This window comes from Blautia sp. AF17-9LB (assembly GCF_003479185.1).
Taxonomy (GTDB): Bacteria; Bacillota; Clostridia; order Lachnospirales; family Lachnospiraceae; genus Fusicatenibacter; species Fusicatenibacter saccharivorans.
On the sequence record NZ_QUGU01000012.1, the window covers coordinates 1 to 57553 of the forward strand.

A 57553-nucleotide genomic window follows, 5' to 3' on the forward strand; every position below is an offset into this window, starting at 1 on the left:
TTCTTATTTTTAGAAAAATATAGTTAATTCTGCATATTTTATATTTTATCTGAATTTTTTAAAAAAGACCGTACGCATCACACGCCGGTCCTTTTTCCACAACTTCCTTCTAATTTTTCCCCACGCGCAGAATCGCATCCTGAATATTTTCCACCGGAATCAGTGCGATTCCACCGATTTTCTCCACGGACTTCATGCAGACAGCAGGTAAAATCACCCGCTCGAAGCCCAGTTTTTTTGCTTCCAGTACACGCTGTTCCGCCATGCTGACGGCGCGGACCTCACCGCTTAAGCCGACCTCGCCAAATACGACCGTTTTCTCATCGATCACCTGATCTTTGTAGCTCGATACGACGGCAAGTGCGATGCCAAGATCAATCGCCGGCTCATTCATCTTGATTCCGCCTGCGATGTTGACGTAGGCATCGCTTGTCGAAAGATTGACTCTTGCGCGTTTTTCCAGCACTGCCATCAGCAGGTTCACACGGTTGAAATCGCATCCTGCTGCGGTGCGGCGCGGGATTCCGAAATTACTGTGGCAGACCAGTGCCTGAATCTCGATCAGGATCGGGCGCGTTCCCTCCATGGAGCATGCGACAACCGAACCGGAAGCTCCCTCCGGCCGTCCGTTCAGCATGTATTCCGATGGATTTTTCACTTCCACGAGTCCCTCTGTCTGCATTTCGAAGACGCCGATCTCATTTGTAGAACCAAAACGGTTTTTGACGCCGCGCAGAATCCGGTAGGACGCATGACGGTCGCCCTCGAAGTACAGCACGGTATCTACCATGTGTTCCAGCACACGTGGGCCGGCCACATTACCGTCTTTTGTCACATGACCGACGATAAAGATCGAAATTCCCATTCCCTTTGCAATCTGCATCAGCACATTCGTCGATTCCCGGACCTGGGATACACTGCCCGGCGCGGAGCTGACCTCTTCGTTATACATGGTCTGGATCGAGTCGATGACGGCAATCTCCGGCTTCTCTTTTTCCATGACGGCGCGGATAATGTCAAGATTCGTCTCACAGAGCAAGGACAGATTTTCATTAAATTCTCCGATCCGCACGGCGCGCAGTTTGATCTGGCGCAGGGACTCCTCGCCGGAAATGTATAAAACCTGATGTCCTGCTGTGGACAGCATGCGGCACACCTGCAGAAGGAGTGTGGATTTTCCAATTCCCGGATCGCCGCCGACCAGTGTCAGGGAACCCGGCACAATTCCTCCGCCGAGCACCCGGTCGAGTTCTCCGATTCCCGTCGGGATACGCTCTTCTTTTCCTGTTGAAATTTCCGTCAGATGCACCGGCTTTCTGCCCGCTGCGCTGTGGCTTCCGAGCCCCTGGTTTCCCGCCGGTGTTTTGGCCGCCATCGGTTCCTCCACAAACGTGTTCCATTCTCTGCACGCCGGACACTGGCCCATCCATTTTGCTGACTCATATCCGCAGTTCTGGCAGAAAAAGGCTGTTTTTTTTGCTTTTGCCATAGTTGTGTCTCCCTTATAATTGTCAAAAAAAGCTGCCGCACACGTTCTGCGACAGCCTTCTTTTCTTATTTCATCATGCTTTTACGATTTCTACTGCTACATCCTCTGCTTTTTCCAGCTCTACGCTGAAGGAAAGTTTTCCGCCGAGATTTGTGGTCATGTGGCCAACGTTTACGCCGTCGAGCAGCACCTTGTATTCGGTCTCTGCTTCCATTTCAACGGTGATCTGTGCATCCTCCGGTCCTTCTACTTTGAAGGTCATGCCGTCGTCGAATACGTTCAGATCGGTAACTGCGGTTCCCGGAACGGATTCGTATACGAACAGTCCGTTTCTCTCCAGCTTTGTGATTTCCTTAAAGGTTTTTACTTTATACAGATCTCCTCTGTGCTCAAAATCAGATTTTTTTGCCTTTGCCGCAAGCTCATAATCTCCGAAGCTGATGCCTCCGTCTGCCTCTGTGCGGATTAATTCTTTTACTACTGACATTTGTAAATGCCCTCCTGGTCTTGTCTTTTGTGGTGTTTCGTTTCTTTGTGAAAATCATACCATAATCAAAAAGATTTTACCATATAATTTATGGAATTTTATATTATTTTTTCTCAAGAACCTTAAATGTAATCTCTTTCTTATTCATTCCAGCCGCAACGGTATCGCCTTTTTTCACTTCTCCGTTCAGGATGGCTTCTGCGAGCGGATCCTCAATTTTGCTCTGGATCGCGCGTTTTAACGGGCGGGCACCGTACTTGCTGTCGAAGCTGTTTTCCACGAGATATTCTTTCACGGTGTCACGGACTTTCAATTCAATGTCCATCTGCTCCTTGCAGCGGCGCTCCAGATCTTTGAGCAGAATCTGCAGAATCTTCTTCATATCCGCCTTGGTAAGCTGATGGAATACAATAATCTCGTCGATTCGGTTCAGGAATTCCGGCTTAAACATCCGTTTGACTTCTTCCATCACCTGGCCCTTCATGTATTCGTAGTCTTTCCGCTCATCTTCTGTCGAAAGGAATCCAAGGCGTTTCGGCGCTACAATGTTCTGTGCTCCGGCATTGGATGTCATGATAATGCAGGTCTGTTTGAAATCAACTTTTCTGCCCTGCGCGTCGGTGATATGGCCATCATCAAGCACCTGCAGCAGAATGTTGAAGACATCCGGGTGCGCTTTTTCGATCTCGTCAAACAGGATCACACTGTACGGGTTGCGGCGCACTTTTTCAGAGAGCTGGCCGCCTTCCTCGTAGCCAACGTATCCCGGAGGGGAACCGATCAGCTTGGAAACGCTGTGTTTCTCCATGTATTCCGACATATCAACGCGGATCAGGGCCTGCTCTGTACCGAAAACTGCCTCGGCGAGTGCTTTGGAAAGTTCTGTTTTTCCGACACCGGTCGGTCCAAGAAACAGGAAGGATCCTGTCGGACGGTTCGGGTCTTTTAATCCGACTCTGCCTCGTTTTACGGCTTTTGCCACAGCTGTCACGGCTTCTTCCTGGCCGACAACGCGTTTATGGAGTGTCTGCTCCAGTCTTGCCAGACGTTTCGATTCTCCTTCCGCGAGACGCTGTACCGGAATTTTCGTCCAGGTGGATACGGTTTTTGCGATTTCTTCTTCTGTTACCTGCAGTTTTTTGTTTTTGCAACGGCGTTCAAAGCGTTTTCGGATCTGCTCCAGATCTTTTTCGAGCTCCTGCTGGCGCGCCTGCAGTTCTTTTGCCTGCTCAAAATCGCCGGTACTGATCGCGGATTCTTTTTCTTTCTGTACTTCGAACAGTGTCTGCTCCTCTTTTGCCATGTTGTCCGGCACCTGGTAGCCGGCGAGCTGTACGCCTGCGGATGCCTCATCGATCAGATCGATGGCTTTATCCGGCAGGAAACGGTCGTTGATGTAGCGGACGCTCATTTTTACGGCTGCTTCCAGTGCTTCATCGGTGATTTCCACGCCGTGGTGGCGTTCGTAGTATGGGCGCAGGCCTTTTAAGATATCAAGTGCTTCGCTTTCTGTCGGTTCTTCTACTTTCACCGGCTGGAAACGGCGCTCCAATGCGGCATCTTTTTCGATGTATTTACGGTATTCTTCGAGCGTGGTTGCACCGATGAGCTGAATTTCTCCGCGGGAAAGGGACGGTTTTAAGATATTGGATGCATCGAGTGCTCCCTCTGCACCGCCGGCCCCGATGATGGTGTGAAGTTCATCGATGAACAGCAGAATATTTTCATTGTCCGTCACTTCCTTGACGACACGTTTGATACGTTCTTCGAACTCACCGCGGTATTTGCTTCCGGCTACCATTCCGGAAAGGTCAAGGACAACAACTCGCTTATCGCGGATCGTTTCCGGCACAATGCCAAGGGCAATCCGCTGCGCCAGACCTTCCGCAATCGCCGTTTTTCCGACACCCGGCTCTCCGATCAGACACGGGTTGTTTTTTGTCCGGCGACTTAAGATCTGAATGACACGCTCAATTTCCTGCCCACGGCCGACAACCGGATCGAGTTTTCCTTCGCGCGCAAGCTCAGTTAGATCCCGGCTGTACTGGTCCAGTGCCGGCGTTTCGCTGGTCTGCGCTCCACCTCTTGTCTGCGGTCCGCGGCCGGTATTTGCATTTCCGCTTGCACCGCCCTGCAGCGGTGCCTCGCCCATGGCAGTAAGGATTGCTCCATATAGTTTCTGAATGTTGATCCCCATGGTAAAAAGCAAACGGGTAGCAACACAGTCACTTTCTTTTAAGATTGCGATCAGCAGATGCTCGGTTCCCACAGCTCTGCTCTTAAAACGCGCTGCCTCCGCTTCTGCATTTTCAAGCACTCTGCGTACCCGCGGAGTATAGCCCGGTCGGGATTCGGTCACGGTGTTTCCGCCTGGTGCAATCAGACGGTCAATCAGTTCGGTAAGCTGTCCGGCATCTACGTGAAACTCAGAAAGCACCATGCCTGCTGTGCCATCCTCCACGTTCAGAAGTCCGATCAGAAGGTGTTCGGTTCCTACGTAATTATGTCCACATTTTTCAGCTGTCCTAACCGCATATGCCAGTGCTTTTTTTGCCTGACTGGTATATCCTTCTCTCATAATACTATTGTCTCCTTCATGTTTCGTCTGCGTAATTGCTGTAAATTTCATCTACAAGCTGATGTACTTCTTCTTTTGATATATTTTTGCAGACGGCTTTTGCAAGAATCACCTGCAGATCTTCGCGCAGTTCCTGCATGGCATACAGTTTATCCGCATCGATAGAGATAACGGCTCCTTTTCTTCGGTCAATCGAAAGAAGCCCCTCCTGCCGGAGTACGCTGTAGGCCTTATTTACGGTATGCATGTTGATACCGATATTGTCTGCGAGCTGTCTTACCGAAGGTAGAGTATCTCCTTCCTGAATTCTGGAAGTGGCAATACCCAGAATAATCTGATTTCTCAGCTGGATATAGATCGCTTCATCGCTGTTGAAATCGATCTGTATTGTCTCATAATACATAGTTACACCCTGCTTTCTCGTATCGTTTTGTTATACATATGTTATAACAATTCGCAAACTTTGTCAACAAACGGTTTCCCTACCTGTTTTTCTCGTAGATGATCTGAAGACCTTTCAGGAGCAGATTCTCATCGATGATGATGTCATGTCTGCAGTGCGGAATCACAGCTTTCGCCAGACCTCCGGTAGCCACAATCGTGCATTTGCAGCCAAGTTCTTCTTCCATCCGTTCGATCATGCCGTCGATGCTGGCAGCGTTTCCATAAATCATACCGCCTTTCATACAGTCCAGCGTATTTTTGCCAATGACTTTTTTCGGTGCTGTCAGACTGGTCTGGCTAAGCTGCGCGGCATTTGATACGAGAGCATCCAGCGAAGTACGAAGTCCCGGAAGAATCACGCCTCCGATGAAGCTTCCTTTCTGATCAAGTACACTCATCGTCGTGGCAGTTCCCATATCGATAAGAATCTGCGGACATGTGTATTCATTCAGCGCTGCTACTGCTACAACAACAAGATCGCTTCCTGCCGTTGCGGGGTCGTCCAGTTTGATATTAAGTCCGGTCTTCACACCGGGGCCGACAACTTTGACCGGCTTTTTAATCACTTTTTCTGCCGCACTCCGGCAGAGCTCTGTCACCTGCGGAACAACGGAAGAGATGATACCTCCTTCGATCTGCTCCACCGGAATCTCATACAGTTCCAGTACATTTTTCAGGCTGACTGCGTATTCCAGCTCTGTTTTTGCCTTGTCCGTGGAGAGTCTTTCGATAAAGTATGTTTTTTTCCCTTCCACACACCCAAGGACGATGTTCGTGTTGCCGATGTCTATTGCAAGGATCATGATTCAGGTTCCTCCTGTAAAAACTATGAAATGAAATTCTTGTGGTTTTATTATACATGGTGCGGCGCTTTGAGACAAGGAAAAAGACAGCAAGAAAAAGACAATTAAGTCGATTTCATACTGTCTTCTGAATATTTCATTTTGAATTATCTATTCTTGTTGTTCACAAAAATAAATTTTACATCATTCTCAAACGTACGATTTAGCAGAATTTGCCCTGAAAATGTTTGAGTACTATACATTTTTACATCATTCTCAAACCATTACTTACAGATTTAGGGGAGGTGGAAAGTTTGAGTACCATACATTTTTACATCATTCTCAAACAGGCGGTGATGGATAGTGAGCAGCGAGCGGTTTGAGTACCATACATTTTTACATCATTCTCAAACTAGAAGCTGTCATTTACGCGCTCAAATCGTGTTTGAGTACCATACATTTTTACATCATTCTCAAACGTCTTTTACGCCGTCATATGACGTTTTCAGGTTTGAGTACCATACATTTTTACATCATTCTCAAACTTAAAACCATCATTCGCACCATATACAGTAGTTTGAGTACCATACATTTTTACATCATTCTCAAACTGGTTTTCGACTTTCACGTTTGTTCCTGATGTTTGAGTACCATACATTTTTACATCATTCTCAAACATCGTCGATGAAGGCTTTTCTGGACAGGGTGTTTGAGTACCATACATTTTTACATCATTCTCAAACTTCATGCCTGCAGAATAGAAATCGTCCTCAGTTTGAGTACCATACATTTTTACATCATTCTCAAACTTTCCTGCAAGTGGAATAATATTAGAACCTGTTTGAGTACCATACATTTTTACATCATTCTCAAACCATGGAGGTATTAGGTATGGCAATCTATCAGTTTGAGTACCATACATTTTTACATCATTCTCAAACCTCAAATTTAAAAATGAACTGCTTTCATCTGCACAAAACAGGTACTCAAACATCCGATGGATATTAATAGACATCACATCCATCTTTGTCAATTATATAATATTCTCTCTGATTCGAAAAGTCCCTTTGTATATTTTCTATGAAAAGCAAGGATATTTCATAGTAGCATGCCATTTGGGAGAGTTTGTTTATTTGTGTTTCGTTCAGATAGGACCGAATATTTATCAGAATCACCAGTTCTTTTTGGAGAAGTTCGGCCATAACTTTGATATATTGCGTCAATTTTTCCAGAAGCCCCATCTCTTTTTCGGTTTCTGTCTGAACTCCCATCAATTTTAGGAGTGCGCTCAAATCGATTTCCTCATTTTGTTCCAATTCGTACCCACTGGCAGCTTCCAATTGATAGATGTATTTCTTCAGTTCCGCAATAATTCTCTGTGTTTCCAGAAACATTTCTTCATTTTGCGCACTTTTGACCAGCTCTGTAAATAACCGTTTTTGTATTCTGTGATCCGCAAAATCAAGAGAAAATGGCGTTAATATCAATTCCACATCTCTTTTCATATTCAGCTCTGTGTCAGCTTTAGAAAGTACGAAATTTCCCTCCTCTCCCTGATTTTGTTTTTGCAGCTGCCCCACATATTTTAAAAACAGCTCCGATGATTCTATAATCCATTCCGTGGGACAGTTCCGATGAATCGCAATAGGTTTTTCCAAGTCCACATGTACCAGTTTCATAAAATCACCAGCCTTTCATCCGTATTCAACACTTCACTCTTTACGTTCCCAACAATCAGATCCATTTTCGCATACTGCTTCTCAGTCACCGTTAAAAGCTGTACCAGGCCTTCTTCCGGCTTATTTTTATGAATCTGATCCACGATTCCATTCACTGCAGTTGTATTTAACGCAAGCTTACAGTATACGGATTCCTGGAGCATCAGGAATCCGCTTTTCAATAAAAACTTTCGAAATCTCGCATATTCTCTTCTCTGATCGCCCGTCAGCACCGGAAGATCAAACAGTACCAATACTCTCATAAAACGATAACTCATAGGCCGTAAAACCGGATCAATGCACTGTCATTCTCATTTAAGGCATCAAATACACTTTTACAGTAAATTTTTATGGCATTATTCACATACTGTGTTTTCCCGTCTATCATGACTTCGTTGTTTAATACATTGACCAACTGTATTTTTTCCTCATGCGTAAATTCTTTCCTCTGCATTTGGATTACTTCCCGGTCAATCAGGACACGGAACGGTTCCATCAAATCGGACGCCAGATTAAACTGATTAAACATATTATCATGAAAGAGTCCGAGCTGTGTAATATAACCGCTCGCTACAATTTCTCTCGCAAACGCAGACAACAAAATGCTATATCCGTAATTCAGCGCTGCATTTTCCGGACAATCCGCAGTTCTGGTAAATGTCATACCGAACAACGCATTAAAATATACCTTTGCCGCATGCCCTTCCCGGTTTGTCTCATCGTTCCAGCCAATCTCCTGTAAATATGCTTCTAACAGACCCGCTTCTTCCTTTCCCAGATTTTTTAACAGTTCCTTCTGTTTTCGTATTTTTTCCGTCACAATCTCTGTCCAGATCGCTTCTTTACTGTGCCGGCTCCACTGAATCTGCTTTCTGATTTTATTGCTGGTATCATGACTTCCGTAATACCCAACCAGTTCCGACGATGGATTTCTCTTTTCATCGCAAAAAATCACTTTTATTTTCTTTTTGGTCAGCTCTGCCAGCAGACTTGTTGTGACTGTTGCTGCCGTTGACTCAATCAGAATGGTTGAGATTTCACTTAAATGTATTTTTGTTACTTCCTCATTTCGCACCACAAGATAACCAAGCTGATAGTCCAGCTTTGCCCGTTTGGAAATAACCACAATCCGCCAGCTCATAATGCATTCAGGTCTACTGCCTGCTCGTAGATACCGGTTGGCGATTGATGAATCATTTCGATTCGACTGCAATCGGTTATATTTTTGTTGAGATACAAAATTCCTGCTCTTCCAGATCCTCCAATTAATTTCAAATCAGCGGTAACACTCTGGCACTGGAAAAAATGTAAAATTTCATACAAAACGATACACTTTTCTTCTATGCATAATTCTTTAAATTTTTCTCTTTTTTCCGTTAATGTCTTTGCCTGTGCTCCAAGTTTTTTTGCATATACCGTATTTGTTAATTTATTTAAAAAGGTTTCATACAGCATCACCACTTTCTTTTCTTCTAAATGGTCGGAATCGTAAATTTTCAGTTCTTTATTCTGTTTTTTACGTTCCACGTACTGTACTATTTTTTTCAGTATTTCCGTTTCTTCCTGGGAAAGTACCAGCTGATTTGCACCTTGCATCAATAGCTGATCTCCTGATCTTCCGGAAACCCACATATAAAATCCGTCCACACACAACAGAGTATCTATTTTGATTTCCGGCACCAGCACTCGCGGATTCTTTAACTGTCTTTCCTCTTCCAGATACCGAATTATATTTTCTTCTGACTTCTGAATTTCCTTTTTCAGACGAATCGGCACATACTCGATTGTTCGTATTTTCTTTCCCTTTTTGCCCTCCGATTCTGCCAGTACAAAGCAAGCTCCCGCCTCTTTGTTATATCCTCCATACTTCTGTATATCACAAAGCCGTTCATCACTGCTCTTGATCGGAACCTGACCTTTTCCTTTTTTGACAATCTGCTGGTCAAACAATGCACCTGTTGCCTCATACGATCTTCGCGTCACAAGAATGTTGTTCTTTTCCATAAATTTTCGGACTGTCGCAATGGTTCCGTTCCCGCTTTCCCAGGCAATTTCTCCGTTTCGTTCAATTCTTTCCTGTTCAAACATCTTCTTCAGGTTATAACTTCTTCCCGGATTTTCCTTAATGAAGTGAATCGGATTTGATGTAAATTTTACAAAATATGCGTTGCCCACGACAATATTCAAATAAGCATCCTTCGCATGATGATAATCATTCATCTCCCGTACCTTCAGAAATTTAAAATCCTTACGGAACTTTGAAACGGTTGGCGCTTTTACATAAACAATCTGTGTATCCGGGATCACCTGCTGCAGAATACTTGCTGCCGCTTTTGTACTCTGACGAGTTTCCACCAGCTGCCTGGAAATAAATCCAGCCAATTCAGACGGTTCAAATCCATTTCCTCTTATCAGCCGTTTATATTTTTCTTCACTGATCAATCCGGCATCCACTAAAGATTTCCAGAATGGCTGCATTTTTTTCCGAACTGTTTCATCGATCGGATATTTATCCTCTTTCATCTGATTACACTTTTTCTTTACAAGTACCCGGTTATCCAGGCTATCATCCATCACTTTGGACTGTGGAAAAATATGATCAATGTCATACTTCTGATTATCCCACAATTCCTCCAGTTCAATTGTTTCACCGGAATACATGCATTTTCCTTTTTGCGTATAATACAAATACAGCTTGTCTCTTCTCATTTCCGCATCGGAACGCTTTTCAATCTCATCTATCCAGTCTTTTTCTTCCGCTTTACATTTTTTATAAAGTTCCAGCAGTTTCTTTTTTCTTGAAGAGGTTCTTCCCTGATCGGTTTTTTCTCTTGCCATTTCTATAAAAACACGTTTCGGTGGGTTTCCCATCACTTTACAGATTTCCTTTACAATCAAAAGGCTCTGCCAAATCTGCCGCTTCACTGCCGGTGATACGTAAAGCTCCTCGACTAATTCATACGAAATATCCCGTTTTTTCTGTTCGTTTCCATTCTTTTCTTCGATTGCCGATGCAAACAAATATTTTTCGCTAAGCAGTTGCATCAGATTGTCATTCGTCTCCCACAAAGCCCGAATAATAGACCATGCCTCTCCCGTTTCCGGTGCCGGTGCTTCCATCTCTTCCAAAAACACTTTTGAGAGTCTTCCCCAACCACGATACGGCAGTTTACTTATGCTGTCTCTTTGTTTTTCTGTCAACTCCGGAAACAGTTTCTTTAATCTCTGTTTCAGTATCGCTTTATCATCTCCAAACAGCGTTACGTTCAGGATGATGCATTCTTTTTCCGCCTGGTTCAGTGACAGATTTGTTAATTTCTCTTTAAAGTCATGGTATGCCGTAAGAGAACTCTTGAAATCACCATCAATTCCGGTAATTTCAACTTCTTTTCCGGTAATTCCTTCTTTCACTAAATAGTTTTTCAGTTTTTTCTGTGTAACCTTTCTGCTTTTCTGGAATACTTCTTCATATATTTTCTGTTTCTGCTCTACAGATATCTTTTCTCCATCCAAACGCAGATTATTTAATTCATTTAAAACTTCGTATTTGCTGTACAGCAGAGAATACTTTGGTAAAACATCTTCACTTGGCAGATAAGTACATTTATTCGTCATTCTTCGAATAAACTGCTCTGCACTTGCTTCCAAATCTACCATCTCATCGAAGTTCCATGGATATATTTTGCCTTCTTTTCGTACCGCCCAGTTACTCTTCTCCCCTTTTTTTCGAATTCCGTTTAAGGGTCCTACGTAGTACGGAATGCGGAATGTGAAAATCTTTTGAATCTTCTCTCCATTCTCTTTCAGTAGCGGAACTTTATCTTCCAGATTTTTCAGGATTGCATTTAATTCATATAAATGAATCTGATATGGAATGACACTGTTGTCTTTTACAGTCTGTTTCGGAAGAAACGTTCCCATTTCCATTTCCTTCTGCATGCAGGATGCTTTCGTCACATCTGATATCTTGCCCAGAATATTCTTTTTCAGATAACCGTAAAAGTCTTCCTGACTACATTGTTTTGGTGCCTTGATATACGCATAATAATTAGCTTTTTCATCCTTTTTTGCAAACAGTCTCTGATATTCTTCCCTTGAAAGATTCTCTCTGACCAGCTTTTTCAGATCTTTCAGATCTTTTTTATGCTTTTCATAAAGTGCCACTTTTGCCTCTGAAAGAGAAGAATAGTTCTGCAAAATATCAGCCAGAACAGCCCAATCGTACACTGCTTTTGCGTGTTCAATTAATACATATTTTTCTCCCAGCTCTGCTTCGATCTCTCCAGCGTATTCTTCATAACCTGCATCTGCGAAGCAAAGTTTTGGCCGTTCCAGTGTATCCATCTGTTTTTCCCCAAACAGATTTCCCAGTTTTGCTGTTCCACCGGTAATCAATCCCAGCCACTCTTTTTCACAGGATGTTTCTGCCCGCATTGCTTTTACTGCTTTTGTCTTTTTCGCAGATTTGGTCAATGTTCGGTCTTTTAAAATTGCCTCTATTTCCTTGCTTCTTTCCACTCCAATCTCGGAAGAAAAGCCAAGTTCTTCTGCCCGCACTGCTTCAAGGAACTGTTCAAATGTTGTCTGAAATTCTCTTACCTGTTCGATATTTCCGTTTAATAGAAAATGGCCTCTGTGTTTCATCATATGATGCAGAGCAAGATATATCAGGCGAATATCAGGCGTTTCGTCAGTTTCCATTAACCATTTTCTCAGATGATAGATGGTTGGAAACTGTTTATGATATTCTTTGTCTGTGTAATCATCATCCGCAAACAATGCATAGGGAAGTTCCGGACACTTTCCCTGCCTGTCACGCTTATCCTCTGGCCAGTAACGACTCTCTTTCATTCTGCGAAAAAATCCATCATCTATCTTTTCTACTTCTTCCGCAAAAATTTTCTGCAGCAATTCTATTCTCCAATTACGACGATCCAATCTTCGTTTTGCTGTCCGAAACCCTCTTCTCTCTTCTGCAGTCTGTGCACTGTCAAATAGCCGTACACCCCAAAGTGTTTTTCCATGTGCGCGCAAAATTTCGTACTTCTCATTTGTCACAGCCCATCCAACCGAACTGCTTCCCATATCAAGTCCGAGATAATATTCCCCTTTCATCTGTTCTTTCCTCCATTTTCTACATTTTATCTAATTTTACCATATATTTTGATTTTTTACATCTTTTCTTTCCTATTTTCAACAATTCTACTTCCTGGTTCTTGCTGTTCTCACAGTACTGAATCATAACCATGTTTCATTTCTAATTTTAGACAACAAAAAAACTGCTGTCTATGAAGACAACAGTTTTCGTTCCACACACTGTGGACCATCTAACGATGGCGTTTTCGATAAATCGTTATTTGAACTTATGATGTAAAATTTAGTATGGTACTAAACTATCTACACTATACTTCTATTTTTTCCTTTCGTCAATCTTTTTTAGAAAGTTTTTATGATAATTATTCCATTTTTTTCTCTTGCGTCCTTCTTGTTTTTATGGTAAAATATATCTTGTTCTGATTACGAACACTGCCGCTGTGGCGGAATTGGTAGACGCACTTGACTCAAAATCAAGCGGTGAATAACCGTGCCGGTTCGAGTCCGGCCAGCGGCATAGCTAAAAAAGATCTGCAAAAACGAACGTTGATGCAGATCTTTTTTTATTGTCTTCCCTTCAAAAAAACAGCTTTTGAAAGAAAGAAAACCCCTTTCGAAGAACCGGCCATCTGCCGCATGGTTCTTTTTGAAAGGGGTTTTACTGTTGTTATCTCTTATTTATTTCCAAACATCTTTTCATACTCCGGTGTTCCATCCAGTGTAGCGAAGTAGTCTTTCGGGGTTTCTGCGCGGCGGATGACTTCAAAGCTGCCGTCCTCTTTTAACAGAACCTCTGCAGATTTTAATTTTCCGTTGTAGTTGTATCCCATGGAAAATCCATGTGCGCCGGTGTCGTGGATGAAGAGGAGGTCTCCGACTTCCACTTCCGGAAGCATGCGGTCGATCGCGAATTTATCGTTGTTCTCGCACAGGGAGCCTGTTACGTCATATTTGTGGTCGCACGGCTGATCTTCTTTCCCCATCACCGTGATGTGGTGGTAAGCGCCGTACATTGCCGGCCGCATCAGGTTGACCGCGCATGCATCACAGCCAATATACTCTTTGTAAATGTGTTTCTGATGGATTGCGCGCGTAACGAGTCCGCCGTACGGTCCCATCATGAAACGGCCCATCTCCGTGTAAATTGCAACATCGCCCATGCCGGCCGGAACGAGGACTTCATCGTACACTTTATGTACACCCTCACCAATCACGCGGATGTCATTGCCTTCCTGACCCGGTTTGTACGGGATTCCGACACCGCCGGAAAGATTGATGAATTTAATCTTCACGCCCGTCTCTTTCTGCAGCTTTACAGCCAGCTCAAACAGTGTTTTTGCCAGAACCGGGTAGTAATCGTTGGTTACGGTATTACTTGCAAGGAAGGAATGGATGCCGAACTCTTCTGCCCCTTTTGCCTTCAGAATGCGGAATGCCTCAAAAATCTGCTCGGTTGTCATACCATATTTGGCATCTCCCGGATTATCCATGATGTCGGTGCTGATTTTAAACAGTCCGCCCGGGTTATAACGGCAGCAGATTTTCTTCGGAATGTAGCCCAATGTTTTCTCAAGAAAATCAATATGCGTAATATCATCAAGGTTAATGATCGCACCAAGCTCTGCAGCCAGTTGATACTCTGCAGCCGGTGTTACGTTGGATGAAAACATGATTTTATCTTTCTCAAATCCCATCGCATCGGAAAGCATCAGCTCCGTGTAAGAAGAGCAGTCGCATCCGCAGTCATATTCACCCAGCATTTTGATCAGTGTCGGGTTTGGGTTCGCTTTTACAGCAAAATACTCACGAAATCCCGGATTCCAGGAAAAAGCTTCCTTTACTGCTTTCGCATTCTCACGAATTCCTTTTTCATCGTAAATGTGAAACGGAGTTGGTACTGCTGCTGCGATTTCTTCCAGTTTTTCTTTTGTTACAAAAGGCTTCTTCGTCATTCTCTTTTGTCTCCTTCTTCTGCTTATTTTGCCTGAATAATGTGAAGCATGTTTGTCATATATCCTTCACCCGTCACCTCGTTAGTAGCAGGGTCTCCGGCCGTAAAAATAACCATATCGCCACGTTCTACGAGCTCCTCACGGCGCACCATATACATAGCATGGGAAATGATGTTCTCCGTAGAATCTTCCTCGTATCCGGTCACCGGACGAACGCCCCAGTAGAGCTGCATTTTTCTTCTTGCCCATTCATATGGGGTAACGCCGTAAATCGGTACGCTCGGACGAAGGTTGGAAATCAGTCTTGCGGTCTGACCAGACATAGTCGGGGTCACAATGCAGGCTGCTTTGATGTGTTCTACCATAGAAACGGCTGCACTTCCGACTGCTGCGGAAACATTCAGCTTTCCTTCCAGCGCTTTTCCATCGCGGTAATCTTCGAATTTCAGATAGCGCTCTGTCTGCTCGGCAATCTCTCCCATCATGGTAACTGCCTCGATCGGATATTTTCCGGCTGCTGTTTCGCCGGAGAGCATGATTGCATCCGTTCCATCATAAATTGCATTCGCAACATCGGCTACCTCTGCACGGGTCGGGCGCGGGTTCCGGATCATGGAATCCAGCATCTGGGTTGCTGTGATAACCGGTTTGTATTTATGATTGCATTTTTCAATGATGATTTTCTGTACATGCGGTACCTGGCACGCCGGAATCTCTACACCAAGGTCTCCCCTTGCAACCATCACACCATCTGCCGCATCGATGATGCTGTCGATGTTCTGCACACCCTCCGCATTTTCGATCTTGGCAATGATATCAATACGCTCTCCTCCGTTTGCCACAAGGAACTCACGGATTTCGTTAATTGCCTCTGCATTTCGGATAAAAGAAGCCGCTACAAAATCAATATCCTGTTCAATACCAAAGAGAAGATCTCCTTTGTCTTTCTCCGTCAGGTTCGGAAGATTGATCGAAACGTTTGGTACATTCACACCCTTCTTCTCTCCGAGCTCGCCGCCGTTTACTACGGTACAGACAATTTCCGGTGCATTTACTTTTTCTACGCGCAGGCCGATCAGACCATCATCGATCAGAATTGTGTCTCCCTCTTTGATATCGTCGGTAAGGCCGGTGTAGCTGACCGAACAGTGATTTTCATCTCCGGTCTCCTGAACGGTTGTCAGGGTAAAAGTCTGTCCGGTTACCAGATTTACTTTTTTGCCATCTTTCAAAACGCCGGTACGGATTTCCGGTCCTTTGGTATCCAGAAGGATTGCCACAGGAGTTTTCAGCTCTTTTCGAAGCTCTTTCAGCATATCCATACGCATTTTCTGCTCATCGTGGTCTCCATGAGAAAAATTAAAACGAGCAACATCCATTCCGGTTTCAATCAGTTTTTTCATCAGGTCACGGGAGTTGGTATTTGGTCCCATGGTGCAGACAATTTTCGTTCTTCTCATACTTTCTCTCCTTCTTCATTTTACATGTTCATGCGTAAACAGGTGATCCTGGCAGTATTCATAGTTTCCGTTGCATCGGGAACAGAAACGGAACTCCAGATTCGGATCATCTTTTTCGGTCCGGCCGCAGATCGCACATTTGTGTTTTGTGATCCCGTTCGGATTGCGGTATTCGGCTTCGCCTCTTGAAACGGCCTTTTTGAATTCCTTCCGGCGTCTGTTCTGCTGGAAAGAGCCGCGTTTTCCTTTTCTTGTCATCAGGAAGAACACAAGGACGTTTGCAAGGGAACAAAGAATAACAACACATCCTGCCCAGTTTCCGCTCATGATGCTGGTAATCATGCTGTAGGCGAGAAGCGCTACGTCAAGGTATGCCAGCCATTTGATTTTGATCGGAATAATGAAATACAGCAGTACCTGCATATCCGGGAAGCTGATCGCAAAGCCGAGGAAAATCGAGAGGCTGATGTAGTAAGTGCTGAATGCCGTTCCCATCAGCGACGGATATCCGTTGACTGCATATAAGATTCCATACAGCAGGAAGGAACCGATAATGGTCATCAGAATGCCGGAAAAGATGTAAACATTATACTTGAAATCTCCCCAGGCTCTCTCAAGGCTTGTTCCGATTGAGTAATAGAAAAACAGCATGATGATCGTAAAGATATCAAGGCTGCTCGGCGGAATCAGAATCCAGCTCACCAGACGCCAGATCTGGCCATGCAGAATATAGTATGGTTCCAGCGTCAGATACTGTCTCATGATGGGAGCCGCAAGCGCAATGATATATCCCGCAATGTACGTTACGATAATATACATCGTGAGGTGGCTTAATGCATATCTCCCATATTTTCGCTCCATTTTGTCTAAAAAATTCATGCACACTCTTCCTTTTTGTTTGTTTTATTTCACCGGCTTTCACTGCCCGAAAATACATTCTCATTATACGTGCTGCCTTTTCGTTTGTCAAACGGTATAACGGTGAATTTCGTCTCTGAAAAAGAGCTTTACGAATGTTTTACTTTCCGGTATAATTTATTAGAAATCTTTTCCAGTTATTTTATAAATATACGAAAAAATTCAGGAGGACTTTATATATGGCAGGATCATCATTTGGTACCATCTTCAGACTGACCACCTGGGGAGAGTCTCATGGAAAAGGCGTGGGCGTTGTTGTGGACGGAGTGCCGGCCGGCCTTTCGCTTTCCGAGGAGGATATTCAGGTTTACCTCGACCGCAGGAAGCCGGGACAGAACCGCTTTACCACAAAACGGAAAGAATCCGATACCGTTCAGATTTTATCCGGCACTTTCGAAGGAAAAACGACCGGTACCCCGATTTCCATGGTGGTATGGAATGAGGATCAGCATTCCAAAGATTACAGCGACATTGCTTCCTATTACAGACCGGGCCACGCCGACTATACGTTTGATGCAAAATACGGTTTCCGCGACTACCGCGGCGGCGGACGCTCCTCAGGACGCGAGACGATCGCACGCGTGGCTGCAGGTGCCATTGCCTTAAAAATGCTCTCTGAGCTTGGCATCACCGTTTCCGCCTACACCCGCTCCATCGGTGACGTGGAAATCCAGTCTTTTGATGCCGCTGAAATCGCGAATAACGCCCTGAATATGCCGGATGCAGAGGCTGCCGAAAAGGCTTCCGAGCTTTTAACAAAAGCCATGGCGGAAAAAAATTCCGTCGGCGGTGTGGTCGAATGTGTCGTTCACCATATGCCGGCCGGTGTCGGCGATCCGGTGTTTGAAAAGCTCGATGCCAACCTTGCAAAAGCACTCGTCTCCATCGGCGCCGTAAAAGGCGTGGAAATCGGAGACGGTTTCTCGGTCTGCACAGCTACCGGGCTTACCAATAACGATGCCTTCCATGTAAATGCGGACGGCTCCATTGTCAAGCTGACCAACCACGCCGGCGGTATTTTAGGCGGTATCAGCGACGGAAGCGATATCGTTGTCCGGGCTGGTTTCAAACCGACCCCGTCCGTTGCTGCTTCCCAGCAGACCATCAACAAAGATGGTGAAAACATTGCCATCGAAATCAAAGGCCGCCACGACCCGATCGTCGTTGCACGCGCCGTTGTTGTCGTGGAATGCATGACCGCTCTTGTCCTGGCGGACGCACTGCTCGTCGGCATGAGCGCCAAACTGGACAATGTAAAGAAAGTCTGGGCTCTGGACGAGAAATAAAGGCCGGACTGCTTCTTTCTGGCTTCAACACAAAAAATGCCTGCGGGATACAGTTCTTCCTGCAGGCATTTTTGCGTTATTTTTTTAGTGAACGCCTTTTTTCGTAATCAGAATACAGTTCGGCGTCTCCACTTTCATCGGGCGGCCTTTCTGAACCAGCACGTTTTTCTCATAATCAACAGTAAATGTTGTGATCGTGTTGGACTCATGGTTTGCCACTGCGATATGTTTTCCGTCCGGGAACATTGCAATATCCTTTGGATATTCGCCGCTGATCGGAAGTGCAAACTTCTTCTCCAGGCAGCCGGTCTCCGGGTCGATATGGAACATTGCTACGGTATTGTCTCCGGCTGTAGAAGTAAACAGGTAGTGGTGATCCGGGGAAAGGCACATGCCGGATGCAGCGTCGTGCGCCTGGTCCACGTTCGCGGATGTGGTGCTGATCGACTGCAATTTTTCAAATTCCGGTCCGTTTCCCGTATCACGGTAGCTGAATACATCGACTTTGTTCATCAGCTCGTAAATGACATACGCGTATTTTCCGGATTCACTGAAAACGATCTCTCTCGGACCGGATTCACGCTCACAGCGCAGGATATCCACCAGTTTCAGGCGGTCACGCTGTGTGTTCAGCTTGTACATTTTGATCTGGTCAATGCCGTTGTCGACTGCGCAGACATATTTGTTGTCCGGTGTAGGAACGACACAGCTGACATGCGGGCGGAAGTTACGCTCTGCCACACTGCCAAGGCCCTTGTGGAACACGCCGTCCATCAGACTTCCGAGGCGGCCGTCCTTATGGGTATGTACAACGGTTACTTTTCCGTCATGATAGCCTGCCACGAACAGGTATCTTCCGGTTTTGTCCACCGACAGATAGCAGCCGCGCATGCCGTCGATGTCTACTTTGTTGATCGGGGTCAGGTCTCCGTCATCCTCCACTGCAAACACTGCAACGCCTTCATCTGCAATCGAATACAGGTATTTGCCGTTTAAGGAACGGGCAATGTGGGAAGAGTTGTTGACCGGTATGACTTTTCGCTCTGTCAGAGTGCCTTCTTCTACATTTACATCATATAAATGAATACCAATGCTGCTTCCATGGGTATAAGTGCCTACATAGGCTACGTACTCATCCTTCATGTTGTTTTCATCCTTTCTGCCTTCTCGCACATCGTGTGAATTTTCTAAAAATATTTTAACACAATTTCCGCGCCACGACAACGAGGAAAACGGATTTTTGATATGTAAACGGTAACACTTTATTTTTAGACACAGGATATTCTCCTGCAGAGAATTTTTTAGATATTTCTATTGTTTTTAGATTGTAAGAGTTGAGGTTTCCGCTGCATACCATTTCCATTTTCTACGCTCTCGTCAGACTGATTTCCTGACTCATCATTCCCTGCAGTTTCTTGATTGCGCGGCTGTACTGGCACTGCAGCGCCTGCTCGCTTTTCTTGCAGAATCCGCTGAGCTCTTTGTAGCTGAATCCATATGCTCTCCCCCAGAAAATGCGCTGATCCATCGGATTCAGGTTCTGGATGCAGTTCTGCATCACCATTCGTTCCTCAATCTCGGCTGTCGCGGCCGCCTCCCCTTCATTTCTGTTCTCTTTCTGATACTGTGTATAGGAAACTTCATTCTGATAATAATGTTTTCTGCGCTGATTCTTGATCTTATTTTTCGCCACACAGAACAGCCATTTCGTCATCTCTTCTCCTTCGAGATCGGCAACGGTTTTAAATTTTACCACCAATACCTCCCATACATCGTTCAGCACATCCTTCGCCGTCTCCCGGTCATTGTTCAACTGACCGCAGATATAACGGAACAGCACATGACTGTTTTCCTCGAATATGATCTGAAAAAATCGTTCCTCCTCTTGTCTCATACACTTCTTTCTCCCTCCTGTTATTTCGCTGTCCTTCTCTTCCGGGCCCGTCATATATGTAATGTGTTGAGACTATCGAAATCTTTCGTTTTTTCAGAATATTTCTACTACTTGACCTTATTACTTTTGTTAATAAAGCAAAATATTGCGTTATAACTGCACCGCGGCGCATAATCAAATTTTTTCTTTCGAAACCAGAAATTACTGTTCTGACAAAAAAATTCCCGCAGAAAGGAGCTTTCTTCCTCTCTGCGGGAATCTTCTATTTTGGTTTTATTTTATTTAAAGTAAGCAACACCGGACTCAAAGATCTTCAGATCCTGCTCTCCGTAGATGTTGACTGCTACGCCGTTGTCGCGGCGCTCTGCGTGTGCCATCTTACCAAAGACACGGCCGTCCGGGCTGGTGATACCCTCGATTCCGCAGTAGGAACCGTTGACATTCCAGTACTCGTCGTTGGTCAGGTTTCCGTTGACATCGCAGTAGCGGGTTGCAATCTGGCCGTTTGCCATCAGCTTGTCGATCCACTCTTTCGATGCTACGAAACGTCCCTCGCCGTGGGATGCCGGGTTGGTGTAAACACCGCCAAGCTCGGCGCCTGCCAGCCATGGGGATTTGTTGGTCACAACCTTCGTGTAAACCATCTTGGAAATATGGCGTCCGATGGTGTTGAAGGTCAGAGTCGGGGAATCCTCCGTCTGTCCGAGAATCTCACCGTACGGAACGAGTCCCAATTTGATCAGTGCCTGGAATCCGTTGCAGATACCAAGGGCAAGTCCGTCTCTCTCATTCAGCAGTTTGGTAACAGCTTCTTTGATCTTCGCATTCTGGAATGCGGTTGCAAAGAATTTTGCTGATCCATCCGGCTCATCACCTGCGGAGAATCCGCCAGGGAACATGATGATCTGCGCCTGGTTGATGGCTTTTTCAAAGGCATCGACAGAACCGCGGATGTCTTCTGCGGAAAGGTTGCTGAATACCTGAGTGATAACTTTTGCACCGGCACGCTCGAAAGCTCTGGTGCTGTCATACTCACAGTTCGTTCCCGGGAAGACCGGAATGAATACGGTCGGCTGTGCCAGCTTGTGGGAGCATACGTGGATGCTCTTTGCCTGATAGCAGCTGTCTGCAACAATTCCGTTTTCGTCTGCTGCTGCCACATTCAGGGCATCTACCTCCGGAAGCTCTGCACCGGATACGGTCTTGAATACTTTTTCCAGCGGTTTGTTCCATGCGGAAACGGCCTCGCGGATGGTGATTTCGGTGTCTTTATAGGAAAGAACCGGTTTGTCTGTCACTTCACCGATGACGGTGTAGGTGCTTGCCAGCTCTCCGACTTTTTCAGCCGGAACTTCGCAGATCAGATCTGCAATATATGGAGTAAAGAGATCTCTCTCGTCTACATTGTGCTCGATGGTTACGCCGAGAGCATTACCGAATGCCATCTTGGATACAGCTGCTGCGATACCCTGACGGTCTACGACATAAGCGGCTTTCACACGGCCGTTCTGCATATCCTCATGCAGTTTTCTGTAGGTTTCCATGACGCCTTCGTACTCTGGAAGCAGATGTGCGTCGACTGGAAGGTGGATCCACACGAGTTTGTCTCCTGTGTTTTTCAGCTCCGGAGATACTACATCTTTTAATTTTGCAACGTCAACCGCGAAGGATACGAGTGTCGGCGGTACATCGATATGGTTGAAGGTACCGGACATACTGTCTTTTCCTCCGATAGACGGCAGGCCGTAGCCCATCTGTGCGTCGTATGCACCAAGAAGTGCTGCGAACGGCTGGCTCCAGCGGTGCGGATCCTCAGTCATTCTGCGGAAATATTCCTGGAAGGTGAAGCGGACTTTGCTGTAATCGCCGCCGACTGCCACGATGCGGGACAGGGACTCGGTTACGGCATAGACTGCTCCGTGATACGGGCTCCAGCTCGATACGTATGGATCAAAGCCGTAACTCATCATGGTAACGGTGTTGGTTTTTCCATCCGGAACCGGCACTTTTGCAACCATGGCCTGAGTTTCAGTCAGCTGATATTTTCCACCGTACGGCATCAGCACGCTGGCTGCTCCGATGGAGGAGTCAAACATCTCGACAAGACCTTTCTGGGAGCATGCGTTGAGGTCTGACAGGGTGGACAGCCATTTTTCTTTCACGTCGGCAATGTCACCGCTTCTTTTTAACGGGGTGTCCTCTGCTTTTGGAATCTCTACGAAGACATCATTCTCCTGATGTGCTCCGTTGGTATCCAGGAATGCACGGGAAATATTGACGATCTCTTTTCCTCTCCAGGAGAGTACCAGACGCGGGTCCTCGGTTACGACTGCAACTTCGGTTGCCTCCAGGTTCTCTTCTGCGGCATATTTCAGGAACTGCTCACGGTCTTTCGGGTCGATGACAACGGCCATACGCTCCTGGGACTCGGAGATGGCGATCTCGGTTCCGTCGAGGCCGGCATATTTTTTCGGTACTTTGTCCAGATTGATCTTAAGTCCCGGTGCCAGCTCGCCGATGGCAACGGAAACTCCGCCTGCACCGAAGTCGTTGCATTTTTTAATCAGAAGGCTGACTTCCTCGCGGCGGAACAGTCTCTGCAGTTTACGCTCAGTCGGTGCGTTTCCTTTCTGTACCTCTGCACCGCAGGTCTCGATGGATTCTGTCGTATGTACTTTGGAGGAACCGGTTGCACCGCCGCAGCCGTCTCTTCCAGTACGGCCGCCGAGCAGGATGATGATATCGCCCGGATCGGAATTTTCACGGACAACGGCACGGCGCGGTGCTGCTCCAAGGACAGCTCCGATCTCCATACGTTTTGCCACGTAGTCCGGATGGTAAACTTCTTTGACATAGCCGGTTGCAAGACCGATCTGGTTTCCATAGGAGCTGTAGCCGTGTGCTGCTTCTCTTACGAGTTTTTTCTGCGGAAGTTTTCCTTCGAGTGTCTCGCTCTGCGGACGGGTCGGATCTGCGGCTCCGGTCACACGCATTGCCTGATATACATAGGTTCTGCCAGAAAGCGGGTCACGGATTGCACCGCCAAGGCAGGTTGCTGCACCACCGAACGGCTCGATCTCGGTCGGGTGGTTGTGGGTCTCGTTTTTGAAGTTGATCAGCCACTCTTCGTCTTTTCCGTCTACATCTACCGGTACGACGATGGAGCATGCGTTGATTTCATCAGACTCTTCCTGATCTGCGAGTTTTCCTTCGGATTTCAGTTTTTTCATTGCCAGAAGGGCAAGGTCCATAAGGCAGATGAATTTGTCGTCACGGCCTTTGTAGAGTACCTCACGGTCGCTTAAGTAGCGGTCGTAGCTTTTTTTCATCGGCTCGTAGTAGTCGCCTTCGCCGAAGGTCACGTTGGTAAGCTCGGTGGAGAAGGTGGTATGGCGGCAGTGATCGGACCAGTAGGTATCAAGTACGCGGATCTCGGTCATGGATGGATTTCGTTTTTCTTCGCCGCGGAAGTAGTTCTGGATATGCAGGAAGTCTTTGAAGGTCATGGCAAGGCCGAGGGAATCATACAGGGCTTTTAATTCTGCCTCCGGCATGTCGATGAATCCGTCGAAGATTTTGACGTCTGCCGGCTCTTCAAATTTTGTCACGAGGGTTTCCGGTTTTTCAATTCCTGTCTCTCTGGAGTCTACCGGATTGATGCAGTGTGCTTTGACTGCGTCAAACTGCTCATCAGTCATCTCTCCTTCGATAACATACGTAACGGCGGAGCGGATGATCGGCTGCTCGTCTTCTTTTAAGAACTGCACGCACTGTACGGCAGAATCGGCTCTCTGATCAAACTGTCCCGGAAGGAATTCTACGGAAAATACTCTCGCACCTTCTGCACGCGGGAAATCTTCCTGATAGCAGATATCAACCGGCGGCTCTGCAAAGACTACTTTACATGCTTTCTCATATGTCTCATCACTGATATTTTCTACATCGTACCGGATCAGCTCCCGTACGTTGGTTACGGTCTGGATGTTCAGATAGTGCTTGATTTCATGCTTCAGATCTTTCGCCTTAATCGCAAATTCCGGCTTTTTCTCCACATAAACGCGTCTGACTGTACTCATTTTTATCCTCCATTTGTCTGAATCATAGTCCCCCAAAAACGGGACAATCTTTCGTTACTTACAGAATAGCATATTTATCTTTATAAATGAAATTAATATATCTTATATGTTTTATAAGTGTTGTTTCTTAATAGACGGACGCATTCCATTTTTCCTGCACTACCATCCCACTCATCACCCATTCTCTCCCGTCCTAAACCGTCAGGCCCGCGCACTTTCTGGTGCGCGGGCCGTCCGTTTCCGTTTTTACATTCTATATTTCGCTTTTTTCTCCCGTGTCCGCAGTGCATTCCCCGCCTTTGCCGGCCGGTACAGCAGCATACAGGTTCCCGCATTCATAACAAGCGCACAGCACACATCCGATACGGAGTGCTGTTTTAAAAACATGGTCGAAAACACAATCAGCACCGTCAGGCCCAGGCAGACGTTTCGGAATACCGGGCGGTTTTTGAGCTGCTCGCTGTGTTCTACGGCAACAGCTACGGCTACGGAATTATATACGTGAATACTTGGGAATACGTTGGTCGGTGTGTCTGTCAGGTAAAGGCCTCTGACCAGATCCGTGAAAATGTTCTCCCGTGGGAATACCGTCGGGCGCAGGTTCTGGCCGTTCGGGTACAGATAGGAGATCACGAGGAACGCCGTCATTCCGATTCCCAGGTTGATAATCAGCTGATAATATTCTCTGCGGTTCTTGTTGCAGAAGCCGAAATAAAGGACAGACCATGCAATATATCCAAACCACATAAAATAAGGAATCACAAAAAACTCACAGAACGGAATCATATCATCAAACGGAGTATGAATCAGATGATAACCTTTCGTAATGTGAGTTTCCAGATATTGAAAACATTTCAGATAGAAAATACCATAAACCACTACCGGAAGAAAATGCTTATATTTTTTTATTATCTTCATAGTTTCCCTCCACTTTTCTGACGAGGTTTTTCTCTTCAACCTGCTGAAATTATAGCACACCGAAAACCGAAGTCAATAAGCTTTATTATTTTTTAAGAAACAATTCATCGGTTTCTGAAAACCGTCCTTGGGATGGAAATGTTCAAAGATCGCCGCGTCGAATTTTTTCCGTGTCCGGTTATATACATGCTCATCTTTTACCGTCCATGCAAATGCCGGTGTCCGAAACAGCATACGGTCGATCAGGAAGCCCGGGCAGTCGGCATAGCGGTGGTCGTAGGCGATAAAATCCGGTTTCCCGATAAAATTCAGCATCAGATGACGCGCCATTATCCGCAGGATCAGATGCACCTTATCATCCTTTGAAAAACGGCCGGAAAGCTGGCCGCGCAACGTCTGCGGCATGTGGCGGCGGCACCAGCGGAGGGCCAGGCTGTTGAAGGATTCCATGCAGAACATACCGGTGTACCCCTCCATCTCCTTCTGAAATCCCGCACAGACCGCCGTGGAAAGTCCCGGCATCTTGATTTCGATTAAAAGCGGCACGCGGCCGTCTACCGTCTGCAGTACCTCACGAAGCAGCGGAATCTTTTCCGTGCTGTCGCCCAGATGGAACTGCTGGAGTTCCTCATACGTATAATCGCTGATTTTTCCCTCGTTTCCACACATCCGCTTCATCGTGTCGTCGTGGAACACCACAATCCGGCCATCCTTTGTGATCTGAATATCCAGCTCGATGGCATATCCCTGCTCCGCCGCGCGGGCAAAAGCCGGAAGAGAATTCTCCGGAACTCCCTCCGCCGCGTTCCACAGACCGCGGTGCGCATAATTCCATTCCGCAAATTTCAGACATTCCTGCCGTCTCGATGTAGCCGGCAGAATGGAAAAGAAATAACCTGCTGCCATGACGGCAAGCACTGCAAAAAATATGATCCAGAACATCATCTTTCCATCCCTTCTTTCACCCAGTCGCCCAAAAGGCGGAGACGCTCCGTTTCCAGTCCGATCCTTTCCTCCGTGCGGTGTCCGCCCGATTCTCCGTCCAGGTGGACCGGTTCCGCGCGGTCTGTCTGAAAGGAAAGGCTGCTGCACCGCTCCATATGTACCTCAGGAAATCCCGTGTGGCGTCCAAACAGCGCCATCGGCAGAAGATAGCTGACTTTCCATTTGGCAAGATTGGAAACCACCATCACGTCGAGCAGATCATCCGTCCCGTCCGCCTCCGGGCAGAAGCAGAAGCCGCCGCCTTCGTACGAAAAATTCATTGCCACTGCAAAAAGAACATTTTCAAACGAACGGTGTTCTCCGTTTTCCAGAGCTGCATCCAGCGTGAACGGTTCGAGATAAAAGAGCTGCCGCAGTGCAATCATCACATACGTAAGTTTTCCCAGATGCAGCCGGTTCAGCGTATTCTTGATTTTTGATGCCAGCGCCTCGTGGCAGATGCCTGCATCAAAACCGATGCCGGTGCTGACGAGAAATCTCCGCTTTTGGCTGCCAAGAAGCGCCGTTCCAATGTTGATCTCCTTTTCCTCCCCTTTCAGCACAGCTTCCAGCGCCTGCAGCGGATCGGAGGGAATTCCGGCACCGCGCGCAAAATCGTTGCCGCTTCCCGTTGGAATATAACCGAACTTTACATCCGACAGGCTGGTGATTCCATCGACCGCCTCATTCGCCGTACCGTCTCCGCCGATCGCCAGAAGGACATCATCGGGATTCCATACCCCTTTCGCGGTCAGCCGTGCTGCCGTCTCCCGTGCGCTTCCGTGATACTTTGTCGGATATACACGAAATTCCGTCCTGCGCCGCTCAAGCTCGCCCTCAATCACCGGCCACAGCTTCTCGCCGCGCCCCGACCGCGATTTTTTATTTACTATAATATGATACATTAAAGTCATACCTTCCTTTTTCTTCTGTAAAAAACCACTTCAAATCACCTGAATCATATTCTTACGCAGCGAAACAGCAAGTGTTTCACTGCTGAGTGAACAGTAACCAAATCAGCCATATTGTAGCAGTTTTCCCCGCAAACCACAACTATCTTCACAAAATCTTAACTTGTTGCCGCCGTAAAAATTCCCGCACCCCTGTCTTTTCTTTCTTGACAGACCTTTTTGTTCTGCTAAAATAAAAAGTACCGCGGTTTCGTCCGCAGAACGTCACTCATTTCTGAGGAGGTTTTTATGAATTTTTACGATATGACACGCGCAGGGAGGATGATACGATGAAGCTCTCCCCCGCATTTCTCGCTTATAAACTAAGCAGCGCTTTTTCGGTTCTTGCACCGGAAAACCTGCCGCTCTCCGGCACACTGGAGCTGCCTGTTCTTTATCAGACAGGCTCCGCAGCCACTGCGCACCGGGTCTTTCTCTGCACAGAAGAACAGATCGGCTCTCTTTCCTCCCTCCCGGAAGAAAGCAGCTCCCTTTTTCTTCTCTGTACCGAAGAACTGCCGGAGGAACTTCCGGCTCCGGTTTCGATCGCCGTTAAGAGCAGCGTATCCGCTGTTTTTTCGTTCCTGCAGGAGCTTTTCTGGACGTACGATTCCTGGCAGAAGGAGCTGATGCAGGCACGGCTCGACGGAAAATCGATCCAGCATCTTTTAAATCTCTCCCTGCCTGTTTTTGCCCACCCGCTGATGGTGGTCGGCATGGATTTTTCCATCATCGCCGCAGCGTCCGAAGAACCTTCCTTTTTTCCCGAGAAGGTGTTTGGCTCCCTCGATGCAACGCGCCCGCTTCTGCTCTCCTTGACAGAAAGCAGCGAATACGCGTCCGTCCGCGATCTCGATGGATGGTTCCGCTTTCCGGATCACGTAACGGGACTTGGTTCCCTCTGCGTCAACATCACGCAGCATGGTCAGAGCGCCTACCGCCTGCTGCTCCTCGACACGAAAAAGGATCTTTCTGATTCCGAAGGCTTTCTTCTTGAATTTCTTGCAGAAATGATCCATCACGCCTTCCTGCACAATGTGATGCAGAAAACCTCGCCGGCGCAGTCGCTTCACACCGTGCTGCTCCGTGCCCTCGACGACCGGATGGCCGACTATATTGCGGTCAGCCAGGCTCTCGATGCGCTCGGCTGGCATTCCCGCCACACCTACTGCTGCCTCTATCTGCAGCTCTCCGATATGGATCAGAAAAACCTGACGGCAAACTCGGTCTGCGCCTATCTGGAAAATATTCTGACCGGCTGCTCCGCGTTTCCGCACGGCGGCGGTATCGTTGCATTCTTTAACCTCACGCTGTCCGATTTTTCCATGACCGATCTGATGGAACGCATGGTGCACTTTGTGGAGGACAGTTCCTTAAATGCCGGCTTTTCGCGCTGCATGAACGGCCACATGAATCTACGCCGCCAGTATATCCAGGCAAAAATCGCCCTGCAGTTCGGCACGCGAAAATACCCGGACAAGCGGATGCATCCGTTCAACGATATCTCGTTTGACTACATCCTCGATCAGGCAACAAAAAAGCTCCCAGGCTACATGCTGTGCCATGAGAGACTTCTCTTTCTGCAGGAGCACGACGACAGCTCCGGCAGCGACTATATGCGGACGCTCCGCTGCTATCTGGACAACCACTGCAATGTCGTCCAGACGGCGCGTGAGCTTTTTATCCACCGCAGTACCCTGCTCTACCGCCTGGAAAAAATCAAGGAAATTTTAGAATCTGATCTTTCCAGCCCGGATGAAATTCTGTATCTGATGCTTTCGTTCCGTTTTATCGACCTCGAGAATGAAGAAGAAAACCGTTCTGGATCTTCGCAGCCAGAAAAGCACAGATAAAACCAACCGCAATTCCCGCTAGGACATCGGTCGGGAAATGCACAAACAGATACAGTCTGGAAAATGCAATCAGGCAGGCCAGAATCAGTGCGGCAGCTCCTTCTTTTTTGTGCATCACAAAAATAGAGACTGCCGCCGCAAACGAGGCTGCCGAATGGCCCGATGGGAAGGAATAGTCCTTCGGAGCGGCAACCAGCAGCTTTACCTGCTCGTCAATCCAGCACGGACGCGGGCGCGCTGCCAGCGGCTTTAACACCAGATTACATAAAATCAAATCTAAAATCAGCGCGATCGCCATTCTTACACCGCATTTCCGGTATTTCGGAAGGATTAAGAAAACGGCGGTCAGCGCAATCCAGATCCATCCCGCATTTCCAAGTGAAGTGATTCCCACCATCACCCGATCGAGCACTGCATTGTGAAGATGCTGCAGTGCATATAAAATTGAAAAATCCATTCTTACCCCTCTCTGTAAAAAATGGGCATTTTTCTGCTGTACATCTGCTGATCGGCGGCCGCCTCGTACAGAAATTCCGCCAGGGCCTCTCTCGAGTATCCAGGCCGGAACTGGCTGCCGTCCAACGAAATACTGCAGTTCTGCCCTACCTTTTTCACTTTCCCGTCTCTTCCCGGACACGTCCGCACCAGTGTCCAGTTCAGATCGCTCCGTGCCAGAACCTGTCCCATCTTCTGCATATCTTTATAGACACCTGGCCAGAAAATCTGCATGAATTTCGTACTCATTCTCTGGTATTTGTCCTCGCAGTCTCCAAACGCATGAATGCAGACATGGCCTACCGTCACAAACCGCGTTTTTCCAAGCTGCTTCATGGCCGAGAGAATCATTGCGTTTCCGTCAGCCAGCGGTGTCTCCTCTTCTTTTACATGTTTCACACGCATCGGAGTCAGCACGCTGATGACTGCATCCGCTTCCAGCAGTGCCTCCAGCACGCGTTCCCGGTTCTGAAGGCTTCCCTCAATCACGGTCAGATTTTTTCTCGGCCAGATCGCTTTTGCATCCGGCACGTAGGCGGTCACCTGTGCGCCGTGAAGAAGCGCCGTGTTGGTCACATACTGCCCAAGCAGTCCCCCCAGACTGAATATTGTAATTTTCATGAAATCCTCACTCTCATCTGTGTGTCTTTTGTATCCTCCGCAGATTTTTTGACACACTTTCCTAATGTTATCTCCTATTCTAACACACCGCCCGTATACGATACAATGAAATAAAACTAAAAAAAGTATAACCTTTTTCGTCCTTTCTTCATATCGTAAGTAGAACCGTATTTTCAGGAGCTTTGATCTTATGCCCTATACTATCGTAATCGATGCCGGACACGGGGGAAGTGATCCGGGCGCTGTCTATGAGGGACGCAGGGAAAAGGATGACAATCTTTCCCTCGCCATCGCAGTCGGCGAGCTTCTTTCCCGGCAGGGTGTCTCTGTCATTTATACCCGCACAACCGATGTTTATCAGACGCCGTTTGAAAAGGCGCAGATGGCCAATCAGGCGGATGCCGACTTTTTTATTTCTTTTCACCGGAATTCTTCGGAGGAGCCGAACCAGTATACCGGCGTGGAAACGCTTGTCTATGACAACTCCGGCATCAAACAGACAATGGCAGAAAACATTAACGGCGCGCTCTCGGAGCTGGGATTCCGGAATCTCGGTGTCAAGGCACGGCCAGGGCTTGTTGTTCTGCGGCGGACGAAAATGCCGGCTCTTCTGATTGAAACCGGCTTTCTGAACAATGAGCAGGATAATACGCTCTACGATGAAAAGCAGGAAGAAATCGCCCGCGCCATCGCGGATGCAGTGCTTGGAACGCTGGATCTCGAGACGGTCACGGAGGCTGACCGGCGCGCTGCGGAAACGGAAGCCGCCCGTCCGTCCGTTTCAACAGCGGATACCGTCACTGCTTCCGCTTCGCCCCGTCCCACGCCGCCGGAACAGGAAAATCCTTCCGACACACCGGAAACCTTCTACCGTGTCCAGACCGGCCTTTTCCGCATCCGCCAGAATGCCGACCGTATGCTTTACGACCTTCTCGACCAGGGCTATCCCGCTTTTCTTCTCGCCGAGGACGGCTTTTTCAAGGTCCAGGTCGGCGCTTACCGCCAGCTCGGAAATGCCATTCTGATGGAACGCCGCCTGCGCCGCGACGGCTATTCCACCCTGATTACCACCTGAGCGTCTGACGCATCAGTCGAAAAAAGAGCGTGCCGGAATTTTGTTTTCCGACACGCTCTCGTTCTCCTTATAACTTTTTCAGTTTTGCAAACGAAGCAAACATTTTCTTCGTACCAGCCTGGTCGAAGTTGACGGTAACTTCATAATCTCTTCCGCCGTCCACGATATCCGTGACGATGCCGACACCGAACTTGATATGGCGCACCGTATCCCCGATTTCGTAATCGAGTTTCGTCGCCTTCTGCGCGCTGAAGGTTTTCGCCTGCTGCGGCTTCTCGCGGAATGCCTGCTTCATCGCCGCATAGACGCTGCCTCTCGTCGGAATGTCCATCTTCGGCTTCCGGTCTTCGATCTCCCCGCGCTCCCGCTCCAGGAAAATCAGCTCCCGCGGAATCTCTTTGACAAAACGGGACATCTTGTTGTACTGCACTTCGCCGCGGATCATTCTCTGGCGCGCACACGTCAATGTCAGATGCTGCATCGCACGCGTGATGCCCACGTAGCAGAGACGGCGCTCCTCCTCCAGCTCCGACGGATCATCTCCGGTGATCGTCATGTAGCTCGGGAAAATACCATCCTCCATGCCGGCAAGGAATACGTTCGGGAACTCCAGTCCTTTTGCGGAATGCAGTGTCATCAACAGTACGTAATCGCTCTCCTCATCCACCGAGTCGATATCAGACACCAGAGCAACCTCCTGCAGAAAACCACCGAGAGATGGCTGTTCGGCGCTCTCCTCATAATCCGCAATCTTTGAAATCAGCTCGTCGATGTTCTCGATGCGGGCTGCCGCTTCTTCGGTTCCCTCCGCCTGCAGATCTGCTACATAGCCGGTCTCCTCGATGATTTCATTCAGCAGCTCTTTGACCGACAGATAATCTGCTTTCGCGCGGAGTACCTGTAAAAAGGACGTGAAGGATTTAATCTTATTTAAAGACCGCATCAGCCCCGGCACATACTCGGCCTCGAGAAGCGCATCGTAGAAACGGATGCCCTGCTCTGCCTCCCAGTCCTGCACTTTGTTGATCGTCGCCGCTCCGATACCGCGCCGCGGAACGTTGATGATACGCAGTACCGCAAGGTCATCCTCCGGGTTCTCGATCACACGCAGATACGCCAGCAGATCCTTGATCTCGCGTCTCGCATAGAAGTTGACACCGCCCACGATTTTATATGGAACATTTGCAAGCAGCAGTTTCTCCTCAAAAAGACGGGACTGCGCGTTGGTACGGTAGAGAATTGCATAATCACGGTACTTCTTTCCCTCCGTGCGGACGCCGCGCGTGATTTCTCCTGCCACGTACTCCGCCTCCTCAAAACCGCTCTGGAACTGCCGCAGATCGATCAGGTCACCCTCCGGGTTCTCTGTCCACAGGCGTTTTGCTTTTCGTCCCTGGTTATTCGCAATCACTTCATTTGCCGCGTTCAGAATATTCTGCGTGGAACGGTAATTCTGCTCCAGTTTAATGACCTTCGCATCCGGGAATACATGCTCAAAACTCAGAATATTTTCAATATTCGCCCCGCGGAATTTGTAGATCGACTGGTCATCATCGCCGACAACGCAGAGATTGCGGTATTTTGCCGCCAGAAGGCTCACAAAGCGGAACTGAACCGTGTTGGTATCCTGATACTCATCGACCATGATATAGCGGAACTGCTCCTGATAATAGTCGAGCACTTCCGGGAACTGCTGGAATAATTTTACGGTCTGTACCAGCAGATCATCGAAGTCCATCGCATTGTTTTTCTTTAACTCTGCCTGATACTCCGCATAAACTGCCGCATACTTCTGCAGCTTCCAGTCGATTCCCGCGTCAATCCGGTACTGGTCCGGCTCGATCATCTCATCCTTTGCGGACGAAATTGCCGCCATGATCGCACGGTCGCGGTACAGTTTCGGATCCATCTGGAGCCGTTTCATGATGTCCTTGATCAGCGATTTCTGGTCATCGGTATCGTAAATTGCAAAATTGTTGGCGTATCCCAGACGTTCAGCATGGCGGCGCAGAATCCGCACGCAGCTGGAATGGAAGGTGCTGACCCAGATCCGCTCCGATCCGTATCCCACGATTTTATCGACACGCTCACGCATTTCTCCGGCGGCCTTGTTCGTAAAGGTGATCGCCATAATATTCCACGGATTGACGCCTTTTTCCCGGATCAGGGAGGCGATGCGGTGCGTCAGTACCCTCGTCTTTCCCGAACCGGCACCTGCAAGGATCAGAAGCGGCCCTTCGGTGTGCTCCACAGCTTCCATCTGCATCGGGTTTAATCCTGTTTCTGTCTGATTCATGTTCTTTCTCCTTCATCTGCTTCGAATCTTTTCACATGCATCTCAGTATATAACAAATCCGCCCCAGTTACAAGTAAGAACGAACATACGTTGCATTTTTATCATGGAAACTTTTTTTCGCAAAGTCCTTGCTATCTGGTATTAAAAACTATATAATGGGAACCGTGAGGTGATAACAAATGACGATAGACTCAGATAAAATTCTTCATGATTTACTGAATTCACTGGATTCTCTCGAAGGCATCCGCCCGGGGGAAATCCCGAACATTGCTTTATATATGGACCAGGTCACGACCTTTATGGACGCACAGCTCGCTTCTTCGCGCCGTTTCGAGTCCGATAAGGTTCTGACAAAAACAATGATCAACAACTATGCAAAAAACAAGCTGCTCCCGCCGCCGGTCAAAAAGAAATATTCGCCGGAGCACATGATGCTTCTGGTTTTTATTTACTACTTTAAAAACATCCTCTCGATCACGGATATCCAGACACTGCTCGCCCCGATCACCGATCGGTATTTCGGCACGGAGAGCGGCTTTTCCATCAAAGATATCTACGACGAAATTTTCCAGATGGAAAAAGAAGAAATTGCATCCGTAAAAGAAGATCTTCTGAAAAAAGCGGATGTATCCAAGTCCATGTTCGGCAGCTCACCGGAGGAGGACCGGGAATTTCTCCAGCTCTTTTCGTTTATCTGTCTGCTGAGTTTCGATGTCTATCTGAAAAAACAGATGATCGAGCACATGGTGGATGAACTGGCATCCCTCGCGGCGCCTTCTGATCCGAAAAAGAAAAATTAAGAACAAACGTGTAAAATCAAAAAAGACGGCTGCGTTGGAATCGCACCGTCTTTTTTGATTTTACACATTTTCTTTCTTTTCCATCCGTTCAAACACCATCTCATATCCGTCGTTTCCATAGCTTAAGGAACGGTTCACGCGGCTGATCGTCGCCGTGGATGCTCCCGTCTTTTCGGAGATTTCCAGATACGTTCTCTTCTCCCGCAGCATTTTCGCCACTTCAAACCGCTGCGACAGCGAAAGCAGTTCATTGATGGTGCATACATCCTCAAAAAAAGTATAGCATTCTTCCTTATTCTTCAGACACAAAATTGCCTCAAAAAGCTGGTCTACTGCTTCTGAATGAAGTTTCTTGTTCATTTCAAGCCCTCCTGTACGAAAATTAAGTCCCCATCTCATTCTTATAACTTGGAATACTACCATTTTAGCACAGTAAAGTGTGAAATACAAGTCCTTTTATCCCTGCATCAGCAAAGCCTGTACCATCGACTCCCGCTGTCTGCGGTAATCGCTCGGCGAACAGGCCTTTACCGTCTTGAAGGTACGGTTGAAGGCACTTAAAGAAGAGAATCCGGAATTCATCGCCACATCCGTGATACTCATCTTTTTGTCATACAGAAGCTCCTCTGCGCGTTTGACGCGTTTAGAATTGAGGTACTCATAGAATGTCATGTTCATGTACTGCTTGAAAATTCTGGTAAAGTGGAACTTGGAAAATCCGCTGACCGCAGCTACTTCCTCGAGAGAAAGATTCTCCATGTAATGGACATTGATATAACAGCAGACGCTTAAAACAGCCTCTATATATTCCTGCTGTTTCATTGCCCCGAACGTATTCTGCGCGTTGGCATCCGAAAAGCCCTTGCGGCCAAACTCTGAAAAAAGCTCTTTGAGGCCGGTGCAGATTCTGTGCGTCATCACTGCGCCCTCATTATCGTATTCCCGCACCAGTTCCAGAATCTGGCTGCGTAGAAACAGATAGAAGGGATCTTCCTCATCCTCTTTTTTGAAGTAGATGGCCGGAAGCCGCAGGAAAATCGTTTCCATTTCTTCCTGATTCTCCACACAGCCCGGTTCCACCAGCATGACAATCCGTTCTCCCTGGGATACGAATCTCATTCCGTGTACAACGCCGGAATTGATCATAATGATGTCGCCCTCTTTGAGATTATAGCTGTCTTTTCCGACAACAACCTCATATTCGCCTCTGGTCGGCATGATAATTTCAATTGCGGTATGCCAGTGCTCCGGATAGCCTTCTGTCACGGTGTTGTGAAAGATTTCAAACGCCGGCGGGTTTGCTGCATTCCGGTCAAATGTTTTCCCATGTTCCACTTTCTTCATCTTATTTCTTACCTCTTTTTATTGCAGCAGCTCTGTAAACAGATCTTTTACGGTCGGATAAATCTTTGCAAATTTCTGATACTGGCGCTCATATTTCTCAACCAGTTCCGGTTCCGGCTCGATGGTCTCTGTCACACGAACAATTTTTTCTGCCGCCTCTTCTACGGATGAAAAGACACCGCAGGCAACGGCTGCCAGCATGGCTCCGCCAAGTGCCGGGCCTTCCTCGGACTCAATACGGTCCACTTTGATGTTCAGCACGTTTGCGATCATGCGTCTCCACAGCGGGCTCTTTGCACCGCCTCCGCAGATTTTTGTTCTCTCGATCTGGATACCGAGGGATTTTGCTACCTCAAAGGAATCGCGGATCGCAAAGGCAACGCCCTCGAGAACAGCCTGGGTCATATCCTCTCTTGTGGTGTCCATGGTCAGGCCGATGAAGGTTCCTCTTGCATCCGGGTTGTTGTGCGGGGAACGCTCGCCCATCAGATACGGCAGGAAGAAGACATTATTCTCGCCAAGTTTTGTGATGTTCTCCTGCTCTTTTGTATATTCTTTTGTGCGGATGATTTCATCCATCCACCATTTGTTGCAGGAAGCTGCACTCAGCATGCATCCCATCAGGTGATAGTGGCCGTCTGCGTGTGCGAATGCGTGCAGGGCATTGTGGCTGTCTACGCCGAATTTGTTGCTGGAAATGAATACGGTTCCGCTTGTACCAAGGGAAACGTTGCACATGCCGTCGCCTACGGTTCCGGTTCCGACTGCGGCTGCTGCGTTGTCTCCGGCTCCTGCTACAACTTTACAGGTCTCCGGCAGTCCAAGTTCTGCTGCTACTTCCGGTTTTAAGGTTCCGACAGCGTCAAAGCTCTCATGGAGCTCCGGCAGCATCTCCAGGGAAATACCGCAGATTTCTGCCATCTCTTTGGACCAGCATTTGTTCTTGACATCCATTAGAAGCATGCCCGATGCATCGGAGTAGTCGCTTACGAATGCGCCGGAGAGACGGTATGCCAGGTAATCTTTTGGAAGCATGATTTTGCAGATTTTTTCGAAGTTATCCGGCTCATTTTCTTTCACCCAGAGAATCTTCGGTGCGGTAAAGCCTGCAAATGCAATGTTTGCGGTGTACTCGGAGAGTTTTTCTTTTCCGATTACGGTGTTCAGATAATCGGTCTGTTTTGCGGTACGGCCGTCGTTCCAGAGGATCGCCGGGCGGATGACGTTATCGTTCTCATCCAGGATGACAAGGCCATGCATCTGGCCGCCGAAGCTGATGCCGGCTACCTGGGATTTGTCTACGTCTTTTACCAGCTCGCGGATTCCCTCTTTGCTCTGCTCCCACCAGTCTTCCGGTTTCTGCTCAGACCAGCCTGGATGCGGGAAATACAGCGGATACTCTCTCGATACAATATTTACAATTTTGCCTTCCTCGTCCATCAGAAGCAGTTTGACAGCGGAAGTACCAAGGTCAACACCAATAAAATACATGTCGAATCTCCTTTTTCTACTCTTTTTCAAAAAGGGCGGCAGCAGACCTAGATCTCTGCTCCGCCCTTTTGCTTATGCGTTACTGCATATCTTTCTTATTTTTCAGTGAATCTTCCGGAACGGATTAGCCCCACGGATTCTCTGTCGGGTAACGAACACCCTTCGGCTGGTTGTAGCCGATCTCATCTACTTCAACACCGAGCATTTTGAATACTTCGAATAACGGTTTTCCGAAGTGTCCGAATGCTACTGCGCCGTGATGCGGATAGTTTTTCTCTACCAGTACGTGACGGTAGAATCTGCCCATCTCCGGAATAGCGAAGATACCGATGCTTCCGAAGGAACGTGTTGCTACAGGAAGAACCTCGCCCTCTGCGATGTATCCGCGCAGTTTTGCGTCAGATGTGCTCTGCAGACGATAGAAGGTGATGTCTCCAGGAACGATATCTCCCTCGAGGGTACCCTGTGTTACTTCTTCCGGAAGAGTTCTTGCCATGATCATCTGATATTTCATAGAGCAGAATGCCAGTTTGGTGGAAGCGGTATTTCCGCAGTGGAATCCCATGAAGGTATCTTTTAAGGTGTAATCAAATTTGCCTTTGATTTCGCTCTCATACATATCCTTCGGAACGGTGTTGTTGATGTCGAGGAGTGTTACGGTGTCTTTGGATACAACGGTTCCGATGAACTCGGACAGTGTTCCGTAGATATCTACCTCACAGGATACCGGGATGCCCATCTTGGTCAGACGGCTGTTGACATAGCAAGGAACGAATCCGAACTGTGTCTGGAATGCCGGCCAGCATTTTCCGGTCAGGGTTACGTATTTTCTGGAGCCTTTGTGTGCTTCGATCCAGTCTAACAGGGTGATCTCGTACTGAGCCAGTTTCGGCAGGATTTCCGGTTTCAGGTTTCCTTCGCCGAGCTCTTTTGCCATATCTTCTACGACTGCCGGGATTCTCTCGTCGCCTGCGTGTTTGTTGAATGCTTCAAACAGGTCAAGCTCGGAGTTCTCTTCGATTTCTACGCCGAGGTTGTACAGCTGTTTGATCGGTGCGTTACATGCCAGGAAGTTGGCCGGACGCGGTCCGAAGCTGATGATTTTCAGGTTCTTAACAGCTACAACTGCAGTTGCAACCGGTACGAAATCTTTGATCATGGCTGCTACGTCTTCTGCATCGCCAACCGGGTACTCCGGAATGTATGCGTGCAGGTTGCGCAGTTTCAGGTTGTAGCTTGCATTCAGAACGCCGCAGTATGCATCGCCGCGTCCGCCTACAAGGTCGTCGCCGGTCTCTTCTGCTGCTGCTACTACCATGCAAGGTCCGTCGAAGTATTTTACAAGCAGGGTTTCCTCGGTCTCCGGTCCGAAGTTTCCAAGGTATACAACAAGTGCATCACACTCTGCTTTTTTCAGGTCTTCGAGTGCGTTCATCATGTCGATTTCATTCTCGACGATGATTGGACATTCGTAGATTTCTCCGTCGTATGCTTTTACGACTGCTTTTCTTCTGTTCTCGGAAAGGCTGTTCGGGAAGCAGTCACGGCTTACTGCAACGATACCTAATTTGATTTCCGGTGTATTGTTGATCATTTTTGAAGATCCTCCTTTTTTTGGTTTTCTTGGTTTTTGGTTTCTTTTTATGTTCAGAACTGCTCTTTTGGGGCAGTGTTTCTGATTTCTGGTTTTGTCTCTGGTTTTATTTTACCGAGAGGTTTTCTCCTTTGATGCCTGCTACGCTTCCAGCGATGTTTGCATCCGGGTGGCTTAAGAGCCATTTGTTTCTGGCGAAGAGCAGGTCGTCTTCCGGGGTGTGTTTTTCTTCCAGGGTGATGTCGGTATTGGTTCCTTTTGGAAGGACTACGACGCATTTGAAGCCGCTGGCTGCCACGTTGCATGGTGCGTAGTGGAGGGTGGTTGCGTAGACTTCAATGGTGGTTCCGGCCGGGATTAAGAAGGCCTCCATTTTGGATGAGTCGTAGGTGTGGTCTTCGGTGATGTCCTGTTCTTTTCCGAGGATCAGGATCAGGTCGGTTACGGCGATGTTGATTTCGCTGTCGCGGTGGTATTCTACGGCGTTCAGTAAATGGTTGTGGCCGTTGCAGTAGCCGATCTGGATCGGCATGCCGCCGTAGAGGCTGTCGGATACGGACTGGGCGCTTTTGCAGGCTTCGAGACTTTCAATGGAAGGCTCGTAGACTACGTCGTCGGGACATGGGGTCTCGGACATGGCGGTGATGATGTCGCTGACGTCGAGGTCTTTGATGACTTTGCCGTACTGGCGGAATGCTTCGTCTGTTACTTTCAGAATCTGCATTGTGTTGGTGCTCCTTTCGTACAATTAGTTTAATGATTGAACTAATTGTAATATAGCACTTGTATGTACTTCTTGTCAACATGTATTTGGATGAAAAAACGGGTAGGTTGACAAATAAGGGGGAGGTTGGTATACTTTAATACGTTAAAATAATAAGACGCTAGGGGAGCCTTTGGCTGAGAACGTGGGACAGGGATAAGCTCACGGACCCTCACTACCTGAACGGGATAATTCCTGCGTAGGGAAGCTGGAACGTGGTTTCGGAGGTGATTCGGGACTGTGTTTTTATGTGAGCCCCTCCAAGCGGAATGCGAAGGAGGTTTTTTTATGAGTTTTTTTGTTACTGCTGACGGCGGACTGACGACGGCCGGTTATGTTGGATGCGTGGTGCTGATGGTGGCGCTGGTGGTGATTGCTTCGGTTCTTTCTGCTCAGAAGAGTAAGGGGACGGGAATGGATGCAAGGAAGCTGGCGTTTTGTGCGATGGGGATGGCGCTGGCGTTTGTGACTTCGTATGTGAAGGTGTTTGAGCTGCCGTACGGGGGATCGGTTACGTTGTTTTCGATGCTGTTTATTGTGCTGATTGCGAACTGGTATGGGGCGAAGACGGGTATTCTCGTTGGTTTTGCTTATGGACTGCTGCAGTTTATCCAGGGGCCGTATGTGCTGTCGCTGTTCCAGGTGTGCTGTGATTATGTGTTTGCGTTTGCGGCGCTGGGTGTGGCCGGATTCTTTGGAAAGAAGAAAAACGGGCTGCTGATCGGGTATATTGTAGCTGTGCTGGCGAGGGGATTTTTCCATACGTTAGGCGGGTATCTGTACTGGATGGATTATATGCCGGAGAATTTCCCGCAGTCTTTAAAGGCGCTGTATCCGATTATTTACAACTACAGCTATCTGCTGGCTGAAGGTGTGCTGACGGTGATTCTGATCTCGCTGCCGCCGGTGAAGAAAGCACTGCAGACGGTTGCAAGAACAGCACATGGTGCAAATTAAATAGAATTACGTGAAAAAATCCGGGAACGCATGATTTTGCGTTTCCGGATTTTTTACGTGGATATCAAAATTTACTGAGCACTCTCCTCTGCGGCTGTGTCGGCGGCGGAGCTCATGGGGGTGATGACGATGTTTTCTACGCCGATTCCGGTTTTACGGGTTACGATGTCTTCGATCTGGGCACGCTGTTCCTCGGTTACTTCTTTCATCGGAACGACGATGTCGGCGGTTTCGCCGGTCAGGTTTACAACGACGTCGGTGAAGCCTTTGGCTTCGAGGAGGAGTTCGGTTGCTGACTCTTTTTCTACGAGTTCCGTCATTTCCACCATGCTCTGGACAGCGCTCTGGCGCTCGGTTTCGGAGAGGTTGGTGTTGTTGATGATTTCATTTAAGGTGTCTTTGTTCTGGGAACGGATCTGTTCGCGGTCGATTCTGGCCTGGGCCATGTATGTAGATGCCCCGGCAAGGACTGCCTCTCCCGGCGTTTCGGTGACGGTCCGCGACGAGTCCCCTGCTGTGCCGGCATCCACCTCGTCGGTGATGTCGGTGTCCAGGCTGGAGATGTCTTTTAAAACGGTGCTGGCATCCGCCGTGGTTCCGTCTGCCTTCTCCTTCGTGGACAGGGTACTGTCCGCATAGTTGATGTATCCGGCGACGGCGATCATGATCGCAAGGGCGGTGATGATGACCTGGTTTTTCCGGAATTTTTTCTTTTTCCCGGCCGTCTTTTTCGGCGATGGTGTCTCTGCCATTTTCTCAGGTGCATTCATTTCCTGTTCTAATTTTTCCACGCATTTGACTCCTTTACTTCATTTTGACTACTTTAATCTTATTTGCGCCCACCTGAAATAATGCCATCACGGCCTCCTGAATCTCCTGTATCGTCACCGGGTTTCCCCCGCCTTCTGCGATAACGAGCACGCCGCGCACCGCCGGGTACTCCTCGGAAACCACATACGGTGTCTCGGCCCCGTTCTGTGTCTTTTCATAGACAGTTGCCTCATCCTGCGACGAGGATGTAACGCTTCCGGTCTCCTCTCCCTTCTTGTTTTCCTCCGTTGTGCTCCGCGTTGGGACATCTTTTTCCACAATCTTTTTTCCTGTGGATTCCAGCGTCACCACGACGTGCACTGCGCCCACACCGTCCATCTGGGAAAGTGCGTCACAAAGGCGCTGTTCCATCTCCCCCTGCACCGATGCTCCCGCATCTCCCGCCGGACGCGCAGCCGTCTCCTGCGGCTGTTCTGTCTCCTCACCGGTCTTTTTTGTTCCCGTCGGCAGCAGCAGGACAACGCCGATTGCCGCCAGCAGGAAGTACAGCATCCACTGCTCCTTTTTCTGTTTCCGGAAAAACGCCGCTGCCTTTTCCCTCATAGGCCTATTCCGAAATCTCTACCATAATATGCGCCGGATCGGTTCCGTAGACCTCACTTAAAACACTTTTGATCTCTGTCAGCTTTTCATCGAGCATTTCCCGCTGTTTTTTCTGTTCTTCGCGGTAAATGCTCGTCTGCCGCATCGGCGCTTCAATGCGGATCTCTTTTGCCTCACCGGTGTTTCCCGGCTCCAGCGTTACCGAAACGGCTGCCCCCGGAATGCCGCTCTCTGACAGATACATCCGGATCTGGCGCTCCGTCTCTTTTTCCCAGGCGCCCACGTAATACTGTTTTTCAAAGCTTTCTGCACGAATCTGTACATTTTCCATTGCTGCTGCCTCCTCTTCCAGCGTCAGACGGTCGAGCGTCTGCGCCATTTTCTGCTCCAAACCTCCCGCTTTTAGCACGGGCTGGAAAAAAATCAATACCATCACAATTCCAAGAAAAAACTGAACCGGCTTCTTGTCCTCCTTCTCCGGGATCAGGTTCAGCACAGTTGTCATAAAAATCAGAAAAATTGAAATATTCTTAAGCCACTGCAGAATCTCTTCTACCATGCCGCCTCCCGCCGCTGCCTGCCCAACTACACGCTAGAGCGTGTCTGAAAAACCATTTCCGCAAGCTGCAAGCCCCACTTTGCGGTATATTTTACCCTCATTCGGTTGCCGTAGCCCGCTACGCCGCCCTCATTCGGATAAAATCTCCCACAAACTGGGACTCGCAGCTCACGAAAAGCCTTTTTCAGACAAGCTCTAGGAAAAAGTTCCCGCCAGGATTGCAATCGTCAGCAGAAACAGGACTTCTACGGTCAGAAGGAGACGCAGAAGCATCGCATATCCTTTTCCTGCCGCCGCAAGACATCCCGCGATCCGCTTGTCCGAGACGGGCTGCGCCGCCGCGGCGAGAAGGCGGAAGGAAAGACCCGAAACGAGAAGCTGAACGGCGGGGACCATGCCTGCTGCGAGCAGTACCAGCATTGCCGTCACGCCAAAGCAGTTGCGGATCAGCACCGCGGAGCCTGCCACCAACTCGGTTACAGCATTCACCGCATTTCCGATGCCGGGAATCATTCCGGCAGTCCGCCAGAGTGCCATCTGCCGCAGGGAATCGAGCGCCGGTGCGATCAGATTCCGGATCATCTGCATTCCCACAAGTACGCCGAGCGACGATTTTAAAAGGCCGTTCACGCAGGTTTCCAGCAACTCTGTCATATGGGACAAAATCTCCTCGCCGGAAAGATCGTTTACAAGGGCGATGAGCAGATAGATATGGATCATCGGGAGGACGAGGGCGAGCAGAAGCTTTTCGACAGCCAGAATCACTAGAAGGAGCATCTGATAAAACATCACGGCTGATGATGCGCCCCCGGCGGCCGCGGCCGCCAGATAGTAGGATGGCGTCAGGATCCGCATAAAAGCGATCAGCGATGTGATGACAGCTTTCAGGTTTTCCCCGCTCGACTGGAAATTTTTCAGAATCAGTGCAAGCGCAAGCAGATAGACCATATAAAAACTGGCGTCCCTGACCTGTTTTCCTTCAAAGAGAGAGGAAAAACTGCCGAGCACCGCGCCTGCCAGAACGAGGAGAAACAGCTCCTTCATCAGCCCCTTCTGCGCAAGGAATGCTGTTTTGGCACAGGAGAGAACGGCATTTCCGGCACGGAAGGTGCGGAAGGGATCGCCATCCTGCAAAAGAGAACGCACCGTACCGGCAAAAGAAAACTGCTGGCTGGACAGCAGGCTGTCCACTTCCTGCTGGATTGCATCGAAGTCGAGTTCTGCAAGAAGTTCGTCCTGCGCTGCTGCTGCCTGATCCGTTTCGGTATCCGCTGCTTCGATTTTCTGCGTTCTTCCCGTTCCGAAAATGAGACACAGAAAAAGCAGCGCCATGCCCCATCCGGCTTTTTTACAGAAAATCATGAACCGTTTCCAGCAGAGCGAGCAGCACTGGCATACTGACGGCAAGGACCGCCAGGCGGGCGAACAGTTCAATCTGCCCTGCAATGGAAGAATAGCCCGCATCCTTACAGATCCCGGCGGAAAACTGCCCCACATACGTGATCCCAAGCATTTTCAGCAGCGTATTCAGATACGATGAGTCCACCGGGAGATACGATTTCATTTGTGCGAGCATGCCGAGCAGATACTGCATTTTTCCGACGGTCCCGGCAAGAATGCAGAGGCCGGCACCGACCGTCACAAGAAGGGCAAATTCCGGCTTTGCTCCCTTTACTGTGATTCCAAGCAGCACGCCCGCCGTGCCAAGCGCAGCGATCCGAAGTATATCCATATGATCCCCTCCGTTTTTTCTCCCTGCTCTTAAATTGTAAACAGTTGTTTGATGTCCTCAAACAGCGCGGAAATATAGGGAAGAATCCAGAACAGCACCAGCACAAGACCGGCAAGGCTTGCAAGAAATGCCTGTTCTTCCCGGCCGCTGTGTTTTAATACCTGGCACAGGACCGATACCAGAATCCCGACTGCCCCGATTTTAAATAGAATCCCGACCTCCACGCCTGCTCCTCCGTTTTCAGACACGCCCTAAACCAGAATCAAAAATAAAAAAAGGCCTCCCATGATTCCAAGACTCTGACAGAGCCTCTTCCTTTCCGGCAATCCTTTCTGCAGTTCCGCGATCCGCTGCACAAGGCGTGCCTCATACCGGTCCAGATTCGCCTTCTGCATGGCGCGGTCCCCGGTGCCAAGGCTGCATCCGGCCTCCTGCAGCTCTTCTTTTTCTTCTTTTGTAAGGCGTGTGTCCGCCAGGTGGACTGCCGTATTCTCTTCCAGAATCGCCGGCAGTGTCTTTCCGTCCGGGCGGCGCATATCCTCGGAAATATCCTGTAAAAAATCCCGGTACGGATCCCGCATCCGCCTTCCCGTCTCCCAGAACGCATCCGGCAGCGGGGAAGCCGCCGTCACAATCTCTCCACGCAGATACTGGATAATTTTCTGCAGTGTTTCCAGATCTTTCACATGGGCCGACAGCGCCGCACTCTTTGCAAAGCCGATCCCGACGCAGGCAAGAGAAGCCGCCAGTAAAACTGCAAGCCGCATCACAGAAACGCCTCCCTTCGGTACAGTGTCGTTCCTCTTCCGTCAAAAATAGCCTGTACGCTTCCGGCGTGGGGTTTCGCATCCAGCACGATGTACCGCTCGAAAACGTGGGATTCCACGAGGCGGTTCAGGAGAGGCTTCTGCTTCATATCCTCCATGGAATTGCCATGCACGGTCGCGAGCAGCTTGCACCCGCAGTTAACGACGGACTCGATCGCACGGATGTCCTCGCCCGTTCCGATCTCATCGACTGCCACCACATCGGGCGACATGGCGCGGATCAGCATCATCATGCCCTCCGCCTTCGGACAGCAGTCGAGCACATCGGTGCGGATGCCGACATCATTCTGCGCAACGCCGAGATAGCAGCCTGCGATCTCGCTCCGTTCATCGACCACACCGACGGTCAGCCCCGGATACGGCGACTCCCCGTCCGAAATCTGGCGGATGATATCGCGCAGCATCGTCGTTTTGCCGCAGCCGGGTGCGGAGACAATCAGGGTGTGCAGGAAACGGCCGTCTTCCCAAAGGTACGGCATCACTCGGTCCGCGCAGCCCTTTTTCTCATGAGCAACCCGCACGTTGATGCAGGATATATGGCTGATGCCTTTCACCTTTTCCCCTTCGATTACCGTCTTTCCGGCAATGCCGATCCGGTGGCCGCCCTCCACGGTCAGAAAACCCTGCCGCAGTTCATCCTCGTAGGCGTAGAGGGAAAAACTTCCTATGTAATCCATCGTATCGCGGATATCCGTCGGTGAGACGGGATAACCTTTCTCCCACTCCCCGGTCAGTGCTCCGTCCGGGGTCAGAAAGTACTCCTGATCCTTTGCGACCACCAGAAGCGGCGCGCCGGTCCGCAGACGGATTTCCTGCAGGTCATCGGCCAGCAGATCTGTGTTTTTCAGAATTTTCCGTATATTCGCAGAAAACAGGCGCAAAAGTTCCCTTTGCTCCTGTTTTTTCTCTGGCGTAACAATATCCTTTTGTCTTCCTGTCCTTTTCATCTTCACCACCTCTTATCGTTATATATATGAGATGGCGGGACAGGTTATGCACGATTTTTATGGTTCTATTCTTTTCATGCAGATTTTCACGGGCTCCGCTGCCCAGACGGCGCCTTCATATCCTTTCTCCGGACTGAAATGCATGCAGAAGCCCTCTTTCTTTTCCGTTCCAAGAGAACCCGAAAGACCGGTTCCCCTCCACTTGCCGTAGCTCTCCTCTTCGGTCCAGATCCGGAAAAACAGCGTTTCAGCATTCTCCGCTGCGGCAAGGCGTTTCTGGTCTTCGTCGGAAAAATACCGTTCTGCCATGCGCTCCCAGGCAGCGCGGCGGTGCTGCTGCAGATCCATGCCGATCGGAATGGAAGCAAAAGCGCAGGCAGCGTATTCCCCCGAATGAGAAATATTAAAACAGATCTGCGGATGCCCTGGCAGGTACGGTTTTCCGTGCGCATTCCGTTCGATCGTTATCTTTTCTCCATCCAGCCCATACTGTTCCTGCATTCCCATCCGGAACAGCTCCCATCCGCACTGCGAGAGTTCCCGTTCCAGCTCTTTTTTTTCGCCCTCCGGCTGTGTAATTTTTTTCAGATAAACTACCGTCTCCTGCATCCTGCTTCTCCCTCTTCATAGAAAAAGAGACCGCGAAGCCTTTCAACTTTCGGCTTCCCGGTCTCTTCTCGAAAATTCTTTCTTATGCGTTTTTACCGCAGCAGTATTTGTATTTCTTTCCGCTTCCGCACGGGCATGGATCGTTTCTTCCGATTTTTTTGCCTTTGATTACAGTGCCGGATTTTTTCTGCTCCATGTAAAGCGTTTTCTTCTGCTCTTCTGTGAAGATCTCATCCCACATCGGCAGGTTGTACAACCAGTCTGCTTTTGCGTCTACCATGTTTTTGTACAGAAGCTCTTTATCGTAAGCCAGTGTAACAACGGTATCCTCTTCCATCTCCTCGATCGGGTTCGGGATCACAAGGCTGTCGTTGATGCCGTCCAGGAAACCAACCATGGTCATAACGTCCACTTTGTATTTCTCTGCCAGCTCTTTTACGGTTCCTTTTACCACTTCATCCGGGTTGGAAAGAAGCTGCTCGTAAATGTTTTTCTCAATCAGGAAATAATTGGTCCAGAACTGCTGGAGCTGTCTTTTGTCTGCTTCCTGATTATAGGCGATATCACGCCAATTCTGTAATAAACTCATGTTATTATCCATCCTTTATCTGTTTCTCTGAGCGCGTTTTTTCGCGCCGTCCCCTAGCGGGATTCCGGTTTTTGTAACACGCTTTAGTATATCGGAAAGTCCGCAGAAAATCAACCTTTTTCTTCTTCCTGCTCCAGAATCGGGATTCTGGTATCGCCGAGCGGAATTCCTCTGTGTTCCACCGATGTAGAGAACACGATCTGCGTCTTCGTTCTTCCAAAATGCTGAAGCTGGCCGATAAACTGATCCAGCTCAGATGTTGTGTGGAACACAACCTCCATCAGCATCGAATAGTCGCCGGTCACGCAGTTGCACTCGATCACATTCGGGCAGTCGGTGATGTACGGATAGAATTCCTTTTTCCGCACCGGCTCAACCTCCAGATTGATGAATGCCTTGATCCGATAGTCGAAAACCTCCGGGTTCACACTCGCACGGTAGCCGGTGATCACCCCGTCCTTTTCCAGGCGGTCGATTCTCGCCGAAACCGTCGGCGAAGTGAGACTTACCTTGTCTGCAATACTTTTGAGCGGAAGCCTTGCATCTTCCTGCAGCAGTTCCACAATTTTCCGGTCTGCTGTATCCAGTTCACGTTTCATTCCCTCTCCTTACGTTCCTCCTGCTCTCCTTTTTCTTTCGGAGGCAGTTTCCTTACCACCGTATTTTCCACGCGGTGTTCTTTGACCCGCATGACCTTGATCCAGAGATCGTCGGTCTCGAGTTCAAACTGGCTGCCGTCATCCGGAACCGCACCGAGTTCGCCGAAAATGTAGCCGCCGAACGTTTCATATTCATCGACCGGCAGTTTGATCTTCAGTTCCTCCGCCACATCATCCAACGAGGCACTTCCCATGATTTTCCAGGTGTCTGTGGAAATCAGCTCAATTTCCGATGGCTGCCCGATCTCCGCCTCATCATTCAAGTCCCCGACAAGCTGCTCGATCAGGTTACGCACGGTGATAATTCCATCCATGCCGCCGTACTCATCCAGAACCACGGCAAAATAGTTGCCGGTCTTTTTCATGTTCTGGAACAGCGTGGCAGCCTTGATGTTTTCAGGAACAAAATAAGGCTGTTTGATTGCTTCTTTCATGACATGATCGCGGTCCTTGGTGCGAAGCCGGAAATAATCCTTGGCATCCAGAACGCCGATGATATCGTCCACAGTTTCGCCGCAGACCGGGTAATACGAGTGGCGGCTCTCATGGATGAGCTGCTCCCACTCCTCCATCGAGTCTTCCAGCCACAGAAGATCTACATCGGTTCTGTGGACGCAGATTTCATCAATGGTCAGATCATCGAACTCAAATACGTTCTGAATCATATCTTTTTCTTCATTGTCGATCGCGCCTTTTTCGCTGCCGGCATCTACCATCATCCGGATTTCTTCCTCCGTCACCTGATCGTCGTCCTCATCCGGATCGATCCCCAGAAGGCGCAGGATACCGTTTGTCGATGCAGTCAGCAGCCACACAAGCGGTGCAAACACTTTCGAAGCACCGCTTACAAGACCGGAAATCCCGAGCGCAATCTGCTCAGCCTTCTGCATTGCAATCCTTTTCGGCACCAGTTCGCCAAAGATCAGGGTGATGTAAGATAAAAGCAGCGTAATCAGCACAACGGCAATCGCATCCAGTGTCTTTTCCGGAATCTTCATACCCGCGTCCACAAGAGCAGAAACGATTCGATCCGAAAAATTTTCTGCTGCAAAGGCACTTCCGAGAAAACCGGACAGAGTGATGACCACCTGTATCGTTGCAAGAAAACGGGATGGCTGTTCCGTCAGATGAAACAGCTTCGCCGCTCTTTTGTTTCCCTCCTGTGCCATTTTTTCCAGTTTAGCGTCGTTGCAGGAGACCACAGCGATCTCCGCGCAGGCAAATACCGCATTGACCGCTATCAATACGACCTGCAAAAGAATACTGCCGACTATGTCACTGTCCAAACGTTTCAAACCTCCTCAATATTATTTATGCGTTTTTCAAAAATGCCACATAGGCCTTCTTGGCCTCGTAAACATCTGCTTTGCTGGTTACTTCCCATGGAGCATGCATGCTGAGAACCGGTACACCGGAATCAATCACTTCCATACCGTACAGAGACATGATGTAGGCGATGGTTCCGCCGCCTCCGACATCAACTTTACCAAGCTCTGCTGTCTGCCAATTTACTTTTGCATCATCAAAGATAGCGCGAAGAGCTCCGACGTACTCTGCATTGGCATCGTTTGAGCCGCTCTTTCCGCCTGCTCCTGTAAATTTGTTAATTACGATACCTTTTCCGAAAAATGCAGCGTTTTTCTTCTCAAATGCTGCTGCATACAGCGGATCAAATGCTGCGCTGACATCAGAAGAGAGCATTCTGGAGGAAGCAAGGCATCTTCGAAGGGCCAGTTCTGTTCCCTCGCCTGCAAGTGCAAGCAGCTCTGCCATGGTGTTCTCGAAGAAATGAGACTGCATACCGGTTGCGCCGACGCTTCCGATCTCCTCTTTGTCTACGAGCAGGCAGCAGGATGTCTTCTCCGGTGCTTCCACCTCGAGCATTGCGACAAGAGAAGTGTATGCGCATACACGGTCATCCTGGCCGTATGCAAGAATCATGCTGGCATCCATACCAAGCTCACGCGCTTTTCCTGCCGGTACAATTTCAAGCTCTGCGGAGAGGAAATCCTCTTCTTCGATGCCATACTTGTCGTTTAAGAGCTTTAAGGTCATGGCTTTCACTGCATCTTTCTCTGTTCCTTCCAGCGGCTGGCTTCCGATCAGAAGATCGAGGTTCTCGCCCTCTACTACCGTACTTGCCGGTTTGGTCTGCTGCTCTCTGGAGAGGTGGATCAGAAGGTCTGTCACGCAGAATACCGGATCGTTGTCGTCCTCACCGATCACAACATCAACGACTTCGCCGTTCTTTTTCGCTACCACACCGTGGATGGCAAGTGGAAGGGTTACCCACTGCCATTTTTTGATACCGCCGTAGTAGTGGGTATCGAGATATGTAAATCCGTTGTCCTCATACAGCGGGTTCTGTTTTACATCGAGACGCGGGGAATCGATGTGTGCGCCGAGGATATTCATACCTTCGGTCAGCGGTCTTGTTCCGATCTGAAACAGTGCGATGGCTTTTTTCATGCATACGGCGTAAACTTTGTCGCCTGGTTTTAATGCACGGTTTTCTTTTACGTAAGTGTCAAGGTTTACGTATCCAGCCTCTTCCGCCTGGCGCACGCTCTCTTTTACGCACTCGCGCTCTGTTTTTCCGTTGTCCAGGAATGCGCGGTAGCTGGCGTTTAATTTTTCCAGCTTTTTCATATCTTTTTTCTTGTACTCATTCCATGCTGTTTTTCGTTCCATAGCTTTTCTCTCTTTCTGTTTTCTTTATCTGATCCGTGCCGTATTTTTCTGAATCTAATCGGGCTTCCGGTCATGATTGCGATCTCTTTCATTATAATCTGTTTTGACAGGAAACACAAGGATTTTCGATGTACGGAAAAGACAAGGAAGACCCCGCGGCGGACCGTTTTTTGCGGCCGCAGCGGGGTCTTTAAGGGGAGGATAAGTATTTCCTTATTCTTCTTTTGTCTGTCTCATCGAACAGGGGAATTTCGATGATAGTCCTATTCTCCCCGGTATTTTTGTTTTTATACACTTCGTTTTCATCAACAGCAGAAAAATCCTCTTCCGCCGCAGCAACAGCAATTGCAGATGGCATTGATTGCCATACATTCACAGCACCATTTTCCGAGATCACCTGCACTTCTCTCGTAGCCGTAGCCGCTTCCCATGTCGGAATACCACTGACCCCCACCCCGGAGTTGGCTTAAAAGCTGCTGGTACTGCAGATTCTGCGGTTCTAATTTGACTGCCATCTCGGCATCCTGCACGGCATTGATGTTGTTGCCGAGGCGCGAATTTGCGATCGCATGCAGGAAATACCATTTTCCGCTGCGGTCGGAAATGTCGTTCAGCACGTTCATCGCCTCGCGGAAGTGGCCGCTGTTGATGTAGTTGGCTGCCGCCTGCAGCCGCATTTCCTGCTCGGAATTTCCATAATCATTCCGTGCGGAGCCGCCGTTTCCGTACGCGCCGCCGAATGGGTCAAAGCCGCCGAACGGGCCATAGCCGCCGTAAGCATCTCCGCCATACGACGAACCTCCGCTCTGGTACGAGGTGCCGTGCTCGCGTTCATCCATGATCTGTTTGTACGCCTGCTGCACCTGTTTGAATTTTTCTTCTGCTTCTGCTTTATTCGGATTATTGATATTGGCATCCGGGTGATACGTCCGGCTGAGTTTTCGGTATGCTTTTTTGATTTCATCGTCCGAAGCCCCGCGGGACACGCCCAGCACCTCATATGGATCTGTCATCAGTCTTTATTTCTCCTCTTTTTGGCGCTCTTTTGCGCTTTTTCGCATTTCGTATTTTTCCCAGATACCAGCATACAATATATTTCGCAGAATGTCTACATTTTCCAGGATCGGAAGTTTTTCAAATGCACGCGACGCTTCCGCCGTCATCATCAGCAGGATTTTTTCTGCGGTTTCCTCGAAGTCCGGCTGATCTGCGATGGACAGAAACGGGTTGTAGTTTCCGCTCTTTTTATCTTTTTCCACGTCATCAAGCGCATCCATCAGGTAAATGAATTTTCCGATGTAAAAGCCGACCTGGCGCAGATCATCGCTCCAGATGTCCTCCTCCGGAATATAGATCTCCGCCATCACCTCTCCGGTATAGCCCGCCGCAAGATCGAGGTCTGGATTGTTTTCCTTCTCGCATGCATGCAGCTTTTCGAGGTAATCCTGCACTACTTTCGTCTGGCGCGGATACGATGCCTCGATGCGTGTCACAGATTTTTTCAAAGCCTTTGCCACTGTAAACGCCGCGTAGTTTTTCTCGTCCTCCCAGTCATCCAGCAGATTGTAATAGGCGAGCAGCACGTTCATGTCTGCGCAGTATTTTGTGTATTTGTTCCGCAGGCATTTATGTTTTTTGCCGGGATGAAGAAAGCAGTAATGCTCCTCTTCTTTTGTCTCACACTCATAAAGCCCGGTCAGCAGGATGGAAAGAAATGTCATATCAAACGTCAGCATCGCCTGACCCTTTTTTCCATACGCCTCTTTGATATCCTGACACAGACCGCAGTAGTATGCCTGATATTTATTGTAATCTTTGACTTTCAGGTCATCCTTTCGGATGGTCACATAACCAAACATGAATCGCACTGCTCCTTTTTATCAGGTGTTTTTGATGAATTTTGTTCCGCATTTCGGGCAGCAGATCTCGATGTGGCCTTTTCCTTTCGGCACACGCACCTGCTGATGGCAGGACGGGCAGCGGAAGTAGCAGTGCTCTTTATCCTTGAATGCACGGGTTCCGCCTCGGAAGAATCCGACGACGCGGTTTTTCAGTTCCAGGAATTTCTGGTTTTCCGCATACCGTTTGGAATGGTTCTTGGACATGATGCGCACATCCGCCCAGACGATCAGGACGAGTGCCAGGGTGTAGATAAGGGAGCTCCGTACAACCGCTCCGAAAATCATCATGGCAACTGCCGCCCACATCATAAAATTGCCCAGCTGATCGATGCCGTAGCGGCCGTACATCAGGCGGGAAAGTTTTTCTTTCAGTTTATCCATTTTGTTCTCGTTTCTCCTTTTTCAAAGTATATGCCAATACTCTATCCCTTTTGAGGGAAAAAAGCAATCGAAAGCGCCATTAATTTTTTCTAAAAAATTCTTAAAACTTGCGGTGGATGTTTCTTTTCAACTGTGCTACACTTGGTTATGTTTCTTTATATTTTATTTTCAGTAAACGATCGGAGATTTTTATGAAACGACTCAAACAGATCGGAGCCCTTCTCGCCATCGCGTTCCTGATCGGATTCGGGCTTGGCGCCATGATTTTTGCGTTTATCGACACGCCGTTTGCACACAAGGCGCTGACTCTCTGCCTCTACTGTGCAATTACCGTACCAGTGCTCATCTATGCCATGATGCTGGTTGCCAAGGTTCTGTCGCACCGCGATGAGAACGACAAATCAGACAAAGGAGAAAAACAGTCATGATTGATACCATTATTTTTGATGTAGGCCGCGTACTCGTCAACTGGGACTACGAGTCCTATCTGAAACGCTTTGCTTTCGGTCCGGAAAAGACGAAAGCAATCGCCGCCGCAACCTTCGAAAGCCCTTACTGGCGCCAGTTCGACCGCGGAATTCTCACACCGGCGGAGATTGTAAAAGGATTCTGCTCCCTCGCCCCGGAATACACCGAAGAAATCAAAGAGGTTTTCGCCCACTGCGAGGAAACCATCACCCCGCTGCCGTATGCAGAAAGCTGGGTACGCTCCTTAAAAGAAAAAGGCTACCGCCTCTACATCCTCTCCAACTACTCCGGAGACCTCTTCGAGCGCACCAAAGAGAAAATGCCCTTCCTCCCCTACATGGACGGAACCCTCTTCTCCTGCACCTGCCATTTAACAAAACCGGAACCGGAGATCTACCAGCACCTGATCCAGAAATTCTCCCTCACCCCGGACCGCTGCGTATTCCTCGACGACACCAGAGCAAACGTCGAGGCCGCAGAGCAGGCAGGGATTCATGGAATTCATTTTACGGGGTATGAAGATGGCGTAGCACAGTTGAAAAAACTGGGCGTTCTTTAAAAAAACAGGCTGCCGCATTCGTGCGTCAGCCTGTTTTTTAGTATTAACCTACGCTTTCGCCGCCTCTTCCATCAGCCGCAGCATCAGTCCGACGCTGCCGACGTTATATCCGGCATAAGCGCGTCCGCCGATGTTTCCCGGCAATGCGAGGATCAGCAGTGGGAGTTTTTCTGCATCGATTCCCATTTTTTCGGCGATCGCCGGGGCGTCGTCGGATGGGTCGAGGTAGAGGGACATGTTGTGGATTGCTGCGCGGGCTTTCTGGAAAGTTGTGTTTTCCAGGTCGGCTTTCGTGCGGAGCACGGCTGCCATGGCAGCGTCTTTTGCGTTCCACTTCTCTGTGATTTCGATCAGCTCATTCAGAACATGCTCGGTCGGCTCCTCTCCGGTTCCGAGGAAGGCCAGAAGGATCGGGCCGTCTTTGGTGAGATCGTTCAGGGTATGCGCCTTTCCATCCAGATCCTCCAGCGTGATCTCCGGCAGTTCGATGTGCTCTAACAGCTCATCCAGCTCTTTTTTCACGGTTTCCAGATAAATCTCTTTTGCTTCTCCCGCCTTCAGTTCAAACACGCGGTATGCGGCATGTTGGTCACCGTTCGGCATACGCATACTTGTAATCAGACGATAGCAGCCCGGCTCCAGGGTCAGATCCAGTGTTTTGCCATCGAATGCGATGTCTTCGTAATTCAGCGTCTCAAACACCGTTCCGTTCCACTTTCCGATGGTCCACGTCTGATAGTATTTCCATGCGCTTCCATCCTCCGCACGCAGTGTCAGAACCGCACTTTCCGTTTCCTCCTTCAAAACAGCTGCTTCTGTTTCCACACTGTGGAATTCCCCATCACGGTAATACTCCGGCTCCAGGGTCACCGGATTCAGTCTTGCCGCTACATTGAGACTCCGGCAGATTGCCACAAACAGAATCTTCTGCGCCAGCGGACTTCCCTGTTTCATCGTAAGGACGCCGACCGGCGTTGCCATGATTGTATCATACTCTTCTTCTGGATGGAAGGTAATATTCTTCTTAAGATAATCCAGGATCCGTTCCGGCTGCTCCGCAAAGCTGCGTTTTGTCTCTTCCTCAAAAAATCCGCGGATCATGCTCCGATATGGCGTCAGCTCCTCGAGGAAAATACGCGGGCAAAGAAGATCCTTCCTGAAAATCTCCTCTGGAAGATCCCCCTGCTCACAGTCGAGATGATCCTCTAAAACGGATGCCTTCAAGTCCTTCGCATCCTTTAATTCCAGCGAAAACAGCAGCTTCTTCCGGTTCGGATTTTCATCTTTGGAAAGGAATGTATAAACCTCCTCAAAATTCTCTCCTGCCCGGTGGAAAATCTCTTCCGCTTCCGGATACGCAGCAGCTTTTTTCTCATCAAAGCATGCTGCAAACCGTGCCTTCCGAAGCCGTTCCGCCTCTGCCATCCGTGCCGCATTGCGCTCCTTCTGCTCCTTTGTGGCAACGACATTCCGTACCGGCACCTCCTTCGGTGCCCGGATTTCCAGCGTCTGCCACGTATCATCCGCTGACGGAACCGCCTCTTCCTGCAGCACCAGTTCCAGCGAATCTTCCTCCTCTATCCTCATCATGGCTTCTGCCCGGCGTATTCCGTCAAATGCCCGTACCCGGATATCGCCAAGGCCAAGTGTCATCTGAACTTCTCCGTCCGCATCCGCAATCATCACTGCAGCCGGGAAAAACTCTGCCATATTCAGGATTTCAACCGCAATATGCGCTCCTGCAGCCGGTTTTCCATTCTCATCCTTCACAAGAATCTTCACCAGCTTCGTTCTGCCATAAAAATCTGTATGGTTAAAGTAGTACAGCGCTCCTTCTTTTCCAAGATACTCCTCGTTACTTTCCTTCACATAATCCGAAAAGTTCCGCGTATGAATCAGAATTGCCCGATTCGCCGGACCGGAAAACCAGCCGGTATCCAGCACCTCTTCCGGCTCGCAGGCGCCGAGAAAATGCCACTCGCCGTCCACAAACACCTCAACCCATGCATGATTGTCATCACAGTGCGCCCATCTTGGTGTATAGACCTGCCGCGCCGCAATACCGACACTCCGATACGCCGTAACTGCAAACGTTGACTCCTCGCCGCAGCGTCCCTTTCCGCTCCGATACATCGTCATCGGAGATGCCGTTCTGCTGTCCGTCGCCTCATACGTTGCATGCTCCGCACACCAGTAATTAATCTCCAGAATTGCCTCCCAAAGACTCATTCCGGCTACACGCCCCATAATCTGCTCGTAAAAAAACGGTCTGCAGTCCGTAATATCCTCGGAATTGATCCGGTCATACAGCACATAATTTACAAACACATCCTCCGGCAGTTCCTTACACCATGCCACCTTCTCCCGCAGCATCAGCGCATGCTTCACGTACGAAAGAAAAAGGTTAAATCCATATTCTCCCGCATCCCTTACCGGCATCGTACCATACAGAAACTTCATCAGCACAACCTCTTCTTCACTGCACTGTTTCAATTTTTCTTCGATAACAGGCATCACCGGAGCCAGAAGCTCTCTCCGTCCCTCAAATTTTTCCGTTGCATATTTTTTCAAATTTTCTGAGATCATGATTCTATCTATCCCTTTCTCTTTTTTCCTATCCGTCTCCACAACGTACATCCGCCCACCGGCGGCAGACGCCATGTGAAAAAGGATTCCTTGCGATTTTTCAGGAACACCGGAGCGAGGAGCCTTTTCACATACCGGCTGTGGGTCACTACGCTACATATTTTTCTTTATAAATGAAAGTAATTCTCCGCTGGGATCGCATTTATACTCCCAGAACATAATGCCCCCCATGCCCTTTTCTTTCAGGTACGCAATTTTCACCCCAAGTGACTCGCAGTCCTCATAGCTGATAAATGTTTCCCCGTCAAACAGATACGGAACCTTTGCCTGCTCATCCCAATACCGGATAAATCCCCTCTTTCCGATCCAGCTCTCTTTGAGCTCGCCATAGTCACCGCCATATCCTCCGACCGTCTCTGCTTCCATTCCAAGCCCGTTGCGGCATCCGGCGCCTTTTACTCCATCCCATTTTCTGGAATAAAACGGTACGCCAAGAATCAGCTTCTCCATTGGAACGCCTGCATTTACAAAACCGTTCACTGCCTTCTGCACACATGCATCAAACAAATTTCCCTCACTGTGATACAGCGCCGCATGATGTCCCGTCACCTTCTGGAAACCGCCCTGCAGATCATACGTCATCAGCTGCACATAATCCAGATACCGGGAGGCCTCCTTCATATCTGTCTGCAGTGCAAAGTAAACATCTCCGCCGACTGCTGTCGTTACAAGCATGCCTTCTCTGTACGCGTCCAGTGTCTTCCGAAGCTCCGCCAGAAGCAGCGTATAATTCTCTTTATCCGATCTGTCCGACGCAATTCCTGCCAGCGATGTGCCCGGATACTCCCAGTCAATGTCAATGCCGTCCAGACCATACTCCTTCACAATTGCAAGTGCACTCGCAGCAAACCGCTCTCTTCCCTCTTTTGTTCTTGCAGCCTGGGAAAAGCCGTCTGCTCCCCAGCCGCCTACGGACAATACAATCTTCAGCTCCGGGTTGCTTTTCCGAATGGATACTATTCCATCCCGTGCATCCTTTGCATCCCATACAACTTCTCCGTCCCGGATCAGACCAAATGCAATATTGATCACGGTAAGTGCCCGCACATCCTCTTCTCGCATATGATTTAAATCCGCCGTATTTACATAGCCAATTATTCTCTTCATCTCATAAGCTCCTCTGTCCGAATCGTTTTACTCATTAAATGTTACGACTTCCCCGTGTCCCAGATTGTAGGTGATCTCATCCTCAAGCTCCACCTTCACAACCGTTGCAAACGGATGAATGCTCATCTCTCCGGCCCAGATCCAGAGCGTTCCCGGAATGCCGCTCCATGGAAGTGAACCTGTGT

General features: G+C 48.7%; 52 protein-coding genes, 1 tRNA gene, 2 pseudogenes, 1 CRISPR repeat array and 1 riboswitch (1 of these 57 cut by a window edge). Of the genes and pseudogenes, 9 read left to right on the plus strand and 46 right to left on the minus strand.

Features of this window, described 5'->3' with window-relative positions; translation table 11 throughout:
* Positions 1-109: 109 nt before the first annotated feature.
* From radA to cas9, 9 genes are all read right to left on the minus strand, one after another.
* Positions 110-1489, minus strand: a complete 1380-nt coding sequence (gene radA / locus DWX00_RS13190) for a DNA repair protein RadA (protein WP_055221439.1) — start codon at positions 1487-1489, stop codon at positions 110-112.
* 73 nt (positions 1490-1562) lie between these two features.
* Positions 1563-1976, minus strand: coding sequence for a hypothetical protein (locus DWX00_RS13195; protein WP_055221437.1), 414 nt, complete (start codon positions 1974-1976; stop codon positions 1563-1565).
* Positions 1977-2079: 103 nt separating this feature from the next.
* A complete protein-coding gene (locus tag DWX00_RS13200) occupies positions 2080-4554 on the minus strand; it encodes an ATP-dependent Clp protease ATP-binding subunit (protein WP_117762143.1) in 2475 nt (824 codons plus the stop codon).
* Positions 4555-4570: 16 nt separating this feature from the next.
* Positions 4571-4957: a GntR family transcriptional regulator gene (locus DWX00_RS13205; RefSeq protein WP_117510240.1), complete on the minus strand. Its 387-nt coding sequence runs from the start codon at positions 4955-4957 to the stop codon at positions 4571-4573.
* 79 nt (positions 4958-5036) lie between these two features.
* A complete protein-coding gene (locus DWX00_RS13210) occupies positions 5037-5801 on the minus strand; it encodes a type III pantothenate kinase (protein WP_118595508.1) in 765 nt (254 codons plus the stop codon).
* A gap of 225 nt (positions 5802-6026) precedes the next feature.
* A CRISPR array of direct repeats spans positions 6027-6721; the repeat unit is 36 nt; unit sequence GTTTGAGTACCATACATTTTTACATCATTCTCAAAC.
* A 63-nt stretch (positions 6722-6784) separates the two neighbouring features.
* Positions 6785-7459, minus strand: a complete 675-nt coding sequence (gene csn2 / locus DWX00_RS13215) for a type II-A CRISPR-associated protein Csn2 (protein ID WP_118595509.1) — start codon at positions 7457-7459, stop codon at positions 6785-6787.
* Positions 7456-7761, minus strand: coding sequence for a CRISPR-associated endonuclease Cas2 (gene cas2 / locus DWX00_RS13220; RefSeq protein ID WP_117510243.1), 306 nt, complete (start codon positions 7759-7761; stop codon positions 7456-7458). Before cas2 ends, csn2 begins: the two co-directional genes overlap by 4 nt.
* Before the next feature lie 11 nt (positions 7762-7772).
* Positions 7773-8639, minus strand: coding sequence for a type II CRISPR-associated endonuclease Cas1 (cas1, locus tag DWX00_RS13225; protein WP_117510244.1), 867 nt, complete (start codon positions 8637-8639; stop codon positions 7773-7775).
* Positions 8636-12613: a type II CRISPR RNA-guided endonuclease Cas9 gene (cas9, locus tag DWX00_RS13230; RefSeq protein ID WP_118595510.1), complete on the minus strand. Its 3978-nt coding sequence runs from the start codon at positions 12611-12613 to the stop codon at positions 8636-8638. Before cas9 ends, cas1 begins: the two co-directional genes overlap by 4 nt.
* Before the next feature lie 413 nt (positions 12614-13026).
* Between cas9 and DWX00_RS13235 the strand changes: the two genes are divergently transcribed.
* Positions 13027-13109 (plus strand) — tRNA-Leu (locus tag DWX00_RS13235).
* Between the two features lie 157 nt (positions 13110-13266).
* On the opposite strand, the gene DWX00_RS13240 is transcribed toward DWX00_RS13235, so the two are convergent.
* From DWX00_RS13240 to DWX00_RS13250, 3 genes are read right to left on the minus strand one after another with little or no spacing between them, the layout of a single operon-like run.
* Positions 13267-14544, minus strand: a complete 1278-nt coding sequence (locus tag DWX00_RS13240) for a diaminopimelate decarboxylase (RefSeq protein ID WP_117510246.1) — start codon at positions 14542-14544, stop codon at positions 13267-13269.
* A 23-nt stretch (positions 14545-14567) separates the two neighbouring features.
* A complete protein-coding gene (gene pyk, locus DWX00_RS13245; RefSeq protein WP_118595511.1) occupies positions 14568-16004 on the minus strand; it encodes a pyruvate kinase in 1437 nt (478 codons plus the stop codon).
* A 15-nt stretch (positions 16005-16019) separates the two neighbouring features.
* The gene (locus tag DWX00_RS13250; protein ID WP_055228519.1) at positions 16020-16883 is read right to left on the minus strand and encodes a hypothetical protein; all 864 of its coding nucleotides are present in this window, start codon (positions 16881-16883) and stop codon (positions 16020-16022) included.
* Between the two features lie 218 nt (positions 16884-17101).
* Between DWX00_RS13250 and aroC the strand changes: the two genes are divergently transcribed.
* On the plus strand, positions 17102-18208 hold the full coding sequence (gene aroC, locus DWX00_RS13255; protein WP_118595512.1) for a chorismate synthase: 1107 nt from the start codon (positions 17102-17104) through the stop codon (positions 18206-18208).
* A gap of 84 nt (positions 18209-18292) precedes the next feature.
* Here the strand turns inward: aroC and DWX00_RS13260 are convergent, their stop codons facing one another.
* The 6 genes from DWX00_RS13260 to DWX00_RS13285 all read right to left on the minus strand — a co-directional run bounded on the left by DWX00_RS13260 (position 18293) and on the right by DWX00_RS13285 (position 26985).
* Positions 18293-19351 (minus strand): lactonase family protein, encoded by a 1059-nt coding sequence (locus tag DWX00_RS13260; protein ID WP_022463215.1) that lies wholly within the window; start codon positions 19349-19351, stop codon positions 18293-18295.
* A 223-nt stretch (positions 19352-19574) separates the two neighbouring features.
* Positions 19575-20102, minus strand: a complete 528-nt coding sequence (locus DWX00_RS13265) for an RNA polymerase sigma factor (protein ID WP_158578862.1) — start codon at positions 20100-20102, stop codon at positions 19575-19577.
* A gap of 278 nt (positions 20103-20380) precedes the next feature.
* Positions 20381-24178, minus strand: a complete 3798-nt coding sequence (locus tag DWX00_RS13270) for a phosphoribosylformylglycinamidine synthase (protein WP_118595514.1) — start codon at positions 24176-24178, stop codon at positions 20381-20383.
* 246 nt (positions 24179-24424) lie between these two features.
* Positions 24425-25096: a phosphatase PAP2 family protein gene (locus DWX00_RS13275; protein WP_117802507.1), complete on the minus strand. Its 672-nt coding sequence runs from the start codon at positions 25094-25096 to the stop codon at positions 24425-24427.
* 72 nt (positions 25097-25168) lie between these two features.
* Positions 25169-26041: a glycerophosphodiester phosphodiesterase family protein gene (locus DWX00_RS13280; protein ID WP_118595515.1), complete on the minus strand. Its 873-nt coding sequence runs from the start codon at positions 26039-26041 to the stop codon at positions 25169-25171.
* Positions 26038-26985 (minus strand): diacylglycerol/lipid kinase family protein, encoded by a 948-nt coding sequence (locus DWX00_RS13285; protein WP_158578864.1) that lies wholly within the window; start codon positions 26983-26985, stop codon positions 26038-26040. Before DWX00_RS13285 ends, DWX00_RS13280 begins: the two co-directional genes overlap by 4 nt.
* A gap of 335 nt (positions 26986-27320) precedes the next feature.
* On the opposite strand from DWX00_RS13285, the gene DWX00_RS13290 reads away from it, so the two are divergent.
* Positions 27321-28883, plus strand: coding sequence for a PucR family transcriptional regulator (locus tag DWX00_RS13290; RefSeq protein WP_117510252.1), 1563 nt, complete (start codon positions 27321-27323; stop codon positions 28881-28883).
* On the opposite strand, the gene DWX00_RS13295 is transcribed toward DWX00_RS13290, so the two are convergent.
* Both DWX00_RS13295 and DWX00_RS13300 read right to left on the minus strand, forming a co-directional pair.
* Positions 28819-29340: a phosphatase PAP2 family protein gene (locus DWX00_RS13295; protein ID WP_055221420.1), complete on the minus strand. Its 522-nt coding sequence runs from the start codon at positions 29338-29340 to the stop codon at positions 28819-28821. The genes DWX00_RS13290 and DWX00_RS13295 overlap by 65 nt on opposite strands.
* Before the next feature lie 2 nt (positions 29341-29342).
* Positions 29343-29999 (minus strand): NAD(P)-dependent oxidoreductase, encoded by a 657-nt coding sequence (locus tag DWX00_RS13300; protein WP_147398266.1) that lies wholly within the window; start codon positions 29997-29999, stop codon positions 29343-29345.
* 190 nt (positions 30000-30189) lie between these two features.
* Here DWX00_RS13300 and DWX00_RS13305 point away from each other — a divergent pair, with 190 nt between their 5' ends.
* Positions 30190-31074, plus strand: coding sequence for an N-acetylmuramoyl-L-alanine amidase (locus DWX00_RS13305; RefSeq protein ID WP_117510254.1), 885 nt, complete (start codon positions 30190-30192; stop codon positions 31072-31074).
* 67 nt (positions 31075-31141) lie between these two features.
* Here DWX00_RS13305 and pcrA read toward each other — a convergent pair whose 3' ends face one another.
* Complete coding sequence (gene pcrA, locus DWX00_RS13310) at positions 31142-33370, minus strand: DNA helicase PcrA (RefSeq protein WP_118595518.1); 2229 nt, start codon at positions 33368-33370, stop codon at positions 31142-31144.
* A 179-nt stretch (positions 33371-33549) separates the two neighbouring features.
* Between pcrA and DWX00_RS13315 the strand changes: the two genes are divergently transcribed.
* Positions 33550-34170, plus strand: coding sequence for a DUF1836 domain-containing protein (locus tag DWX00_RS13315; protein WP_055228509.1), 621 nt, complete (start codon positions 33550-33552; stop codon positions 34168-34170).
* Positions 34171-34230: 60 nt separating this feature from the next.
* Here the strand turns inward: DWX00_RS13315 and DWX00_RS13320 are convergent, their stop codons facing one another.
* The 5 genes from DWX00_RS13320 to DWX00_RS13340 all read right to left on the minus strand — a co-directional run bounded on the left by DWX00_RS13320 (position 34231) and on the right by DWX00_RS13340 (position 39323).
* Complete coding sequence (locus DWX00_RS13320) at positions 34231-34530, minus strand: YerC/YecD family TrpR-related protein (RefSeq protein WP_022463203.1); 300 nt, start codon at positions 34528-34530, stop codon at positions 34231-34233.
* Positions 34531-34626: 96 nt separating this feature from the next.
* Positions 34627-35514, minus strand: a complete 888-nt coding sequence (locus tag DWX00_RS13325) for an AraC family transcriptional regulator (protein ID WP_118595519.1) — start codon at positions 35512-35514, stop codon at positions 34627-34629.
* An 18-nt stretch (positions 35515-35532) separates the two neighbouring features.
* A complete protein-coding gene (xylB, locus tag DWX00_RS13330) occupies positions 35533-37005 on the minus strand; it encodes a xylulokinase (protein WP_118595520.1) in 1473 nt (490 codons plus the stop codon).
* Between the two features lie 124 nt (positions 37006-37129).
* On the minus strand, positions 37130-38596 hold the full coding sequence (locus tag DWX00_RS13335) for an L-fucose/L-arabinose isomerase family protein (RefSeq protein WP_118595540.1): 1467 nt from the start codon (positions 38594-38596) through the stop codon (positions 37130-37132).
* 109 nt (positions 38597-38705) lie between these two features.
* Entirely contained in the window at positions 38706-39323 is a 618-nt protein-coding gene (locus tag DWX00_RS13340) for a DUF4867 family protein (RefSeq protein ID WP_055221409.1), read from the minus strand.
* Positions 39324-39475: 152 nt separating this feature from the next.
* Positions 39476-39585, plus strand: a riboswitch (TPP riboswitch).
* A gap of 65 nt (positions 39586-39650) precedes the next feature.
* On the opposite strand from DWX00_RS13340, the gene DWX00_RS13345 reads away from it, so the two are divergent.
* Entirely contained in the window at positions 39651-40319 is a 669-nt protein-coding gene (locus tag DWX00_RS13345) for an energy-coupled thiamine transporter ThiT (protein WP_055221407.1), read from the plus strand.
* A gap of 71 nt (positions 40320-40390) precedes the next feature.
* Here DWX00_RS13345 and DWX00_RS13350 read toward each other — a convergent pair whose 3' ends face one another.
* From DWX00_RS13350 to DWX00_RS13360, 3 genes are read right to left on the minus strand one after another with little or no spacing between them, the layout of a single operon-like run.
* Complete coding sequence (locus DWX00_RS13350) at positions 40391-41110, minus strand: SpoIIIAH-like family protein (RefSeq protein ID WP_238033485.1); 720 nt, start codon at positions 41108-41110, stop codon at positions 40391-40393.
* Positions 41111-41123: 13 nt separating this feature from the next.
* A complete protein-coding gene (locus DWX00_RS13355) occupies positions 41124-41693 on the minus strand; it encodes a stage III sporulation protein AG (protein WP_118595521.1) in 570 nt (189 codons plus the stop codon).
* A gap of 4 nt (positions 41694-41697) precedes the next feature.
* On the minus strand, positions 41698-42252 hold the full coding sequence (locus DWX00_RS13360) for a stage III sporulation protein AF (protein ID WP_022463195.1): 555 nt from the start codon (positions 42250-42252) through the stop codon (positions 41698-41700).
* 14 nt (positions 42253-42266) lie between these two features.
* Here DWX00_RS13360 and DWX00_RS20595 point away from each other — a divergent pair.
* Positions 42267-42395: pseudogene (locus DWX00_RS20595) on the plus strand (DUF6783 domain-containing protein); the annotation flags it as partial.
* Here DWX00_RS20595 and DWX00_RS20600 read toward each other — a convergent pair.
* The 14 genes and pseudogenes from DWX00_RS20600 to DWX00_RS13425 all read right to left on the minus strand — a co-directional run.
* Positions 42345-42476: pseudogene (locus DWX00_RS20600) on the minus strand (DUF6783 domain-containing protein); the annotation flags it as partial. The pseudogenes DWX00_RS20595 and DWX00_RS20600 sit on opposite strands and share 51 nt — an antisense overlap.
* Entirely contained in the window at positions 42448-43614 is a 1167-nt protein-coding gene (locus DWX00_RS13365) for a stage III sporulation protein AE (protein ID WP_158578866.1), read from the minus strand. The pseudogene DWX00_RS20600 and the gene DWX00_RS13365, both read right to left, overlap by 29 nt.
* Complete coding sequence (locus DWX00_RS13370) at positions 43601-43984, minus strand: SpoIIIAC/SpoIIIAD family protein (RefSeq protein WP_055221401.1); 384 nt, start codon at positions 43982-43984, stop codon at positions 43601-43603. The genes DWX00_RS13365 and DWX00_RS13370 overlap by 14 nt, the downstream gene beginning before the upstream one ends.
* Positions 43985-44013: 29 nt before the next feature.
* Positions 44014-44208, minus strand: coding sequence for a stage III sporulation protein AC (spoIIIAC, locus tag DWX00_RS13375; protein WP_022463192.1), 195 nt, complete (start codon positions 44206-44208; stop codon positions 44014-44016).
* Between the two features lie 27 nt (positions 44209-44235).
* Positions 44236-44751, minus strand: a complete 516-nt coding sequence (locus tag DWX00_RS13380) for a stage III sporulation protein AB (RefSeq protein WP_055221399.1) — start codon at positions 44749-44751, stop codon at positions 44236-44238.
* On the minus strand, positions 44751-45758 hold the full coding sequence (gene spoIIIAA / locus DWX00_RS13385; RefSeq protein ID WP_055228503.1) for a stage III sporulation protein AA: 1008 nt from the start codon (positions 45756-45758) through the stop codon (positions 44751-44753). Before spoIIIAA ends, DWX00_RS13380 begins: the two co-directional genes overlap by 1 nt.
* 57 nt (positions 45759-45815) lie before the next feature.
* Complete coding sequence (locus DWX00_RS13390) at positions 45816-46367, minus strand: 4'-phosphopantetheinyl transferase family protein (protein WP_118595523.1); 552 nt, start codon at positions 46365-46367, stop codon at positions 45816-45818.
* Between the two features lie 82 nt (positions 46368-46449).
* Positions 46450-46956, minus strand: coding sequence for an SEC-C metal-binding domain-containing protein (locus DWX00_RS13395; protein WP_022463188.1), 507 nt, complete (start codon positions 46954-46956; stop codon positions 46450-46452).
* Between the two features lie 110 nt (positions 46957-47066).
* Positions 47067-47543: an Lrp/AsnC family transcriptional regulator gene (locus DWX00_RS13400; protein WP_055221452.1), complete on the minus strand. Its 477-nt coding sequence runs from the start codon at positions 47541-47543 to the stop codon at positions 47067-47069.
* An 8-nt stretch (positions 47544-47551) separates the two neighbouring features.
* Positions 47552-48901 (minus strand): hemolysin family protein, encoded by a 1350-nt coding sequence (locus DWX00_RS13405; protein ID WP_243038014.1) that lies wholly within the window; start codon positions 48899-48901, stop codon positions 47552-47554.
* Positions 48902-48926: 25 nt separating this feature from the next.
* Entirely contained in the window at positions 48927-50306 is a 1380-nt protein-coding gene (locus DWX00_RS13410) for an aminopeptidase (RefSeq protein ID WP_118595524.1), read from the minus strand.
* A gap of 305 nt (positions 50307-50611) precedes the next feature.
* Positions 50612-51319: a J domain-containing protein gene (locus DWX00_RS13415; protein ID WP_117805014.1), complete on the minus strand. Its 708-nt coding sequence runs from the start codon at positions 51317-51319 to the stop codon at positions 50612-50614.
* A 6-nt stretch (positions 51320-51325) separates the two neighbouring features.
* Positions 51326-52165 carry a DUF5685 family protein gene (locus DWX00_RS13420; RefSeq protein ID WP_118595525.1) on the minus strand — a complete coding sequence of 280 codons (840 nt, stop codon included), beginning with the start codon at positions 52163-52165 and terminating at the stop codon, positions 51326-51328.
* A 21-nt stretch (positions 52166-52186) separates the two neighbouring features.
* Entirely contained in the window at positions 52187-52588 is a 402-nt protein-coding gene (locus DWX00_RS13425; protein ID WP_118595526.1) for a hypothetical protein, read from the minus strand.
* Positions 52589-52779: 191 nt separating this feature from the next.
* Between DWX00_RS13425 and DWX00_RS13430 the strand changes: the two genes are divergently transcribed.
* Both DWX00_RS13430 and DWX00_RS13435 read left to right on the plus strand, forming a co-directional pair.
* Positions 52780-53016, plus strand: coding sequence for a hypothetical protein (locus DWX00_RS13430; protein ID WP_118595527.1), 237 nt, complete (start codon positions 52780-52782; stop codon positions 53014-53016).
* Positions 53013-53615 carry an HAD family hydrolase gene (locus DWX00_RS13435; protein ID WP_118595528.1) on the plus strand — a complete coding sequence of 201 codons (603 nt, stop codon included), beginning with the start codon at positions 53013-53015 and terminating at the stop codon, positions 53613-53615. Before DWX00_RS13430 ends, DWX00_RS13435 begins: the two co-directional genes overlap by 4 nt.
* Before the next feature lie 48 nt (positions 53616-53663).
* Here the strand turns inward: DWX00_RS13435 and DWX00_RS13440 are convergent, their stop codons facing one another.
* The 3 genes from DWX00_RS13440 to DWX00_RS13450 form a co-directional block, all read right to left on the minus strand.
* Positions 53664-56201: a transglutaminase domain-containing protein gene (locus DWX00_RS13440; protein WP_118595542.1), complete on the minus strand. Its 2538-nt coding sequence runs from the start codon at positions 56199-56201 to the stop codon at positions 53664-53666.
* 153 nt (positions 56202-56354) lie between these two features.
* Positions 56355-57368 carry a glycoside hydrolase family 18 protein gene (locus DWX00_RS13445; protein ID WP_117510263.1) on the minus strand — a complete coding sequence of 338 codons (1014 nt, stop codon included), beginning with the start codon at positions 57366-57368 and terminating at the stop codon, positions 56355-56357.
* Between the two features lie 27 nt (positions 57369-57395).
* Positions 57396-57553, minus strand: the final stretch of a protein-coding gene (locus DWX00_RS13450) for an alpha-L-fucosidase (protein ID WP_330376962.1). The gene runs 1195 nt beyond the window's last position; 158 of the gene's 1353 nt are visible here — the last part of the coding sequence; its start codon lies off the right edge, out of view; it ends in the stop codon at positions 57396-57398.

Excerpts from the sequence above, each read along its gene's own strand:
- DWX00_RS13300 (WP_147398266.1), bottom strand. The coding sequence starts at position 29,999 with ATGAAAATTACAATATTCAGTCTGGGGGGACTGCTTGGGCAGTATGTG.
- DWX00_RS13210 (WP_118595508.1), bottom strand. The coding sequence starts at position 5,801 with ATGATCCTTGCAATAGACATCGGCAACACGAACATCGTCCTTGGGTGT.
- DWX00_RS13325 (WP_118595519.1), bottom strand. The coding sequence starts at position 35,514 with ATGAAGAAAGTGGAACATGGGAAAACATTTGACCGGAATGCAGCAAAC.
- DWX00_RS13200 (WP_117762143.1), bottom strand. The coding sequence starts at position 4,554 with ATGAGAGAAGGATATACCAGTCAGGCAAAAAAAGCACTGGCATATGCG.
- DWX00_RS13305 (WP_117510254.1), top strand. The coding sequence starts at position 30,190 with ATGCCCTATACTATCGTAATCGATGCCGGACACGGGGGAAGTGATCCG.
- cas1 (WP_117510244.1), bottom strand. The coding sequence starts at position 8,639 with ATGAGCTGGCGGATTGTGGTTATTTCCAAACGGGCAAAGCTGGACTAT.
- spoIIIAA (WP_055228503.1), bottom strand. The coding sequence starts at position 45,758 with ATGAAAAGGACAGGAAGACAAAAGGATATTGTTACGCCAGAGAAAAAA.
- DWX00_RS13440 (WP_118595542.1), bottom strand. The coding sequence starts at position 56,201 with ATGATCTCAGAAAATTTGAAAAAATATGCAACGGAAAAATTTGAGGGA.
- cas9 (WP_118595510.1), bottom strand. The coding sequence starts at position 12,613 with ATGAAAGGGGAATATTATCTCGGACTTGATATGGGAAGCAGTTCGGTT.
- DWX00_RS13410 (WP_118595524.1), bottom strand. The coding sequence starts at position 50,306 with ATGGAACGAAAAACAGCATGGAATGAGTACAAGAAAAAAGATATGAAA.
- DWX00_RS13295 (WP_055221420.1), bottom strand. The coding sequence starts at position 29,340 with ATGGATTTTTCAATTTTATATGCACTGCAGCATCTTCACAATGCAGTG.
- DWX00_RS13315 (WP_055228509.1), top strand. The coding sequence starts at position 33,550 with ATGACGATAGACTCAGATAAAATTCTTCATGATTTACTGAATTCACTG.
- DWX00_RS13370 (WP_055221401.1), bottom strand. The coding sequence starts at position 43,984 with ATGGATATACTTCGGATCGCTGCGCTTGGCACGGCGGGCGTGCTGCTT.
- DWX00_RS13275 (WP_117802507.1), bottom strand. The coding sequence starts at position 25,096 with ATGAAGATAATAAAAAAATATAAGCATTTTCTTCCGGTAGTGGTTTAT.
- cas2 (WP_117510243.1), bottom strand. The coding sequence starts at position 7,761 with ATGAGAGTATTGGTACTGTTTGATCTTCCGGTGCTGACGGGCGATCAG.
- DWX00_RS13195 (WP_055221437.1), bottom strand. The coding sequence starts at position 1,976 with ATGTCAGTAGTAAAAGAATTAATCCGCACAGAGGCAGACGGAGGCATC.
- DWX00_RS13290 (WP_117510252.1), top strand. The coding sequence starts at position 27,321 with ATGAAGCTCTCCCCCGCATTTCTCGCTTATAAACTAAGCAGCGCTTTT.
- DWX00_RS13205 (WP_117510240.1), bottom strand. The coding sequence starts at position 4,957 with ATGTATTATGAGACAATACAGATCGATTTCAACAGCGATGAAGCGATC.
- DWX00_RS13320 (WP_022463203.1), bottom strand. The coding sequence starts at position 34,530 with ATGAACAAGAAACTTCATTCAGAAGCAGTAGACCAGCTTTTTGAGGCA.
- DWX00_RS13430 (WP_118595527.1), top strand. The coding sequence starts at position 52,780 with ATGAAACGACTCAAACAGATCGGAGCCCTTCTCGCCATCGCGTTCCTG.
- DWX00_RS13280 (WP_118595515.1), bottom strand. The coding sequence starts at position 26,041 with ATGATGTTCTGGATCATATTTTTTGCAGTGCTTGCCGTCATGGCAGCA.
- DWX00_RS13425 (WP_118595526.1), bottom strand. The coding sequence starts at position 52,588 with ATGGATAAACTGAAAGAAAAACTTTCCCGCCTGATGTACGGCCGCTAC.
- DWX00_RS13250 (WP_055228519.1), bottom strand. The coding sequence starts at position 16,883 with ATGAATTTTTTAGACAAAATGGAGCGAAAATATGGGAGATATGCATTA.
- DWX00_RS13420 (WP_118595525.1), bottom strand. The coding sequence starts at position 52,165 with ATGTTTGGTTATGTGACCATCCGAAAGGATGACCTGAAAGTCAAAGAT.
- pyk (WP_118595511.1), bottom strand. The coding sequence starts at position 16,004 with ATGAGAAGAACGAAAATTGTCTGCACCATGGGACCAAATACCAACTCC.
- DWX00_RS13365 (WP_158578866.1), bottom strand. The coding sequence starts at position 43,614 with ATGATTTTCTGTAAAAAAGCCGGATGGGGCATGGCGCTGCTTTTTCTG.
- DWX00_RS13285 (WP_158578864.1), bottom strand. The coding sequence starts at position 26,985 with ATGTATCATATTATAGTAAATAAAAAATCGCGGTCGGGGCGCGGCGAG.
- DWX00_RS13380 (WP_055221399.1), bottom strand. The coding sequence starts at position 44,751 with ATGCGGCTTGCAGTTTTACTGGCGGCTTCTCTTGCCTGCGTCGGGATC.
- DWX00_RS13360 (WP_022463195.1), bottom strand. The coding sequence starts at position 42,252 with ATGGTAGAAGAGATTCTGCAGTGGCTTAAGAATATTTCAATTTTTCTG.
- DWX00_RS13340 (WP_055221409.1), bottom strand. The coding sequence starts at position 39,323 with ATGCAGATTCTGAAAGTAACAGACGAAGCATTCCGCCAGTACGGCAAA.
- csn2 (WP_118595509.1), bottom strand. The coding sequence starts at position 7,459 with ATGAAACTGGTACATGTGGACTTGGAAAAACCTATTGCGATTCATCGG.
- aroC (WP_118595512.1), top strand. The coding sequence starts at position 17,102 with ATGGCAGGATCATCATTTGGTACCATCTTCAGACTGACCACCTGGGGA.
- xylB (WP_118595520.1), bottom strand. The coding sequence starts at position 37,005 with ATGTATTTTATTGGTGTTGACCTTGGTACTTCCGCTGTCAAACTGCTT.
- DWX00_RS13260 (WP_022463215.1), bottom strand. The coding sequence starts at position 19,351 with ATGAAGGATGAGTACGTAGCCTATGTAGGCACTTATACCCATGGAAGC.
- DWX00_RS13415 (WP_117805014.1), bottom strand. The coding sequence starts at position 51,319 with ATGACAGATCCATATGAGGTGCTGGGCGTGTCCCGCGGGGCTTCGGAC.
- DWX00_RS13395 (WP_022463188.1), bottom strand. The coding sequence starts at position 46,956 with ATGAGTTTATTACAGAATTGGCGTGATATCGCCTATAATCAGGAAGCA.
- DWX00_RS13270 (WP_118595514.1), bottom strand. The coding sequence starts at position 24,178 with ATGAGTACAGTCAGACGCGTTTATGTGGAGAAAAAGCCGGAATTTGCG.
- pcrA (WP_118595518.1), bottom strand. The coding sequence starts at position 33,370 with ATGAATCAGACAGAAACAGGATTAAACCCGATGCAGATGGAAGCTGTG.
- DWX00_RS13240 (WP_117510246.1), bottom strand. The coding sequence starts at position 14,544 with ATGACGAAGAAGCCTTTTGTAACAAAAGAAAAACTGGAAGAAATCGCA.
- radA (WP_055221439.1), bottom strand. The coding sequence starts at position 1,489 with ATGGCAAAAGCAAAAAAAACAGCCTTTTTCTGCCAGAACTGCGGATAT.
- DWX00_RS13345 (WP_055221407.1), top strand. The coding sequence starts at position 39,651 with ATGAGTTTTTTTGTTACTGCTGACGGCGGACTGACGACGGCCGGTTAT.
- DWX00_RS13390 (WP_118595523.1), bottom strand. The coding sequence starts at position 46,367 with ATGCAGGAGACGGTAGTTTATCTGAAAAAAATTACACAGCCGGAGGGC.
- DWX00_RS13445 (WP_117510263.1), bottom strand. The coding sequence starts at position 57,368 with ATGAAGAGAATAATTGGCTATGTAAATACGGCGGATTTAAATCATATG.
- DWX00_RS13435 (WP_118595528.1), top strand. The coding sequence starts at position 53,013 with ATGATTGATACCATTATTTTTGATGTAGGCCGCGTACTCGTCAACTGG.
- DWX00_RS13355 (WP_118595521.1), bottom strand. The coding sequence starts at position 41,693 with ATGAGGGAAAAGGCAGCGGCGTTTTTCCGGAAACAGAAAAAGGAGCAG.
- DWX00_RS13265 (WP_158578862.1), bottom strand. The coding sequence starts at position 20,102 with ATGAGACAAGAGGAGGAACGATTTTTTCAGATCATATTCGAGGAAAAC.